Below are 54,875 nucleotides of genomic sequence, written 5' to 3'. Positions count from 1 at the left end.
CACTTGAACACAAAGAATCTGGTGAACGCTTGTACCTTACTTCTAAAAACAAACGTAACACTCCAGACCGTCTTCAATTGAAGAAATACTCACCAAAACTTCGCAAACACGTTGTGTTTACAGAAGTTAAATAATACAACATACAGAAAGCCTATGAAATCAACATTTCTAAGGCTTTTTCTTTTAAGTTTAGCAAAATAACTGAATTTTAACTGATTATAATAATCAAGAGATTATTTTAGACAAATCTATCATAGCTTGTTCAATCTTATGTTTTCCTTTTTGCATAACATGAAGATAGATTTTTTCTATTTCTCTACTATCTTCTGAATGTCCCACAAACTCTCGAATAACGTTTAAGCTTACATTCTTATCAGCCATGACTGAAACAAAACTATGTCGGAACATATGGGGAACTATGTGAACAGGCCTACCAAAATCAACTAGGTCATCAATATCCTTATAGGATTTTCCACTTTTCTTATTATACTTAGCGGACTGACTAGTTCCACCTCTTAAGAACATTGAAATTTCTGTATGATACAATGGACTGCCCTGCTGGTTCTTCCCTTTTATGTATACCCTAGTAAAAATATATCCCATATCATGATAAGTCGGATTAAATCTCGCCTGAAACTTATTTCTTTCAATATATTTAAGTAAAATTTGTTCTACTTTTGGTGACATCGGAATAGTTCTAACGCTTTCTTTAGTTTTTAGAATTGCTCTATATCGTTCCTTCTCATCACGCAAGCCTTCTTCTGCCATTTCTTTGTCAGTCTTATTATGGCTTGCCCTCTGCCAATGAACCTTAATGAGTTTATTCTTGAAATCTAGAACATCTTCATTCAAACCTAATGCTTCACTCGGTCTCATACCTGTCAAGTAGATAATTCTGAGTACATCAGCAACTAGTTCATTATTATGTCGCTTAGTCCAATTTTCAATAATTTTAAATACTTGATTAGCCTCTTCAACTTCAAGATATTTTTCAGCTATATCTTCCCTAAGTTTCGCCTGCTCTTCTGCACTTGTTAGTGTCTTACGCTTAACCCTCTTATTCAAAATAGGGTGTTGCGACGCTGTCAATTCTCCTTGTTCTACCGCCCAATCAAATATCATTTTAAGATAGATATGAATGTTCTTTGAAGTTCCCTCACTTGCATTATTTATAATATCTTGCATTTTTTCCTGTTCCATACAGAACTGTTTAAGGCTCATATTTTCGTTGAAATATGGGGAAATATGCTGGTTATAAACACTAACTCTAGTCTTTAGAGTATTCTTGGCAGGCTTAACACGATTGACCCACCACTTAAAAGCTAAACCGTATAATTCACTGTTTTCATCATACGGTCTAGCTATCTCTTTGAGGCATAAAGTTTTACTAGGCTCTAATTTCTTTGGTTTTTCTCCAGTCAAATCTAATACGGTTTCATCAATCATTTCATTTAATATCTTTGAAACTTTTGTAATCAGCTGACTATTCTTTATATCAGAAATAAGTAACTTCTCATGTCCCTTACTGTCCTTTCCTGTTGGTATTGCCTTAGTCGTATACCACCCTTTATTTTCTCCCCTTGTAAGGTACTTATAACGACTTTTTGTTATCAAAGGATGAGTATATCTCATTGCAAACTTAACAAGCACGTTGCCCTTTTTAGAAGGGTCTGGTTTCCATTGATAAACAGTTAGAACTCGAGTAGTCTTACCTACCTTCATTTTTACCCCCTTATACTAAGCTATAACTGCCTCATTTTCATGGAAAATCTTATAATCAAACCAATCTTTAAATACCTCCGCATGAATAAAGACATTCCCATGAGTTCCACAAATTCCAAAAGAATATGGACTATTTCTCATTTGACGAATGTAGTGATCCAATGTAGGTAATTTCATACCCTTCCAAAGTTCATCTAAAAATTCTTTCTTCCGATACCAATTTTTAGTTAAATCATAGTCTGACTTTGTCTTAAGCTCTATCATTGGAATACTTTCCTTTCTTATGCTATAATCTAGTTAGTTAATTTTTAGAGGCGACTTATTTTCAAGTCGTCTTTTTTTGTCCCCAAAATTGAGAACTATTCTGCTCTCTTACATATTGCTCTATATCCTTTTCATCGTTATCAGTTAGCCTCGAAAGCCCCTCTTTAAGTAAGCTTTGAATGTATTCCTCTGCCTTTTGAACATCATAGGCCTGATACTTTGCAATATAGACTTTTGCTAATGTTTTCGCAACTTGTTTCTCTGTCCAAGCCTCAGACTGCCGTAGTGTCGTTTTAGCCCTTGTAATACTAAGAACTGTCTGGTTTTCAGTTCCTAGATAATCTATCCACCACTTGACTTTTTTTCTTCTCCAATGATTGCTATCTGTCGCATTTGGACGAACAAAGCGATAATGACCATTGATAGCTTCAAAATAGATTGACGATAATGGACGTTTTAAAAATAACTGCTCTGCAATTATATTAGCCTTTTCCTGCCAACATCTAAGCTCTGCGCGAATCCAAGACGGAACTTCTACAAGCTCTTGCTTACCAAGTTGCTCCATGCGTTTATTATATATGCACCACTGCTGATTACCTCGTGAACCTATTGCAACTGTTTCTCCTACACGCTCACCAGAATCTAGAACTGATTTCTCATGATATTCAAAGTGTTTTGCTTTCGAGACACATAATCCTTTCTTGCAATAGTCATATATACGTTGGACATCTAAGCTACCGTCAAATATGTCGTGGGCAATATCTAAACGAGTGAAATTAACATTATACTGGTATAAACGAGTAATTAAGGCAATCCAATTATTTTCGTTACTGTTTAAAAATTCTTCATATTGACGACAACCTTGCCCTTTTAATTCAATAAATACACCCATAGAAAGCCTATCAGCATTAAAATACACCTTAATTTCTGAACAAGAATAATGTTGCTTATACTTATTTATGCCCCAATCATTCAATGTAAAGTTTTCAAGAGGAATCAAAAGGATGTCAGTCAGAACTCTTTCTGGCGGGACATCCTTAACACTTACAGCAAAATAATCTATTCTAACTGTATTCATAGGATTATTCTCCTAGAACTTTAATATCCTCACACACAATTTTTACACCTGCCCAATTACTTCTAGCCATGTTCCAAGCTAGTCTAACCTTAGGCCGAATCAATTCAACAGAAACATTCAACAAAGAATCATTTTGAGCAAGCTTTGCAATCTTATCCAGATTTCCGATAATTTCTAGGTTAATCGCTTTTAAGTCATCAGTAGAAATTCCCATTTCAGTTAGAACTTTCACTTTGTCAGCGTCAAGCACAGTAGAAGTAATTTTACTTACTTCATCTGTCTTCACGTTTTCGCCGTTGACTTCTTTGTATTTGTTGTTCACCCTAACTGACAAAATCACTACTTTCTTAGGAATATCAAACTGTGACATTTCAAGGTCAAGCAATCCAATTTTAATGTTTGTATCTGTCATATTGTAAACCATATTTTTTCTCCTTTAATTCCGTATCCTACATGAAAACACCTCTCATCCTTACTCTCCCAAGAGTTTGCGACCTCTTGGTACAACTAGCAAGCCGTAACCCCTTACGTACCAAGGGTTTAGAGTACATTTCATGTATGTGTGCACCCCCTATTAGTACTGGGGCTGTTTTTTCTGACCTCCTGCAAAGCAGTCGGTTGGCTCTTTCTCCCTAGCAAAAAGAGGAACGCTCCGCTCGATTCTGCCCCTCCTGGGCAATCGTCCCTCCCTATTTTGCTAGCTCGAAAGACCGTAATCTGAGTTTGGTAAAATACTCAACGGTTCATTGTTTATCCTCGTTAATACCTCTATTTGCCTTTTTGATAAATCTTCAAGAGACTTACCCTCCATAGCTAATGCCCACCACACAGTTTTTTCAATCGTACAATTAGGGCAGGTTCTGGGGGATAAAATTCTAAAACTACCCATTATTGGAGGATATTCCCATCCTTTATCAAAAGCTAAATCTGAATCAATGATTTCACTTTTTTCACATACCTCGCAAATATGCTTCAACAGCATTTCAAATACCACCTTACATTATTCTAATTCATCTACAATTTGCATATGTACTACTTGTAAAATTTGTAACAAAGCTTTATAAGGATTTTCATCACATTCAGTAGCACCCATTAAACTGCCGTTCGATAACTTGACAACAACACTAATTTCGTTCATTTCTCATCCTCATATACCTATCACAAGCTTCGTCAAAATATTCCTCAAAGTCTAATTCATCAGACTTAAACGGTGTCTCGACATACCGAGGAGTAGGGATAACCCCATCTATTTGAATGTACCCTGTCCCAATGTCGCAAGTTTTATAATCAATATCTTGACTTGAAAACATCATGCGACAGGAGTCAGAATCAGCCGTAGTTGCTCCTAATAAAAGAGCTACCCCAAAATTCTGTCTCATATAGGTAGGAATGAAGTCACTAGATGCCCTTTGCAAACCGACTATCACCTCTATTGAAGCTTGGCGTGATTTTACTAATAGACTTCCAAGGTTCGACATTGCCTCTTGATAGGCTTGTTTCCCTTCTTTAGTCGTTTCTGCCTCTGTTTTGAAAGCAATCCCCTCATCAAGCACAATTATCAGAGGAGTGTTCCCCTTAACTTCAGCCCACGATAACACTTTTCCTTTAGAAATATAGGTATCTGGGTTATCCGCCATAACCTGAAAGCGTCTATTCATTTCCAAGACAGCCTCGCGAAGGGCACCAGAAATTTGAAAGGGAGAATTATAAACTACTTTATAGCCTAACCTATCCTCTAACTTTTTACCAACAACAAAAGAGAGTTCTCCTTTTTTGGGGTCTAATAACTTAATTTCAGAACCTAAACACAAGTATTGAGCCACTAGGTTCTCTATCATCACTGTTTTCCCTGATTTGGTCGAGCCAGCTAGGAGTACATGCGGAGGAGACCCGAACTCCCAACTAACGCTTTCAGAGATTGTTATCACGTTTTCATTGTGTAGAGTATCCTCCCAAGAAATTCTTTTCTCGGGATATTTTCTGAATGTATACTTAACAGAACTACAAGTCTTTACTTTTTTTTCCAAGTTTAAATTCAAACAAGCACTCAAATATACATCTAACTCTGACACCTTATTAGAGAAATTATCACCCATAACATAAGCATAAACAACTATATATTCCTCATCTATAGAAAATTCAAGAACCACGGAACGAACTATAACTCCGTCAGAAGAAGATATAAATAGGTTGTTAGATTCGAGCAAGAAGAGTAATCGCTCCCTTATAGCAAGGATGGGCTGTATTCTATTGTATAGTTCACTCAGCTTAGATATAAATTTATTGGCGATTAAAATTTCTAAGACCACAGCCAAAACTAGTAAAAGTCCTGAGATGTTAAAGATTAAAACCAGTAAAATAAAGATAAAGATTTGAGATAGTATAGAAGCCCAATAAAAATTCTTCATTAAGGAGGTTGATAATATGTACGACTCACAAAGGGAGACCCTACGATTTATACGAAACATATTTTACCTCATCTTATTTCTTATATCCTTGATAATAAAAGAAAGAGCGATAAGCTTAACCCTTAAGAAATAGTAAAGAAAAGCCACAAAAAAAATGAAAGCTATAAGGGACAATACTATACTTAAGAGGGAGCCAAAACCTGCGGGATTATACACAGATAAAAGAGCGAAGACGAACATACAAAAAAAGCAAAATCTATATTTCTTTATCATTGTTTTTTCCTCTTTTAAACATAGCTGGTAATATCGATAAAAATTGAATTAAAAAGACTATAAAAGCTACGACTAAGGCAAATTTCGCAGATAAAAATGGATTATAAGAAGAAAATTCCAAATGCGCTCCAAACCCAGCAAAAAAGCTGATAATTAACAATAAAGTCAGAGAAGTTGTTTTCCAGAAGTATTCATTAACTTTCATTTTCGTATTTCCTTTCAAATTTTAAAAATAAAGGGAGGGATTAACCTAACCTCCCCTACCAAATCAATAATATTCGACAATAGTAGTATAGAATGATTCACCACTATAGCTGTAGTTAGCCTCATTCATCAATACCATTCTAGATTTATCAGATACACGATGCTTTTGACGATTTAATACAATAATATTCTCAGCAAATTTTTTCAAAGTTGGTTCATTAATTTTATCAAATGGTAATTTTCTCATAAGTAACTCCCTAGATTCATCGTCTAAAAGAAAGCATGGTGACTCGTCTGGATTAAACCTCTGTACACGTTTCACCCCATGAGAATTAGGAAAGACCATTCCCTCAATATCAACCAGTTCTTTAAATGTTTTCATATTTTCTTTCTCCTTAAATTAAAATTTTAAAATTAAATATAGTTTATTTTTGAATTATATCTTGAATGGAGAAGCTCGACTGTTACTCATATTCACAACCTCATTTTAAAAGTATATTTCTTGTATACATCAAGTATGTATCAAGTGTAAATCATGGTTATATCATATCATGCCGGGAGACAAAAATCAAGGGGGGCAACATTACATCTTTGTTGCATATGTATTACATATTAGATACATGAATATATATTTATTGTTGCAAAAAAAAGACGCTCAGTGCGTCAATTAATTATTATTTTCAAAATCTATAATCTCAGACTCCAGACTTTCAAAAAGTTCCTTTATCGCTAGATTAATCACCCAAGTCCTATTCTCTCTTTCAAGCATATTTTTTTCTTTAAAAAACTTAGCTAGTCTTGGTAAATTAATTTCATTCTGTTTATTCAAATAAAAATTTGTTAATTTCGCCATAATATTCCTCCTACATAATATATATCATAAAAACACATACTTTTCAAGTAATTCCTATCCAAAAACTTCTCTACACACTTTGTACATCTGATATAATACCTTTGATGAACTATCATAACGAGTAATTTTGTTTAGTACTTCTACAAACTAATGTACTCCATAAATTGAAACTACAACGCCCTTATCTAATTAAGAAAATATCTAACCTATGATAAAGCAATACTAATAAGTGCTATATTCTGATTTCCAAAGAATATTAATTTATCGTAACTGATTCCTAACTGATTAAATTTCAATAAATTCATATTTCTCTATTTACCATTTATTTTATTTTAGGTAGAAATGCTATCAAATCAAGGTTTTCAAATATCATTACATACCTTTAAAACAACATCTTCTTCACAGAAGTTAAGTAATAGGTCATTCCGTTTCATGACTTACACCCTATTAGTTAGACAAAAATATCTAGCTGATGGGGTGTTTTATTATAAAACTAACATTACATAGTCTTTCTCTATATTCTTCCAACTGATAATATTTAAGGAGAAACATTAATGAAAATAAAATTTAAAGAAAGCAATACCATTACTTCCATAAAATACAAATCTTTTTTATTTGTAAAATTGCCAATACTAGCTTTTTTGTACGCAGTTGTTATCAATTTCATACTTAGTTTTAAGTTGACAGCTATAAGTGACTTGCTAACGTCTAAAGGCATTGTCCCTTTAATGTTAATTATTCTACTAGCTTATCTTACCTTCAAGAACTATGCTTCTTTTAAAAACTTACGTGAAAATTATAAAGCTAAGAATATTGATGGTGTTAATATACTAGTAAAACTTATTCGCATACATGATATCGTTAAAGTCAGAGAGCTTGGATTTAACAAAACAATCTATAACTACACATTTTCATGGGAAGATATCATTTTCCCTGCCATTAACAATAATATAAACGGCTCAAAACTTGAACCACTTGTTAAAAAATATTCTTTACAAGTACTGTCTATGAATATTCCTGCAAAAATGATTGGGAATGTGATCTATGTTGATGCAAAGGTATTGGAAGAATGTATAGAAAATGAAGTTGAAGAAAGAAGTAAACTTTCAAACATTTAAAGATGAACTTTGTTGCAGTCATCAATAACAAAAAATGACAATAGATTTTCTACTGTCATTTTTATTTTTCTAAATTTTTAGCAGAGTATTCTCACAAGTCTCTAAATCTCATTCAATTTTTCGAGATAGGCGCTTAATTCTGCTTGGGCTTCTGGTGTTGTGCCTACTAGCTGGCTGCGCATGTGTGCGAGTCTGGTTTCTATCTCTCCAATCTCTTTATCAATCTCTGCAAGCTGGTCGGCGAGGGGAACAACTGGCTCTTCTTCAAAGGTATCGACATAGCGTGGAATGTTGAGGTTGTAGTCATTTTCGACAATCTCTTCAAAGCTGGCTAGATGGGCAAACTTCTCGACATTCTCGCGTTTTTGATAGGTCTCCAAAATCTTGGCAATATGGTCTTCGGTCATATTGTTTTGATTTTTCCCTTTTTCAAACTCTTTTGAGGCATCGATAAAGAAGACATTCTTGTAACAATAATTCCCTGACCTTCAAACTTCTACTAAAACAAGCAAAATCCCCTGCAAATCTACATTGCAAGGGACTTGTGTATTATTCTTGTACTTCTTTCTGAGCGGCTTTTCCTTGGTCTAGAAGGGCTTGGACAATTTTCTCATCGCGTAGTTTGACAGAATCGTTAATCATTTCTGCGGACTTGACGATGGTTGTTTCTAGTTGGGCACGTTTTTGACGGCCTAATTCAATAGCAGCAACGATGCCTTGGTTTTGCGCGACCAGACTTTCAGCCAGTTTGGTAACAGACTCAACAGCGACTGTCGGGCTTTGGGCAATTCTCTCCATCTGCGGAATCACTTCCTTGCTGGTTTCAGCTAGCATCTGAAGGGCAGCATTATTGGCATTTACAATGGCATCTGCCACGACACCTGATTTCATTGATTGTTGCAAAATACCAAGTTGGGCAATAGAAAGCTTCATTGTCGGAATCGTATTGCGACGAAGCATGCCCAATTTTTGGCGCATATCAGATGACACCTTCACAAGATTGCGCATCTGAGGTGTTGTTGCCCATGCCACATAGAGACGGCTGACATACTCGGTGTGCTGTTGTTCGAGGGTATTGACCACTTCTGCCATACGGGCCAATTCTTGAGACTTGGTCTGGTATTCTACCGTACTTGTATCTAGTTGGTCAGCTTGAGCTTTCAGTTCTGCAGCGCGATTGCCAGCTTCTGTCTGGCTAGCTTCGATAAAGGAAATCACTCCCACTAGATTTTCAATGGATTTGGTATTGTCCTCAATCAACATCTCAGCAGAGACAATATTTCGAGCTAGCACATCTTCTTGCTTGACTACTGCGGCAGCCATGCCATCTAGCTTTTGCTCCACTGTTTTTGAGTCAAAGTAAAATTCCTGTAGCGTATTCTTGCTCTTGTTAAACAATCGTTGCAAAAAGTTTGGTTTCTCTTCTAGCTCAGCAATTTCAGCGTTCTTGTATTTGACTACAAAGCCTTGCAACTCACGGTTGGTGTTCTTGAGTAGATCATCCACCTGGGGAATCTGCAATTTCTTTTGTTCTGACAAGATACGATTGACTGTATTGTTCACGCCTTCTACAGCAGATTGCCCAAAATCCAAAAGAGCATTTTGATTTGTGACAAATTGGTCTACTAACTGGGGCACGTGCGCTTTGATTCCTTCTTGCTGCTCAGGGCTCAACTTTTCAAGGAAGGTCAAGGTCTGGTCTGAGCCAGTATTGGTCTCGATGATTTGGGTTGTCTTATCCACCTTAGCTACGGTATTATTAGCAATCTGGTCAATATCAAAATTAAATTCTGTCATGGTTACTCCTTTATTTCTAACCTATTCTTTACGATCTTTTTCGAGGATACGCAGACTGATATCAAAATCACGCATATCTGTTTCATTGAGTTCTCTCAAGACTTGGTCCAGCTCAAGGTCAAATTGTTCGATGGCTGCTTTAGCTTGCTGCAAACGTTCTTCTGCCCGATTATAGTTTTTAGGGTTAGCCTTAATCTTTAAATAACCTTCTAAAATCGTTTGGAATTTCTCCATCTTCAAACTATGAATGGCAGTCAATTCTTCCTTATCCCCCTCAGCAGAGGTGGCAATCTTGTCTAAAATAGCCTGATGGTCAATGGCAATATTGGCCAAGGTCTGGGACAATTCTGGAGCTAATTCCTCTGGCTCCGCATTCTCAAGATCTACCTGACTTTCTCTATCCAAACGTTCTAGCTGAACATCGATGTTTGCCCTTACTGTACGAACCTTTTTGTCAATACGGTTATAGACATCATCGTCGATATAGGACTTGAGACGATCCGCCTCCTGATGAATTTCCCGCAATTCGATCAATACTTGATTAGCTAAACTCTTATAGGAATCTGAGCCCTTCTCTACCAAGACTCCCTCTAACTGCTGAATATCTTTGTCCGCCTGACGAATCCGAGCTTTTAAAAGCTCAATCCGATCATCTAGAGAACGATCTTGCAAAAGAGGATAGCGCCAACGTTTATAGAGACGATAACCACCATATCCTAGCAGGACACAAGCCGCAAGTGGAAGAGCATATTGAACCAAAAGGCCCAACAAGAACAGGAAGCCCCAAAAATAGAGACAGCCTTTCCAAAAACCATTACCCGATTTCATAAACATTCCTTATTTTCAATTTATAAGTCTATTTTAGCACAAAAGACAAAAATGAGGGCGGAAATTCCCTAGAAAAGAATTGATTTCTTTGATGTAGAATGGAGCTTGGTAGCGCGTGGTCTAATTTCAGTGAAGTGGACTCAACCACAAACACACTCTGAGGAAAGATCAAAACAAAAGCTTGAAATATCGGGGGATGTGTGTTAGAATTGGTCTATAGTGATGATAATTGTCTAACAAGGCAACAAAAAGCCCCAACGTTCCAGCGTTGAGGTTTTTTTGGCTTATCGCCCCTTAAAGGTTATTTCTTGCGTGAGTTAAGCCATTTCTCAAACAAGGTTGTCAAAATATTGACTACTAAGGGTGCTAGAAAAATTGTGATGATAATTTCTAACATCGGCAACACCTCCCTTCCTTAAAGCGAGGGGGCCAAAATATTATATCACACCAGATTTATATCATCAATATCGTGTCATCCTTGGAATAGATAGACTTAGATACACAACTAACCTTACTAGCAAATCTCTAAACAAACCCAGAGAACAACGTTTTAAGACAAAGCAAAAAGCCCACTGTTGTAGGCTTTCTGTAAGATATTTCTTAAAATTAAAGCATTTTGTTATCTTGCAGTGATTAGGTACAGAAAAACAGGCCTAAGCCTGCACTAAATCTAACTTGATTTTCTCCAAAACTATTAAATTCAAATAAGTTGAGAAAACATAAAGGGTAACAAAAAGGGACTTAAAATGATGAGTTCAGCAGGCAAGAAACTAGCACGGTCAAACGTGCTTTTTTTATTGCTAATGGCTGATAGGTATACTATACCATGCTTAGGTTGCTTATGCTTGAAGTTTCTTATCTGCAATAGCATCTGTCAAAGTCTGGGAAAAGTTAAGTCCTAATTCCCGTCCTAACTTATCCGCCCATCGTGGTATGGTCAAAGTCTTTTTAATTGGTTCCTGACTTCCTAGGTATTCTGAGACATCAACAGATACCATAGAAATAAAAGATTTATCAATATCATAGGTTGATACAAAATCTTCATCATCTTTAAATGGATCGTTATCAATTAAAGACAAGCTATTGATATCTGACGGCTGAGGTAAATCTCCATCACTCTCTATTAAATCTGCAACAGTTATCCCTAGCCACTCCGAACCCATAGCCAACGCCTCAGAAATTCCCTCACCTTGTGTTGCTGAGTACTCAAAATCTGGAAAATGGACAAAATAAGTCGCTTCTACCCCGTCTGTATCGTCATAATAAAATAAAGCTGGATACGTAACTAACATTTCACTACCTCCATATCAAAAAGCAGGGGCTGAGTTTATAACCCAGCTTGCTTTCTTATCCCTCTTTCAGTGTACTTATTCAGTTCACCATGAGGGATTGTGATAGGTCTTTCCCCTAGCTTCTCCATCTTAATATGGGAGCCTTTACCGCCTTTGGTTTTTATCCAACCATGAGCCGTAAGGAGTTTGACCATCTCTTTTTGTGTCATAGGCATAGCGCTTTTACCTCCTGACAGTATTATTATAACACGTATTACACGTACTGTAAAGGGATAATACTCATTATCTCTCAAACCACAAAAGCCTCCAGAATCGTTTCTAAGGGCTTCTAGTTTGTCCGTGGTGTTTTAGTTGTCCAGTACGAAACAAATCAAAATAGGGGGCGAATATGAAGCCTCAGCCTACATTTGCCTACTTATATGCTTCTAGTTCTCCGTTCTGGTGGATTCTCGCAAAGTTTAAGACGGCTATCTGTTTGTATCGGTGGTAGCTAGTGGAGCTAGTACCTGCCATCTCTACACATTCGCTCATTGTTTTCTTTCTCATGTAGCAATAATGGATAATGAAGTATTTTCTGGCTCTCTCGTTCTCTATGCTGTTGATGTCGTGGGCGAATATCTCCAACCCCTCACGGATTGCTTTTTCATGTTCACCACTCAAATTCCACTGATCAGGTAAGACAAGTTTCCAAGCCTCTTCATCGATACTAACTTGGTTTTCACTCCCTGCCATCCTCTGGAATCTCAGAAAGTAAGCCATACGCTCCCTTACGTTCATCATCGTTTTAAACTTATCCAGCTCCATTAGTTCGCTCCTTTGTGATATAATTAGTCTAAAGAGAAGTGAGGTAGAGATGATAGTGTCGCTACGCAACTTCATAGTATGAGATGACGGGACAGGCACACCGTCCACTACTCTTGAGCACTTAGGTTATTCTAAGTGCTTTTTTTGTCATTTCGATTATTTCTTTTAAAGGTGGCTTAGTCTTCGTCAATATCCCAATCACCTACCTTGATTTCGATAGTTTTATTGACCTGCTCAATTTCTTGTTTATCTCGCCAATCTTCAGGGACTCGATTTTTAACCCAAAAGATGCCTGCCGTTATGTTAGGTTTGCTATATTTCCTTACCGACACAACTTGCCCTGTGTTTGTTACTGTTTCTTCTGAATAATAATATCCAACAGCTGACCTATGCAAAGCGTTGACAACTTGGGCATCTGCTACCTCTTTACCGTCCTTTAAGGCCTCCGAAAACTCCGGATACTTCTTTTTCCATTCATAAAAAGTTGAGGGAACAATGCCTATATTTTCAGCTATTTGCGTATCAATCAAACCTTTTTTTGCCCAATATGAAACAAGCGCTAGTTTTTCTTCATTCAACCATTCTTTAGCTTTAGTTTTAGCCATTCGCCCCCTCCTTTGCTAAACGTTTCTTAATAGTTCTCACTGTTTTCCCTCACTATATCAATCATCACAAAAACCGATATTATCCCAGAATATTATCAACTCTTTTGTGTTTTTTATCTCGGATAATGCTTTCTCTGCTTCTTCTTTTGTTGGATAGACTTCTATAAAATCTTTAGGATTCTTTCCACCTATCCTATATCTTACCTCAAACTTTCCACTGTCTATTTAAGTTAAAAAGACAATATCAACTTCATCAGCTATTATCAGTTCATTCAACCGTTTCAAGCGTTTCTTGATTGCTCTCATTCTGGCAACCTCGCTTCTAATATCTCGATTTGTTCCATAACTTCAACAGTCTCTACTGACTTATAAGCCATGTTTAGAATAGTCTGGGCGCTTTGCTGTCTAGCGTAAGGGCTGATATTCCTATCAAGCATGATTTCCCTTAATACGTTGACTGCCTCAACGCTTGCATTTTGCAATAAAGTAGTCGCTTCTTTGAATTGCTCGCTACGTCTTTCACGGTAAATTCTCTTAAAGGTTGCGTCATTCAAGTAATTGTATGCCGTTTTTCTTGTAATATCGCTCATCTCACTGGCTTTCTTTACGTTACCAGTCATGAGATAGTTTGCTAGAAAGATTTCTTTTTTTCTGCTTAATTCTGCCATATACTAATCCACCTCTCTTTATTGCTCTAATTCTGGAAACTCACTTATCCCAGTCATTTCCCTAAGTTCATCTATACGTTTTTGTGATTTCTTATAGTCTGCTAGCTTAATATCTTTAAATGGCGTTTTAATGAAATCATCCATATCTATTTTTATTTCATCTTGCTGAAAAGCAAATCTTAAACAATCCACGTATAAAGATATACATTCATCTGTTGTTGCGTATTCTATCTTTGAAGCATATTCTTGTAATCTTCTGATCCGTTCCTTTAAACTTCTACTCATTCCCCTACCTCGTGTGTAATTCTGTCTTATTTATGTAAAAAGGGGGATTCCTCCCCCTCTGCATTACAAACCACGTTTTACTTTATCACGCAACTTATTATATAAGTCTGGATCACTATTTAAAAGGTTAACACGCTCTAAATAACCCATTTTCTTAAACTCTTTAGCCTTATCATTCAATTTAGCTTCTTCCTGAGCGCCCACTAATCTATCCAGTTTCTTGTTAACGTTCTCGATAAACTCTTTTTGACGGCGTTCTTCTTCAACCTCACGGATCGTTTCTTCTAATTCTTTATCAATCATTTCTTATTCTCCCTCAAATAGTCTGATTCGTCCAATAATATAACCCAAAGTGTCTGTAGAATCTAAATAACGATTACTTTCACCAGTGTAACTAGCTACACCACATGAAACATAGCCATTTTTTCGTGTGTATTCTGGCAAACTATTGATTTTATCAAACAATTCTTGAATACCTGTTCCTAAGACTTCATCAACCAATTTCTGGGCGGTGTTTTTGTATGTCTCGTTATAGTTTTCGATTAACTCAATCAGTTCAATAGATTTCTGCTTGATTTCCTGCCGTTGATTTTTAATAGTCTTATCTTGTTCAAGTCCATTTTTAAAATATGGTGTAACACTAAGCCCCACGGCTTTAGTAGCAATATCTCCAACTCGTTCACATTCAAGTTTTTTCTTTTGCTCCCTTAAATCAGCAATGTACTTCTCTTTTGAGTTGATCGCTTTAAAATCTTCAAAGGTTTGCATTTCAGCTTTTTTAGCTTTGATATACTCAACTTCTTCCTGTGTTTTCTTGATTTCCTCATCAAAACCATCAAAAATAGCTAATTGTTGACGTAGATTATCTACCTGATCTTTGATTTCCTGCAATGTTGGCATTTCTTTTTCCTCCATCCTTTCCAAAAACAAAAAAGGCATAGCTAAAATAGATTACTCTACTTTATGCTATACCTCTGATTTTTTCAGTCAGTATTCTTTTTGTATTGTGTTGTTTTAGATTCCACGCTGGAGACAATCTCGCCATCTTGTATTTTAAGCGTTACGCTTCCAAACTTCGGGATCTCTAACAGTTTTATTTTACCATAATTTCTAAAATAAATAAAGCCATTTTGTATCTCCATTCGTTATCCTTTCATCTGTGTTGCTACTTGTATAATACCATCACATTGGTAAATGCTTTAAATCTTTTTCCATCACTCAAACAAACCTCTGAATGTCTTACATCTACCACTTCAACAGTTGCCATGAAGTCATTTACTCTTTGCTCAAAGTTTTCTTTGTTATCTATGTAACTATGGTAGAAAAATTTAACTTTCATGCTCATATCCTTTCCTCAAATCTACATATTCAACTCTAAACGTGACTTCTTTTGAAGTACACTTTCCCAATCTTATATCCGTCAATCTTAAATCAGGATTCTCTGCCATCCATTCGTTTAAGCTATCTAAAGCTATTGTCAATTCTTTTGCGGTTACGAAATTCATTTTTACTCCTTTATTTTAGAAAGGTACATAGGTCATCTTACCTGTGTACCTACCTGTGTACCCTATAAACCTTACAACCTCAAGGGTTTTCAGCTTGGTACATAGGGTACACGGGTTTCTATATACCATTTTTATATTTTTTTATCTATCTTTGTTTTTTTTGTTTCAACTCTCGGTAAACCTATGTACCCTGTGTACCGATATTGCTAAATCATTGATATTACTGAACTGAAGCGGTTCACTGGTACCTGTGTACCACCTGTGTAACCTGTGTACTCATTGTGTACCTTCAAGTTCTCCAAGTTCTTCAAAAATTGAAAAATCTACTCTTAATTCCCTCTTTTCTTCTTTGATAACAAAAGTATCAAATCGTTTTTGATTACCAATAATATATCCACTGACAAGCTCACCATCTAGCTTTTTTCTTTTTCTCTCTACTCCAATAGTTGTCAATGCTTTCCCTGCTTCAATAGCATTTTTGCCATATGTTTTATTATAAAGTTCATCAATCACATAGTTATCTGTTTTAGGGACAAAATCAGTCTTTTGTAGTAGATTTATCAAAGCTATCTGAAAATCATCAAGTGCTTCATCGCCATTATACACCTCAACATTTTTCCAGATGAATTTCTGTTCTTGTTCGTTGAAATAATCAAGACTGGATAGCAAGAAACCGATACACCCTTCAATCCTTGGTGATTTATCTGGTAGTGTAAATGCCTGCCAATATTCGGCAAAGGCTTCTTCACGCTCCAAGTCAGTTTCTCCAGCTGGTCTATCCTTATACTGGATCAATACTTTGCGCCCGTTCATTTCATCTGAAAGAGATACATTCCTATTGGTATCAATACACAAAACACTAGAAAGCATGACAAGTCCTTGGTTTCCTCCTACAATTCTGGCTACGTGTGTTTTCTCGGTTGCAATTACTTTTAAAACACGCTCAATTTTATCTCCAATAATATCTCCTTGCTCAGTCGCTAAGGCCATTTCCCCACCCGAAAACATAGCCCAAGCATTCAAAGCGTCAAATCCTCGTGAAACCAAGTTATCCAGTTCAACATCGATTTTATTAAACAGTCCAGATAAGGCGATATGTCTCAATCCTTTACCCGTTCTTATTCCAGACTTGGTTATAAAGAAATTGGTTTTGTTTTTCAATCCACTGGCAACTTGTGCTATGTAGTATGTCTGTAATTGTGCATTGTGGAAACTGTCAGGATCTTCAATAACGTAGTGTAAAAATTTATTGGCAATCTTTTTACTACTCTTAGCAGTTTCAAAATCAACTGGATAATACTTAAAAAATGAAATCTCATTATTCAAAACACATCTGGTCAACGTGTGTTTCTCCAAATCAATAACAAAATCATTCCCAGCAATCTGAAATGGTTTTAGAACTCTGATTGGCTCAATATGGAAATGTTTATCAATTCCTTTTAAAATATCCAATACAAACTCGGTATCATGCTTAAATCCATATAGATTTGCCAATTTTATATCATCAATCATTTTGGCCTGCCTGTTGTTCACATCATATAATTGACCATTATAAAGCTCATATCTACCTAAAAGATAATCGATTACTAATTTAGCGAACGGTGGAAAGTTTTTTTTAAAAGAAATACTTACATTATCATCCTTTTTCTTTGGCTTTATTTTTGCGGATATAAAATTGATTTCTTTCCCATTTACATCCGCACTATACATAACTTCACTAGAAGAGATAGTTATTTCCTTACTCTGATAATGAAGTTTATTCAAGCTATCTAACTGCCAAATATCTGATAATTGCCTTTTATAGTCTGCTTTCAATTTTGAGCAGCCAAAGTCTGTCTCTGTCCAGTTCATTTTAATTATCTTGTTCAATTTGTCCCTAATATTCAAATGCTACCTCCTTATAAAATATTTTTGCTACTTCTAAAAAATAGCTTGCTAGGTCTTTTCTTTTTACGATTGCAGAAAACAAGTCCACCAGCTGACTAAAACTGTAGCCATTCACAAATAGCAGTCTGACAAAGAGTGAAGTCTCGTTTCTGGTATAAATGCCATTACAAATTAGATCGAAAATCCAGCCTTTCAACTCCACTCCAAGCCCCTGTCGTTGCTCGGTCAATTTGTTTACCTCTAATTCTTTCAGGATTGTGAGCAAGTCAGGACTGGCCAAAGCAATATCCAAATCTCTGACTAGTTCCCAGCCCTCTACTTGCTCGGTCTCTTCCTTGATTGCTACATACAAGTCTTTATAATGAAAACTCGTCAACGCCTCGTCTATAGGTTCATAGTAGGTAAATTTGTAGTGTTCCCCATTCTTCCATACTTGAGTAGGATTTGACTTGAGAAAGCCAAATAGGGGCATTTTATCAACTGATATAGTAAACTCTATTATTCTCATTACACCTCCTAATCTACTGCAAGAAAATTGTAAATATCACTCTTGCGGTAATAAACTTTCTTACTACTTTCAAATGGCGAACGAAGAGGTTTCAAACCTTCTTTTTCCCAGTTATTTAACGTGGTTCCACTAATACCTAACTTCTCTAATACCTCAGGCCTAGAAATCAAGTCCCAGTTGTCATCACGTTGCTTTTCCAGTTCCATCCTTTTAGCTAAGTGATCTCCTACTTTCTCCAGTAATTCAAGTTCTGCTTCTCTTGATAATAGTTGCATATTACAATCCTTTCTAGTTATGAATCTTACCTGCAAGCTGGATATAACGGCCGTAGTAAGGGTTTAAATCCTCGCTAGGTGTTTCTATCGTCTGTTGGTTTTCTCGCTCATATTGGGCGCTTTTTTTGCGGTCTCGGTGGTTTAAATAAAGCAGTAAGCCAATTAATACCACCATACAGATTACCGACTGTGTATTGGTCAAATCTAGTTCATTCATGTTATGCCCTCGCTTGATAATTCTTAATATAGTCCACTTGATCAGTTCGCTCCATCTTCAGGAAGTCGTCCACCTCTTTGGGTGTTACCTTTCTATCTAAAAAATCAGTGATGAACTGAAAGAGGTTCGGATTTCTATCCTTGATTTCAGCAATTACTTCATCAAATTCTGCTTGTGTCATGTTGTCTAGGTCTAGTGTCATTTTAACCCTCCTCATGAATCATCATTCCACGGGTGTACCCAATCGAACTTGTCCATAAGTCCAAGAGATTTTTTTTACCTCGTTTTTTCTTGGCAATATCAACTGCTAAAAGTTCCCATACATAATTTAATAATTGACTATGATCCATAGGATAAACATTCTCTTTGGTCAATTCTGCTAGATAAGTGGTTAAGAAAAGAAATCCATCAAATCTAGAAACCAGTTTTATAAAATCAGTGTTACCCCAATAATTTCCATAAAATGAGCGTTCTTCCCACTCCAATTCTCCTATTACCTCAGAAACTACTCTCTGTTTCATCCTTTCCGTCTGTTCCTTTAGCGTTTGCTGTTGTTCATGGTATTCTGTGCTAGTTAGTTCATTATAAACATCGTCCAAGTCATTCAATACCCTGCTGATTTCTCTTTTAGCTAATGCAGTTCCATCTCCTACAAGAATTTCTTGTATTTCTTCTAAATTTGTTGAAATAGCTTCTAATTTATCTGCTATCATATTTTTCCTCCGTTGGCCTTTAATGTCGTTTCTTATACAGGATTGGCACCACTCCAAACGCTGGGCGATTACCCCAAGTTGGCGAACGTATGTAGTGATGTTTCGTGGGTAATCACCCACATTTTAATTAAACAAGTGCTTAGAGTCGCCGTGTCAGCACCTACTACTCAAAAACTAACCTATCCGCTTGCCTGCCATTAGTTGTTATTGATTGAATAGTTGATTTTTGTTATAATGGAGATATAGAAAAATATCTATATTCTTGATCCAGTCGCTTGCTCTCCTCGACCAAAATTTGAGCAAGTGACTTTTTTTGTTGCGTCAATCCCCAGTGGTAAAGCACCACATGAGAAATTTGTAAATGTATTGAAGTATTGCGATTGGTTCGCTCCTTTCTAATAATCCTTTGCTAACCATTCCATTACACTTGCGTAAATTCTATTTGGTGCTTTATAATCTCCGTTAAGAATTTTAGGAACAGTTCTAGGAGCAACGCCAATTTCAAAAGCAAACTCATAATTTTTTAATTGTAAATCAGCTTTTTTTCTACGTAAAGCTTTTGCTTGTTCTTGTGTAATAATCATTTTTCTTTCTCCTTTCTTAAAATTCATTCTCAATTCAAGAACAAATTGATTATATAATCTTATTTTGAGAATGTCAAGTGCTAAACGTTCTTTTTTTGAGAATATTTTTATAGCCATTTTCTATTCACTATGATATAATCTAACTAAAAGTAATCAAGATTAGGTCAAAAAATGAAAAATAAAGTAAATGAGTTAAAGGTTAAAAATAGATTAAAAGAATTAAGAGAAAAAGAAAATTTATCTCTAAATAAACTAAGGACTATTTTAAAAGATACTTATAATATTTCTGTTTCGGATAGCCAATTAATGTACTATGAAAATGGAACTAGAAAACCAAGAAATCAAGAAATATGGAATTCTTTGGCTCGTCATTTTGGAGTATCGGTTGGCTATCTTCTCGGCTACGATAATAGCCCACCAAAGATTTTTCTTAAGGAGTTAGAGGAACAAGCAGATCACTACTTAACAGAAGAAGAAAAAGAGGAATTAAAAGAACGCCCAGAAGCAAAAAATTACTATCTAGATTTAGTAAGTTGGAGAATGCGTGATGAACAAATAGCAGAGGTTCGCAAAAGAAATAAAGATTTTGATAAAGATTTTATAAAATTTATAGAGAAATATTCTATTTATCTTTCTGACGATCAGATAGAACAAATTAAAGATTCAATGAAATCAATGTCAAGTATCAATAACAAATATTTAATGGTAACAATGGCTGGTGGATACTTTGAACAAATGAAGTCTGAGAAAGAAACTGAGTTCAAGGAATTGTTTAAATACAGTAAAATATGGCAAGAGAACTATTCCACAATGGAATCCAATGAGAAGAATAATATTAAATAACTTCCCATATTCGCCAATAGCACCTCTTCTCCCACTCTCTATTGTGCAAAAACAGGGGAAATTGAAGAATAGAAAGCCAATTTTACAGACTAAAGTGCAAAAATGGTCAAAATTGACAAATAGAAAAAGACAAGCCTGCTACTGCTGACTTGTCTGATAATGCCTAAATTAAACTCTTGAAATATCGGGGCTTATATGTTAGAATGATTTTAATGGATAAGGTTCATTAGAACACCAAAGCCCCTAACTATTGCAGTAGTTAAGGGCTTTTTTGACGTATCTTAGAGATTTAACGGGTGTTTATAGGCTAGTCACTCGGTCTACTTCTTACCATCTAGCCATTTGCAAACGAAATATAGGATAATTCCTGCTATGACGTCTGCCATAATAGTAAGAACGAGCTCTGGGATAAGGTTCATTAGTTTCACCTCCTCTCACGAATCGTAAGGAACGTAATCGGTAACCGATGACAAAAACATTATATCAAAAACACTCACCACAAACAAGCCTATATAAGCCCCATATCCGCCTTGTTTATCACTCTGGTATTATTTGCCGTCTGACTGCTTAAAAGCGAAAATAGGGGCATTCTCGTAGCCCATCGCATGGTATAAACTCAAAACTTAACCTATCCGCTTGCCTGCTGATGGAAAGAGGAGTAAAACCATGAAGATTACAGAATACAAAAAGAAAAACGGAACTATCGTATATCGCTCAAGCGTGTATCTTGGAGTTGATAAACTTACAGGGAAAAAGGCTAGAACTACAGTTACGGCCAAAACAAAAACAGGCGTTAAAATCAAAGCTAGAGAGGCCATTAATGCTTTTGCAAACAATGGATATAGTGTTAAGGAAAAACCAACCATTACTACTTATAAGGAACTAGTCGCTCTATGGTGGGAGAGTTACAAGAATACAATCAAGCCAAACTCTCAGCAATCCATGGAGGGGATTGTGAGGCTTCATATTTTGCCCGTATTCGGCGATTACAAGTTAGATAAACTTACTACTCCAATTATTCAGCAACAGGTCAACAAGTGGGCTGACAAGGCCAATAAAGGCGAAAAAGGGGCATATGCAAACTATAGCTTCCTGAACAATATAAACCGCCGTATTCTCCAGTATGGAGTTACAATGCAAGCGATCCAGCATAACCCAGCTAGGGATGTCATTATCCCACGTAAGCAACAAAATAAGAAGCATAAGGTAAAGTTTTTCAGCAATCAGGAACTAAAACAGTTTTTAGAATACTTAGATAACCTAGACTTGTCTAGCTATGAAAATCTCTTTGACTACGTGCTTTATAAAACATTGCTGGCTAGTGGTTGCCGTATCGGTGAGGCTTTGGCTCTTGAGTGGTCTGATATTGATCTAAAAAAAGGCATTATCAGCATTTCTAAGACTCTGAATAGATACCAAGAAACAAATACACCTAAGTCTAAAGCAGGTCTAAGAGAGATTGATATAGACAAGGATACAGTTTCACTACTCAAGCAATATAAAAAACGTCAACAAGTCCAGTCATGGCAATTAGGACGGTCTGAGGGGATTGTTTTCACTCCATTCACTACAAAATACGCCTATGCTTGCCTACTAAGAAAGAGACTACAAGGCCACTTTAAAAATGCTGGCGTTCCTGATATTAGTTTCCACGGTTTCCGTCACACTCACGCTACAATCATGCTATACGCTGGTATAGAGTCCAAAGACTTGCAATACAGATTAGGTCACTCTAATATCTCTATGACTTTAAACACTTATGTCCATGCTACCAAAGAGGGAGCAAAAAAAGCCGTCTCAATCTTTGAATCGGCTATCAGCAATCTATAAATAATAAGGGTGTCCCATTTTGGGGCTACCCTCTTACTATACCTAAAATTGGTTAAGGGTAACTAAAAGGGTAGTAAAAACAAAAAAAGCACTAAGGGAAAACGCCCCAAAGTGCTTAATATCAAGGCTTTACAGCCTATCTTATTCAATAAAATATTACAACATTTTGTTGTAGAATTCAACGACAAGTGCTTCGTTGATTTCTGGGTTGATTTCGTCGCGTTCTGGCAAGCGAGTCAATGAACCTTCCAATTTTTCAGCGTCGAATGATACGAATGCTGGACGTCCAAGAGTAGCTTCTACTGCTTCAAGGATAGCTGGAACTTTCAATGATTTTTCACGAACTGAGATCACTTGACCTGGAGTTACGCGGTATGATGGGATATCAACGCGTTTTCCGTCAACAAGGATGTGACCGTGGTTTACGAATTGACGAGCTTGACGACGAGTAGTCGCAAGACCAAGACGGTAAACAACGTTATCCAAACGACGTTCCAAAAGAAGCATGAAGTTGAAACCTAGGATTCCGCCTTTGATTTTTGTAGCTTGTACGAACAAGTTACGGAATTGTTTTTCACCTACACCGTAAGTGAAACGAAGTTTTTGTTTTTCAGCCAATTGCAAACCGTATTCTGACAATTTAGAACGGTTGTTTGGTCCGTGTTGTCCTGGTACGTAGTTACGACGTGCCAATTCTTTACCTGTACCTGTAAGTGAAAGGCCAAGGCGACGAGCTTGTTTCCAAGATGGTCCTGTATAACGTGACATGTGAATGTCCTCCTGATATAAATAATATTTCGGTGGAAATAGTCACTTAGAAAGCCCTGATTCGTGCAGATGCCCTTCGCCTAAACAGCCAAGGTTACTTATCATAAGACACCTGTTGACGAGCTTCATGCTTTCCTGCTGATATTTCACACAAAATCCATTTTACCATGAATGGCTAGATTTGTAAAGGGGTTTTAAGCTTTATTTTCATCGCCAAAGAGATTGAGAAGGAGGGTAAAGGTGCTTCCGATGCCGTACTGGCTGGTAACTGTGATTTCTCCACCCAATTGATGGGCCAATTCACGCGCAATCGCAAGTCCTAAGCCATGACCACCTGTTTTCATATTACGCGAAGTTTCGACACGATAAAGGCGTTTGAAAATATTCTCCAAATCCTCTGGAGCAATGCCCTGTCCCTCATCGGTCACACTGATTGAAAGCTGATTATTCTCCACCTTAGCCACCACTTCCAGTTTGGTTCCTGGTGCTGAGTATTTAAAAGCGTTATTGACCAGATTCACCAAGATACGAGAAAGTTTGGCATAATCTCCTTCAATCCGGGCAGACTCTGGGATTACCTGCAAATGCACATCTCGTTCCTCCTGCTCAATCAAGAACTGAAATTCACTCATGCACTCAATCAAGAGCTGGTCCAGAAAAATGCTGTCTTTGCTGGTCGTTTCGACCTGATTTCTAGCTGTGTTTAGAGTCAAAAAATTCAACTCCTCAACCAGTTTATTGAGTCTTTCCGTCTGACGCCCAATGGTTGCTAGATAATGGTCCTGTTCTCCTTCCTTGATAACCCCATCTAAAATCCCTTCTACCGTCGCTTGGATCGAAGTGATGGGGGTCTTGATATCATGCGAAAGTTGAGCAATCATCAAGCCCTTTTCTCGTTCGCTTTCTTCCAAGGAATCAAAGGTCGCCTGCAAATCATGGGACATTTCATTGAAAGCTTGCCCTAATTGCTGAAATTCTACAGGTCCTTGAACCTCCAGACTTGATGGAAAATCCTTGTCCGCTACCCGCTTGGCATGTTCCTTGAGTTTGCCCAATGAAGTAAAGACTGGCGATAAGAGAAAGAGACTAATCCCAGCACCGATAAGGCTGGCAACGATGGTCATTCCAAGCAGAAAGTAAATCTCGCTTTTCTCAATCAGCATTTTTTGAACAGCCCAAAAAACCACGATAATCGTTAGAAGTGTTGAAATGATATACCCTACTAAAATATAACTTTTTAATTTCATTGACTACCTCTTGCTTTCTCAATTTTGTAGCCCAAGCCCCAAACGGTTTTGATGGTGGGGGTTTCTGAACTAGCATGTTTAGCCAACTCCTGTCGAAGAGCATGAATATGAACATTCAAGGTATTGGTATCATCTACGTAGTCTTCTTGCCAGACCTTTTCATAGAGGTCTGTCTTAGAGAAAACCCGCTCTGGATTGCTGGCTAAAAGCCATAGAAGCTCGAAGGATTTGACGGTCAAATCAAGCGCCACATCTCCGACTTGGACTTCATGACTAGCATAATTCATCCGTAAATTCCCGAGACTGACGACTTCTGTCTCACCTCCACGATGAAGGCGACGCAAGATATTGTGGACACGCAAAACCAGTTCACGAGGGCTAAAGGGCTTGGCAATAAAGTCATCTGCCCCTAAGCTCAGGCCATAAATCTTGTCCTGCTCGCTAGTCTTAGCCGTGATAAAGAGAAAAGGTTGATCCGGAGATTGATACTGAACTTCGCTAATCAAGTCATAACCATCCATCCGAGGCATCATGATATCTGTAATAATCAAATCAATCGCTTTTCGCTTGAAGATTTCCAAGGCCTCTACTCCATCATGGGCCACCAAAACCTGATATCCTGCCTGAACCAGATAACGTTGATGAATATCTGTGATTTCTACCTCGTCGTCAACGAGTAAAATTGTCTTTCCCATCTGTCTCTCCTTTGAAAAAAACAGTGCTATACCACAATAGTATAACACTATTTTTATCTCTTTACGAACATTCTAAACGATATATGGATTTTTCAAATCCTAGATAGAAAGTCTGTAACTAGACTAGTCATTTTCCTCTTTTTTAGCTTTCAAACCGAGGCCGCCTAGAAGTCCGGCCAAAGCTAATCCAAAGAATCCAATAGTAGCCATTGATGTTTGGGCTTCACCAGTATATGGAAGCATGTCTTTTTGGTCTTTCATTTGAGCAGCCATCATTGGACTTGACACCTTGTTAGTAGATGCCATCTTGCCTTCATCAGGCATTTTACTTGAGGTTACCATAGGCTGGCTAGCATTCATGGTTTTGTCCTGCTCTTTGTTAGGCATCATCTTATCTTGGCTAACAGCTGGCATTTTAGATTTCATATCATTGAGGGACTTATACCCATTCAAGTTCACTGTCAATTCTTTAGTCGCTACAAGATTGCTCAAATCAGCCTTGCCGTCTTTCGCACCATACACTTTGATGGTAGCTTTATAGCTTTGAGTACCGTTTTGTTTCAAGAGGTCAAGAAGTTCTTTATCAGATTTTCCTTGAGTGCCTGCCAAGTCTACTTCATAGAAGTAGAGGCCTTTGCCCAATTTTTCTACTGGTGGAAGAGCGGGGTTTTTAGCTGAACCATTGTCTGACCATGGAGCCTTGTCGGATGCTTTCAAGATAAGGCGAGTTAACATACCGTCACCAGCGAAGAATTCGTATGGAATGACTTGGTTGACACCAGCTGTGAATGGACCAGGGAAGTTGGCTTTATCCAAGTAAGTTGCTGGAACGTCCACTGTGTCTTTAGTATTATCAGCTACGCCTTTTTGGACTTCAGCTGGAGTAGTTAAACCATTCAAGTTGACATCCAAATTTTTAGTCGCTACGAGATTGCTCAAATCTGCCTTGCCGTCCTTCGCACCATAAACCTTGATAGTTGCCTTGTAACTTTGAGTGCCGTTTTGTTTCAAGAGGTCTAGAAGCTCTTTATCAGATTTACCTTGGGTGCCTGCCAAGTCTACTTCATAGAAGTAAAGTCCTTTGCCCAATTTTTCTACTGGTGGAAGAGCGGGATTTTTTGCTGAACCATTGTCTGACCATGGAGCCTTGTCTGAATCCTTCAGGATAAGACGAGTTAACATACCGTCACCGGCGAAGAACTCGTAAGGAATGACTTGGTTAACACCAGCTGTGAATGGACCTGGGAAATTAGCTTTATCCAAGTAAGTTGCTGGAACGTCCACTGTGTCTTTAGTATTATCGGCTACGCCCTTTTGCACTTCAGCTGGAGTGGTTAAGCCGTTCAAGTTGACATCCAAATCCTTAGTCGCTACGAGGTTGCTCAAATCCGCCTTGCCGTCTTTCGCACCGTACACTTTGATAGTTGCTTTATAGCTTTGAGTGCCGTTTTGTTTCAAGAGGTCTAGAAGCTCTTTATCAGATTTACCTTGGGTACCTGCCAAGTCCACTTCGTAGAAGTAGAGGCCCTTGCCCAATTTTTCTACTGGTGGAAGAGCGGGATTTTTAGCTGAACCATTGTCTGACCATGGAGCCTTGTCAGAAGCTTTCAAGATAAGACGAGTCAACATACCATCACCAGCGAAAAATTCGTATGGAATAACTTGATTGACACCGGCTGTGAATGGACCTGGGAAATTCGCTTTATCCAAGTAAGTTGCTGGAACGTCCACTGTGTCTTTAGTATTATCAGCTACGCCTTTTTGGACTTCAGCTGGGGTAGTTGCTGGCTGCGCTTCATTTGCTTCACGGTCTTGTCCAGAAACTGTAGGCGCAGGATTTGTCGCAGGTTTAACCGCATCTTCTGTTTGTTTCTTAGATTCTGGTTTTGCTTGTACTTCTTCTTTGGGTGCTACTACTGGCTCTTTAGCACCTGCATCTGCTTTTTCTGGAGAGCTTGTAGCATCCAAGCTTGCTTTAGGTGTTGAGTCTACCTGTTCTGAAGGAAGAGCTGTATCGACTGCTTCTTTGAGAAGTTCTGCTGGTAAGTCGCTCTTTTCACTCACCGAAGTCGCGTCTGGTACAACTTGAGCAGGGGTCGGATTGACCACATCGGCACGTACAGAACTTGGTTGACCAACTAGGACAAAAAAGCCACTGGCTACAACAACTGAGGCAACACCGACACTGAGACGGCGAATAGACCAACGAGTATATCTTTGATTTGGATTGAATTTCATAGGATTCTCCTTAGAGTTTTTCTTTATTTGATGACTCTAGTATAATCTCCTAAAATTAAAAAGGATTAAGAAAAAGTTAAAATTTTTCTTAAATCCCTCTTATAAAATACTTATATTAATTAAATCCATAAACAGACTTGGTGATTTGATAGACGACATTGGAAAGTTTGCGAGCTGGCAAGACCGAATGTTTGGTCAAACGGCTGAGCATGGTCTTACGAATAGCCTGAAAGACCTCTGGATTTTCCTGCTGAATATAGGTCCACAGCTCCCGTTTTTTGGCAAGATGCTCTGCTGTGCCTGCTCGGTTGAGTAGGGCACTGGAAATCACCGTCGTAATCTCAATATGATTCAACAGATATTCTCGCATTTGGGGATGACTCACTTTGGATAAATCAAGCTGATCTACCAAGAGTCGATTGACCTTGAGTTGCTGGTCAATGCGCTTAATCATCACTTGCTCATTGACAGACTGGTCCTCACGCCCAATCAAATAACGATAGAAATCGACAGGCAAATAGTACATGGTCTTAACCTGCTGAAGGGGGGTAAAGACAAAGAGATTATCGACATAAAAAGTATGCTCGGGCAATTGGAACTGGCTCGCTCGCAACAAATCTGTCCGGTAAATCAGCGAGTGCATCATGATATACTGGCCTTTTGAGAAATTTCCGACCTGGTCCCAGCCAAAAATCTGTTGGACAGGCAAGACTGACTCGTAACTCATACTCTTCTTACGAGACTGACCTTCCTTTTCATAGACAAAATTAGTCACAAAGGCATCTACCTCTTGACCCTCGCTCTCTAGTTCCTGCAATGTTTCCAAAATTTTCAGGTAAGCACGAGGATCCACCCAGTCATCACTATCAACTACTTTAAAATAGCGCCCAGAAGCCTCTGCCAAGCCGCGATTGACCGCACCACCATGACCTTTATTTTCCTGATAGATGGCTCTAACAATGCTAGGATACTTGCTGGCTAAACGCTCAGCGATTTCCTGAGTCTGGTCCTGAGATCCGTCATTGATAATCAAAATCTCAACTTGCTCACCACCAATCACTAGCGACTCCACACAGTAATGAAGATAGGCTGCGGCATTATAGCTAGGGATGGCGATAGACAATAACTTCATAATCTACTCCTTTAGGGGACTGATTTTTTCTTTCTCTCTTGTCACTTCTTTCTATTCTACCATAAAGTCCAGCTTCTGAAGGACTTTTACTGGAATACAAGGGTTTCTGACTCTATTTCCTATCTTGGACATCAAAAAAGAGGGGATTCCCCTCCTTACGAATTTAATTCTGCCAAGTCATCTAGATACTGGTTATTAATCACCGCCAAGATATAGGCATCTGCTTTCAAGAGGTCATTAGGACCAAACTGGACATCCAGTGGTGAATTTTCTTGTTCACGAAATCCTAGGACATTGAGATTGTATTTGCCACGTAAATCTAGCTGGCTCAGGCTTTGACCTGCCCAAACACTCGGAATTTTCATCTCCACAATAGACACATTTTTATCCAGCTGAAAAACATCAACATTGTTATGAAAGAGAATGGTCTGCGCTAGAGACTGCCCCATTTCATACTCAGGTGAAATCACCGAGTCAGCACCGATTTTTTCTAGCACCTTCTTAGCTGTCTGGCTTTTGACCTTGGCAATAACCCTTGGTACCCCTAGACTCTTACAATGCATGACTGCAAGCACACTCGACTCTAGATTTTCCCCTGTTGCCACTACAACCGTATCACAGGTATCAATTCCTGCAGTTCTGAGGAGTTCCTCATCTGTAATATCCCCAACAACTCCACGCGCCAAAACTGGCTCAAATTGATTGATGCGCTCGGCGTGGTCGTCAATGGCAATGATATTCATATCTTGCTTGGCAAGGGCCATCAGGACACTACTCCCGAAAATCCCCAAACCTAAAATTCCAATCGTACGATCTGACATCGTTCTTCCTTTCTTACCCAATACTAATATCTGCTTTCATATACTGAATCAAATCTTTCTTATCTGGCTGGTAATCCGCTAGACTAACCAGCAAGGTCAAGGGACCGATACGGCCAATAAACATGAGCACCATGACAATACTGAGAGCTAGCTTGCCCAATTCTGGTGTCAGATTTGCCGTTACCCCAACTGTCGCAAGAGCTGAAATGGTCTCAAACATGAGGTAGATAAATCGCGGTGTTCCTTCTGCTGTAATTCCCAACAACACCAAGCCCAACAAGAAGGTCATCAAAAAGATAATGAAGACACTAAAGGATTTTTGGACTGTTCGAGCCTCAATAGTTCTCTGCGCAACATTGGCATGAGGTAAACCCAGCAATTCACTACGCGCAAAGACCAATAAGACAAAGAAAGTCGTAATCTTGAGCCCCCCAGCCGTCCCTCCAGGCGCCCCTCCGAGAAACATCTGTAAGATATAGATAAACAAGGTCACAGGCCGAGCTTGAGTGTAGTCAATAGAAGCAAAGCCAGCTGTTCTCATGCTGACGGTTTGGAAAAAACTAACCAGCACTTTCTCTGGAACACTAAGATTACCAATGGTTCCAGGATTGTGCCACTCCGTAAAGAGTGTGGATACTGTCCCAAACAGCAAGATCCCTGCAGTCAAGAAGAGAACCAGCTTGGTGTGGAACCTCAGACGACGTTTTTTCTTCTTGTCAAACTGGGTTGCCAAGTCAAACCAGACCATAAAGCCAAGACCACCCGTGATAATCAAACCAGCAATAACCAGATTGATTAAGAGATCCGTCTGAAAAGCCACTAAACTGCTACTGCCGAAATTATCAAAACCAGCATTACAAAAGGCTGAAATGGCTAAAAAGATAGAGGTGAAAATACCTCGTCCCCAGCCGAACTCAGGAATAAAACGAAAACTAAGAAGAAAAGCTCCCAAACCCTCTACCAGAAAAGTCGTCAAAAAGATGGAACGCATAAAGGCTTTCAGCGACCGAGTTTCCCCGTAACTAAAGCTTTCCTGAATAGTTTCACGACTGCGAAGACTGAGCTTTTGCTTCCCCTGAATATAAAAGACCCCGATAAAAGTCATGAGCCCCAGACCACCAATCTGTATCAAGAGCATACAAATCAACTGCCCCCAGACATTATAGGTGGTAGCTACCGGTTGCGTAAAGAGGCCAGTCACACATACCATAGAAACCGTCGTAAAAAGATGGTCAAAATAAGTAGCCTGCGAACCACTCGCCTGGACAAGAGGCAAACTCAAAAGAAGAGAACCTATAAAAATAACTCCAGCGAAACTTAAAAAGATACGACGAGCTGGCGAAAGTCCACCCAAGGCCCTTTCAATTTTTTTCACAAATAATTTGAATAACATACATCCATTGTACCATAAAAAGAAGAAGAGTAGCTAGATCTGAGAAGTTATCTCAAGGCAGAGTTCCAAGGCCTTCTCAAAAGCTTCTGAACCCCAGTCACGACTATCGTACTGGTCCAAGTCTGCTAAGGAATCAGCTGTGAACAACAATTCTCCCCAGAGAACCCCTCGCAGTTGGGCTACTGCCGCAAGCGCAGAACACTCCATCTCCACAACAGCACAGCCTTCTTCCTTGCGATAAGCCACCTTTTCAGCCGTTTCTCGGTAAAAACCGTCTGTCGTCCAGGTCATGACTTCTTCATAGGGAATCCCTCTAGCTTCCAACACTCGCTTAATAGCAGCAATAGCCTCTGGCTGCATTTCCATATAACGAGAAGGTGCCACATAGTGATAACTAGCTCCTTCATCTCGCAGAGCGCGAACAGGGACTAGAAAGGCATTTTCTTCTATATCAGCCAGCACACCACAGGTTCCAGTGGAAATAATCTGCTCCACACCATAGCCAATCAACCAATCCATAAACTGAGCTGCTGGAGCTGAACCGACAGGAGCCTGAGCCAGACAGACCTCCTTGCCTTTGTAGTTCACGACATAGATTGGATAGATCTTGGTGGCTGAAACGAATTCGCCGACACAGTCCGCCCCTACTTCCCTCGCATAACGGTCAATCTCCTCACCTAAAAAAGCATAGACACACTTCTTGGGCAAGTGCAAGTCTAGCCCCTCGTGATTGGGCATGATGACCGCCTGAGTATTATCATCAAACTCTAAAATGGGAATCGCATGTTTCTGAACCATAACCTACCTCCTCTAATTTTGTACTATTGTATCAAAAGCTGATAAAGTGTCAAGGAGGAAGCTGAGGAACTGAGGAGAAAAAAGCATCCCACTTACGAGATGCTTTTAAATTGATCAATGAAGCAGACTTTATAAAATATAGAGTAGGTAAATGTGGGCTGGATAAAAAATGATGAAAACCTACAAAAAAGAAACAACCTCCGCTGTTCCTTTTTACTTCTATTTCACAGGTATCTCCTTCATCACGCGCGCAGGATTACCAGCTAGGACAACGTTGTCGCCAAAGGACTTAGTGATTACAGCCCCTGCTCCAGCAACAACATTATTACCCAATGTCACTCCAGGAAGGACAATGACACCACCTCCAGCCCAGAAATTGTCACCGATGGTAATGGGCTTTCCGTATTCCACACCTGAATTGCGTTCCTCCGGGTCCAATGGATGGAGGGGAGTCAAGAACTGACAGTTGGGACCAATCATAGCATTGTCACCGATGCGAATCGGACAAACATCCAGCATGGTCAAGTTCCAATTAGAATAAAAATTTTCCCCTAGATGGATATTGACCCCATAATCGACCACCAGGCGTGGATTGACAAAAATATTTTGTCCAGTCGAGCCAAACCAAGTCTTGATGATTTCGACTCCCTTCAAGGGATCTTCTTCCTTGTTAAAGGCAGACTGTTTTTGGCGAGAAGTCTGAGCCAAGGCCCGCAATTCTGGGTCCGATGGACGGTAAACCTCTCCTGCTATCATTTTCTGGTATTCGCTGATCATTGTATTCTTCTCCTTGTTCCCTACTATCATATCAAAATTTCTACGTGTCTGACTAGAATAAGGAGCACTTTCTACAATTGATACTCTTCGAAAATCAAATTCAAACCGCGTCAACGTCGCCTTGCCGTACTCAAGTACAGCCTGCGGCTAGTTTCCTAGTTTGCTCTTTGATTTTCATTGAGTATTAGATGCTGGTCTTTATCACATCCTATCTAGCTAAGCGAATACGGGTCACGATTCCGTCTGGGTCTGTGATTTCCAACTGGCTTGATGTCAGCCATTTGATTGGTGCATCAACTTCTTGTGCTCGCTGGGCAATCGTTAACAGTTCTTCTTTACTAGCAACCTCAATAACATAATGGGCCAAACCTGGCAAGTCTTGCTTACGCGGAGCCAGATTTTTTCCTCCCCATTCGTTGACTGCCAAATGATGATGATAGTCCCCAGCTGCAATCCAACTAGCGCTAGGCACACTGAATTTATCCTCTAACCCTAACACCTTTTGATAAAACTGGCTGGACTTTCGACTATCCTTGACGGAAAGATGAATATGCCCCATTCTCGTACCTTCTGCCAGGATAAAGGGCTCTACTCTTTCCCCCAGCTCATAAATGTCCTGCGCCGCAAGAGCCTCCGTCACTCCGATAATGCGTCCGTCTTCTCGAATATCCCATGTGGAAACCGGCTTATCTCGATAGAGTTCAATGCCATTTCCCTCCAAATCCTCCAAGTAAAGAGCCTCACTGTACCCATGGTCTGCACCGCCAACTAGAGGAATCTGTAAATCTGTCAGGTGCTTCAAGACATCCGCCAAAGCCTTTCGTGTCGGCAAGAGAATGGCCAGATGGTAAAGGCCATAATGTTCCCTTACTTCACCGCTCTCTTGTGTTTGAATCAAGTGTACCAAGGCTTTTCCTCCAAGTCCCAGAACGACCTCTGTCTCAGTTTGAGATAAGATTTCTAAACCAAGCACTTGCTGATAAAAGGCTGTTTGACTTGCCAAATCCTTTACATTTAAAACTGCCTCTGCTAAATAAATGTGACTCTTGTATTCATAGGTCATAAATGGTCCTCTTTTCTAGTTGTAACTATTTTTGTTTCAACTATTATATAATTTCCATCAAGAAAGTCAAGCCAAACAACTCGAAGTATCTCCCTCAGCAAAAACAATCCCAGAAAAAATCTTCTAGGATTGTTTTGTATTTATTTTACTAGACTAGCAAAGTTATTTCTCAAATCAACGTTTTCTGTGGGATTGAGATACATCTTGTCACCATTGGTCGTTGGTGAGTGGAAAACGATTCCTTCGCCAGTGTCTGTAATAGCAAAGAAGTAATTGTGAACGGTTGGATAGTTATCCCAATTACTGTAGGTCTCTACAATGCGATATTTGGCAGTACCACTACCTGTTTTTGAATATTCCGCATCTAGTTTACTACCATCTTTCCAGTAAAGCATGTCGGCTCTGATGTTACCGACTGCGATTCCTTTTTGATAGTTAGGCTGACCCATTTCATCACCCCAACTCTTCATAAAGCTTGCTAAAGCAGCAGATTTATCAGCTGTCCAAGAACCGGTTTCTTCTGTTTTGGAAGGAGTCGTTTCCTTAACTTCTTTCTTGCTTTCACTCGATGAACTGCTAGTACTGCTACTACTTGCTTCCGATTTAGAAGAAGAGGAAGAGGAAGAGCTAGCACTCGTTTCTTCCTTAGCTGGGGTAAATTTAAACTCTTCCCATGTAAACTTGTCTGCCGTAACTTCGTCAGCTTCTGATTTACCAAAGTTCTCAAGCAATTTCTTATCCGTAATCTTGATAGACTTGCTATCTACTTTTGTAGGCCCCTTGGCACCTTCTAGTTTGTAAAGAGTTCCTTCCCCTTCACCTGATCCAGAAGACCAAGTCAATGCCAAAACCTCACCTGTCTTAAAGAACTTCATCGAGCTACGAGCACCACCATGCCCTGCTACATAACCCTCTGCTAGCAGGGTTGGTTGACCTTCTTTGAGATAATACAAACCTGTAAAAAAGTAATTCTTCCCTGCGGTTTGGCTACCTACCAACATTTCAGACTGACCATCTCCATCTAAATCTAGGAAAGTATAACGTTGTTTTGAAGGATCTGCTGCAGCTGCTTCGATAACCCATGAGTTTATCATATGGTCAGATTTGTGAAGCTTGGCTTCGATTTCTGGAGCCTGTTTCTTACCAGAAGACAAGATAACCTCATAATCCTCAAAAACACTCTTATAAAGGTCTTCTGCCTTTGTCTCAGCCTGCTCCTTAGAGCCACCAAAAAAGTTTTTCAAAGGCTCTGGTAAAGCAATTGAACTACAAGCAGTCAAGCAGGTTACTGACAGAGCCATAGCCAACCCTAACACCCATTTCTTTTTCATAATACTATTTTTCCTTTTTTCTCCTTTTTATTTATATACCAACAAAAAAAGGAGCGGATATGATATCCTACTCCTTATTCTTGTCAGAAAATCTAATCCAGATTAGTCTTCTTTTTTCTTGCGAGCAACAAGTCCAAATCCGCTCAATACTCCAAGAAGTCCAAGTGCTGCTAGGCGAGCATTGTCTTCTGTACCAGTGTTTGGAAGTTCAGCTTGTCCTTTAGCTTCTGATGAAGCCGCTGGAGCTTGTGGTGCTTCACCATTTACTGGTGCCGATGGCATCGCTGGAGTTGCTGGAGCAGCTGGGTTAGCCGGATTAGCTGGTGTTGCTGGGTTAGCCGGTGTTGCTGGCTGACTTGGGTCTGCAGGAACTACTGGAGTTTCTGGTTGACTTGGGTCTGTCGGTCTCACCGGATTTGTTGAATTTGTTGAAGGTCTTGCTGGAGAACCTGGTTGAGATGGAATGAGTGATCCTCCATCTGTAGAACCTTCTTTTTGAGGTCTGCCATTTGTAGTACGTTTAAATACGTGGATGACATTACCAGTTCCTTCAACTTTTATTGTATCTACCAATGCATATCCTGGAATCTCTCCAGCTGGATTATCACCTTCAGCTAGTGGTTTCAATGGTTTACCATTTACGTCTACCCAAACTGTAGTTTTTCCTTCTTTAGTTACTGGTTTAAAGATGTGTGTTACTTTGCCTGTTTCTTGGTTTGTAACTGTTCCTACTAGTTCATAGTTAGGTGTAGAGCCTGCTGGATGTGTTCCTGGTGTTTCAGGTTTGATTGGGTTTCCTTTTTCGTCTACCCATTCAGTTGTCTTACCTTCTTCAATTGATTTCTTAACTTTCTCAGCTTCTTTCTTAGCCTCTTCCTTAGCTTTTTCTTTTTGCTCAGGAGTCAAGCTTGGATCTTTATCAATATTTTTGATTTTTTCTTCCAAGTCTTTATCGATTGCTTTTTTAGCATCTTCTTTGGCTTTGTTCTTAGCGAGCTCTTCTGCAGCTTTAGGATCGACTTTTTCTAAAACTTTTTGAAGTTCTTCTGGAGTTTTAGCTTGTTCGATAGCCTTCTTAGCTTCCTCAGCTTCTTTCTTAGCTTCTTCTTTAGCTTTTTCTTTTTGCTCTGGAGTCAAGTTTGGATTTTCATCAATCTTCTTCACTTTATCTTCTAGAGCTTTATCAATCGCTTCTTTCGCTTTTGGTTTGTCTTCTGGAGTAACAGGAGTTTTCTCTACTTCTTCTTTACCTTTTGTAGTAGATTTTTCTACATCTTCAGGAGTTTTCGCTTCTTCCAATGCTTTCTTAGCTTGTTCAGCTGTTTTCTTAGCTTCTTCAATCGCTTTTTCTTTCTCTTCGTTTGTTAACTCAGGATTTTCTTTGATCTTACTTTCTTTTTCAGACAAAGCTTTATCGATTGCTTTAGAAGCTTCTTCTTTGGCATCTTTATAAACGTAAGTTACTTCTGTAGTTCCTTCGGTTACTTTACCAGACTCTTCACCCTTAGTTGAAGTTGGTACAAGTACATATACTTTACCATCTTTTGTAGTGATTGTTGCTGGTTTGTTATCAGTTGTGTCATATGCTGAGCTTACTGATCCGTCAGTCGTATCTTTAACATCTTCAGCGATTGTGTTACCCGCTTCATCAGTGTAGTGAACGACTACGTTTCCTTTAACCTCTTTGTACACATATGTTACTTCTGTAGTCTTACCTGCTTCAACATCACCAGTTTCGTTACCTTTAGTTGATGCTGGTACTAATTCGTATACTTTACCTTCTGAAGTAGTGATACGAGTTGGTTTCATGTCGTTGTCAGAAGTATCGTATTTAGCTCCTGGTTTACCGTCTTTAGTATCAACAGCATCTGCTTGAAGTGTGTTTCCAGCTTCGTCTACGTAATGAACAAGAACGTTTCCTGCTTTTTCGTATACATAAGTGATTTCTGTAGTTCCTTCTACAACAGCACCGTTTTCTGGTTTAGAACCGTCTTTCAATTCTTTAGCTGTTAAGTAGTAAACAGTACCATCTTTTTCAAGTTTAGCTGGTTTGTTGTCAGTTGTATCATATTTCTCACTCAGTGATCCATTTTCTACATCTTTCGTATCGTCAGCTAATGTGTTTCCTTCTGTATCAACGTAGTGAACGACTACATTACCAGTGATTTCTTTGTAGACGTAAGTTACTTCTGTAGTTTCACCAGCTTTAACTTTACCTGTTTCATCACCTTTAGTTGATTGAGGGATTAACTCGTATACTTTTCCTTCTGGAGTAGTGATACGGTTTGGTTTCATATCGTTATCAGCAGTGTTGTAGTCAGCGTTTGGTTTGCCGTCTTTGGTATCAACAGCATCCACTTGAATCGTGTTACCTTTGTCATCAGTGTAGTGAACGACTACTTGTCCTGCTTTTTCGTAAACATAAGTTACTTCAGTTTTACCTTCTACTACGTCTCCGTTTTCTGGTTTAGAATCGTCTTTGACAGCTTTTTCTGTTAAGTAGTAAACAGTTCCGTCTTTTTCGATTTTCTCTGGTTTGTTATCAGTTGTATCGTATTTAGCGTTTAGAGAAGCACCTTTCGTATCTTCTTTGTCTTCAGCGATTACGTTACCTTCTGTATCAACGTAGTGAACGACTACATCACCAGTTACTTCTTTATAAACGTAGGTTACTTCTTTCGTTTCACCCGCTACAACTTTACCAGTTTCATCACCTTTAGTTGCTGTTGGTACTAGTTCGTAGACTTTACCTTCTGCAGTTGTGATACGAGTTGGTTTCATATCGTTATCCGCAGTGTTGTAGTCTGATCCTGGACGTCCGTCTACAGTGTCTTTTGCACCTGAAGCAACATTTGCACCAGCTGCATCAACACCTACTAATGGAGTTCCATCTTCTGTTTGGTAGTTAACGACTACTTGTCCTGCTTTTTCGTAAACATAAGTTACTGTAGTTGTACCTTCAACGACATCACCAGTAGCTGGTTTAGAACCGTCTTTCAACTCTTTAGCTGTTAAGTAATATTTAACACCATCTTTAGTGATTTCGTCTTTTTTGTGGTCTGCTGTATCGTATTTAACATCTAGAGAAGCATCTGTTTCATCTTGTTCGTCATCAGCAAGTGAGTTACCTTCAGTATCTTCATACTTAACAACTACATTACCTTTAACTTCTTTATAAACATATGTTACTTCTTTAGTTTCTCCAGCTACTACTTCGCCTGTTTCTTGACCTTCAGTTGATTCTAGTTGGTAAACTTTCCCGTCTGCAGTTTTAATACGTGTTGGTTTCATTCCGTTATCTGCAGTGTTATAAGCTGAACCTGGTTTACCGTTATCAATGTCTTTAGCACCTGATTCCACAGTTTTACCAGCTCCATCTTCGTCTACTACTGTACCTGTAAGAGCTGTTCCATCTACAGTCTTGTAGTTAACGATGACCGATCCAGCTTTTTCATAGATGTACGTTACTTTTGTAACACCTTCTACTACTGTACCTTCTTCAGCTGGAGCGTCTTTTTCTACATCATTTACAGCTGTTTTTGTAGCATCTGCTTTAAGGTAGTAAACATTTCCTTGTGCATCTGTAAGTTTTTGAGGTTTTTCAGTTTCATTTTTCTTAGTGTTGTACGCTACGTTTTTAGGCGTTCTAACAGTTTTGTCTTCTACAACTACTTCTTGTCCATCAGCATCAACATAGTAATGCTCAGTTACTACTTCAGCTACTGTCTCAGGAGTATCAGTGTAAGGAGCTTTTAATTCTACTCCGTCTTCTGTTTGGTAGTTAACGACTACAGAACCTTTTTTCTCGACTTCACGAGTTTTTTCTTCTGCATAAGTATAAGTGATTGTAGTAGTACCACTTGCTAAACGATATGCACGAAGTGGAGTGATTTCATCACGGTAAGAATACTCTTCAACTTCCGGCGAAGGATCAGAAAATTTAAGAAGAAAATCACTACTATCTTCTAAAGTACTTGTTTCTTGATCAGTAACGCTTGCTATATCAGCTGTTATATCACTTGTAGGTCTTCCTTTATCATCAACTTGATCTCCCTTATCAGCACTAATCTCCAGAGGACCACCAGTTTTTGCCGCCATTCCTAAAGTAATATATCGTTTGAAATTAAGGAGGTTATCTTCAAATCCTTTTTCTTGAAGATATGCAAGATAGTTTTTTACAAGAGTTTTGTTTGCTTCTCCTGTTAAAGTATCTGGAGCCGCTTTAAAGTTTTGTACCATTGCATATGTTCTATTTAAAGTAGCCCCAGTTCCATCTTTATCATCTGCTACATTATCACTAGATGACAATTGTATCTGTGCTGTTAAAGAGAAACTCTCAGTTTTAGCTGTTACATAGGTATTTTTCTCAAGGACGAAAACATAATCTCCTTCTTTGATTCCTCCATCAGCCGTTACGTTCGCTGAATTGAAGTTTTTTGCTGTTGCTTCTCCAGCTTTGAAAGCTTCTATCATCTTAGCATCAGAAGTGATTGCACCTGAATCAGCTTGTACATATTTACCATATGTTCCTTTTCCTGTTTGTTCAACAATCCAAGCTTTTCCACCAGGTTTTACAGTATCATAAGTGATTTTACCTTCTGCGTTACTTAACCCTTCTGGAGTCAATTTCGCAGTTACATCACCTAGAGTTGTGTCAGAGTATACTCCTCCACCGTTTCCAGTAGTTTCAACTTTAGGTTCTCCGATTAAGTGGTAAGTCTTCCCATCTTTTTCGATAGTTTCTTTCTTACCATTTTCTTTAGCGTCGTTTAGGTCGCTATCTTCTGCATCACCACCTGTAGTTCCTTTGAAAACTTCTCCTGATTTACCGTATACATCGTATGTTGTTTCGATTGTTTTATCAGCACCAGAATTTTGGTTTTTATTTTCTTCTAGAACAGTATTACCTTCAGCAGTTACGTATTTGTAATCTACTTTTCCTGTTTTAGTAATTGTATTTGTTCCCTCTGCAGTTGGATCAGTTGAAAATGCCCTACCTGCATCTGGGTTCTCAATATTAGCTGTATCTACAATTACTGACCCCTTATCATTTGAGATCGTTGTTGTGTTGTCGCTGTTTTCTGTCATCGCTGCTTCTGCAATATGGGGTTGTCCTGCCATTGCAAGGGCTGCACCGACAATCAGACCGACTGTACCGATTTTGACTGAGTCTGAACGACCGTCTTTAAACTTACGAATGGAAAATTTTTCTTTTTTATTTATAAACATCTTCATCATCCTTTTTTTATTGTATAATTTTTATTTTTAAGCTGTTATTATGCTAATACTTGCTTGAAAACTTCAAAATTAGACACTTAATTTTAACACTTTAAAACCTCTTATACAAGGAATTTGAATACTTTTTGATCATTCAAACTATAGTTTTTTGCTATATTTATATATAAAAAATCCATATAGCGTATGGATTTACATATTTTAAAATATACATTTATGCTACCAGCCAAGTGAAACCCTTTCGAACTGACAACCTAAGCGTCGCAATTCTTTTTGACGGTCCTCATAGTAGGGGAGAGAAATACCTGTAATGGTCACATGAGGCAGGTCTTTTAAGTGCAGGCTGACCGACGAAGTGAAGTGATAGACATGAACGAACTCATATTCTTGAAAGAGTTGGGCTAGGACATCTTCAAAGATGAGCTCCGTCTCCAAGTAGGTCACATCAGGGATAGTGAAGGTTTCCTTGGGATGGGGGAGATAGAGGTCAATGTCCAAGGCCTTGGCATAGGTACTGATAAAGCGGATGGAGATCTTGTCGTCCTCTTCGGAGAACTTTTGTCCCAGCAGGACCTTGACCGTCTTACCATTTGAGACGGGTGCTTGAGACAGGTCAAAAAAATGCTCCAGATAGACTAGTTTCTCTCTAGCTACGACATGGTAGTTACTGCGATAGAGGGTATAGTGCTTTTCCGTCCGCTCAATCAAGTCATCTCTGGTCAAGCCCAGAGAACCCACCTGACTGGGTTGAAGAGGGAGGGCATACATTCCCAAAGGGTAAATATCCGCATAGCCATCATCGAAACTCATGAGGTGCTGGTAATTTGAACTAGCAACCAAGTCCAGAATCAAGCTATTGTCAAAGCTAGCATAAAAAATGGTGTCATAGTCGCCGGCAAGCTCCTGACAAATCTGAGCCAAGTCCTCTGTCGTTTGAGGATAATGAACATGGTCAAAATCCTTGGCATAATGCTCCTGACGGGCATTTTTGACAGGACTGACATAAAGGCTGACAAAGTCCTGATTAGGATAGAGTCTCTTGATATGCTGGGCAATCTTGGCCTGCAAGGGCGTTGTGGCAATGATGAGGTGTTTCATCTCTTTGATTCTCCTAGGTGGTGATGTTGCAGCAAGGTCTCAACGACTTCAAAGTCCAAGGCATCGTCGATATCATAAGAATAGAGTTTGGGCATTTCATATGCTACTGTCTTATCCGTGTAAAAGGTCTCATCTCGTAGGTAAAGGTCCTTGCGAGAAATCCAGATACTACCATTGGGATAGTAATAGATAGGCTCTTTTTGCCGAGCATAGTGCTTGGAAACCTGAGGCGGACGGATAAAAGCTGACTCCCCTAGCTGCAAGAAAAGACTGCGACTCTTGTCCGCCTTGACACAGGAAATCAAATGGTCAGCGCCAGACTGACAGTAAAGTTGATAGGATTCGATGAGGTGCTCTACCTCTCTAAGAGGTGAAGTCACCTGTAGATTTACAAAGACTTGCTCTTCCTCAAAGGGCTGTAAAAAGTCTCGTAAGGTTTCTAAGCTAGAGGTTGTTGCCAAGGCCAATTCTTTTGGTCTGTGGACACAACGAATCTCTGGATAGGCTTGACGACAGAGTTCTAGATAGGCTAGTGAGTCTGATGAGACCCAGATATCACTAAATAGCTTGGAGGCTAGAGCGACTTCTATGGTATAGAAAACCAAGGGTTTGCCTGCAAGCGGTTTGATATTTTTATCTACTAAGCCGCGTGAACCCGAACGGATCAAAATGACGGCTATGGGTTTAGATGTTGCTTTCATATAGTCTTCCTAGAAATGAGATAAAAAGAGCAGATAAAGTAGTAATGATGCTATTTAACCAAGGATTGGGGTTGGCAAAAAGGCCACTGTAATGATAGAGAACCAAGCCTCCTAGACTAAAGACCAGATAGATTTTGGCTAACTGTAAGTTCGGTCTTTTGAGGAGTAAAACCAAGAGGTACAATCCACCTATCACACCTAAAGTCAGACCCATAAAACCGTTAATCCATTCGTAGATAGAGTAGATTTCTGCATTCATGAGCAAGAGACAGAGGAGCCAGGACAGACCTGCTAAGACAAAGGATAGAATACTTGGCGACCAGCGAATCTTTGACCAAGCAAAATCCAACTTCAAGCAGGTCACGATTGCATTCATACTGGATGAAACTGTGGATTGGCCTGCTGCCAAGAGAGCCAGCATGATAAAACCACCAAACCAAGGTGCCAGACCTTCCCGAGCGTAAGCGATGAGAACAGGATTAGTCGATGTGGTAGCGAAATTTTCCTGACGAATCAAGCAGCCAATCAGATACAGCAAACTGGCAATCCCAAAGGACAAGAGTCCCTGTAGCCATAAGATTTTTCCAATCTTCTGACGCCCCATTTTGCTATTAAAACGTTGGACGATATCCTGCGAGGAAACGTAGGAAAACAAGCTACTAAAACCTGCTCCTGCAACTAAGATAAAGACCGTCTGCCCATCCAGCGTCTCTGCAAAGTGAGATAGCTGTTGACTGATATTCACGACTAAACCAGATTGGGCAATTCTTGGTAGAAATAGGGCCAATATAGCCAGTAGGACCAAGCCTTGAAAGAAGTCCGTCCACAGCACAACCAAGAGACCACCCCTTGCCAGATAATAGACCGTCAAAAGAAGGAGTAAACCAGACAAGATCAGCTGATTGATAGGGATAAAGGGCGCTAAGGCCTGAGACAACAAGTAGGTCACCACTGCTATTCGCCCCAACTGGTAGAGAATGAAAAGACCTGAGGCCAGTGAACGAATGCCAGTCGATTGAAACTTGTCCTCTAAAAGATGATAGGCTGTCTCATAGTTTCCCTTTTGATAGAGGGGCAGAAAATAGCGATGAGCTAGTGGAATGGCTAGAAAGATACCACACTGGGCAAACCAGAGATAGGACCTGCCTGTATAGGCATTCCCCACCAGAGTCAGAAAGGAAATGGGACTGAGCAAAGTCGCAAAGACTGAGAAGGCCAGAACTGTCACTGGAACAGCTTTCTTAACCTGATAATAGTCCTCTTCACTCCCTTTTTTCCGATAGGCAATCCAGGAAATCAAGCAGAAATAAAGCGAGAGGGTAGCTAGAATTCCCAACATCCTAGAAGTTCCTATCTAATAGTTCTCTGTATATGTGAGCTACTTTTTCCAGAGAATAGCGAGAGGCTAAGGCTAGATTTTTTTCATTTAATAGATAAAAATCAGGCTGTTCCATCTCTTCTATCTTTTGAATCAACTCTGATTTGGTTTTAAACAAGTTGATGGCATTGGACTGGCCAGCATAGAAACGATGAGCAATATCCACATCCGATAACAAGGCTAACAAACCTTGACTCAAGGCTTCAACACAGGCATTGGCAAATAACTCTGTGTAACTTGCAGACAGATAGCATTGGTGCAGATGATAAGGCACTTCGTTAACGATACCTTTAAAGTGAATGGTTGGTGGCAGGTCGTAGCGATTGCGCAGTTCCTCCAGACGCTCCTCTGTACCACCATAAAAGGTAATCTGGGACTTGGAGCCACGTTTGTAGAGTTCGATAAAGGCTTCGATGACAAACTCAACATTCTTGCCTTCTCCCATATGCCCCACTAAGCAATAGTCCAAAACAGGTCCGATTTTTCTTAGCTGACCTAGTTTTTCTGTAAACATGGGTGGCAGGAATCTTGTCTGGTAACCTTCTTGCGCCAAGCTTTCTGTCAACTTTTCACTGGCAACTAGATATCTGTTTGCCTTGCGTAGATTGGCGAGGCGTAAGTCTCGCATGATATTTTCATGGACAACTTCATAGTAATTTTTATCCGTGTTTTCCATGTAACGCCAGAGGCTAGGTTTGGGAACGATTTGTTGGTCACGGATAAAGAGGTCGGTTTGCTGAGCCCATCTAGCTAGGAACTTGACCAGCAAGTCTTCCTCAGAACAAATTTCTCCCTCAATGCGGTAGATATACTCTGGATAAAAGATGGTGACAGGTGAGGGTTCTTTGAAAGGATCGATATAGCGTCCTTCAAGAGCCAGTTCTCCATTTTCATGATACCAACGAAGTTCCTTTTCCTTGAAATCTTCAAACAAGAAAGGTCCCTTGGTATAGTAATATCTTCCAGAGCCATCTCCAAGGGTAACAGAGGCCACAAAGCCATCTTCATTGAGCTCGACCTGATCTCCGTCTGCTAGTGTTAGACTTTCTGGTCTTACAGTCAAATCTGCATGCCCCATATCTGAAAAGCTATGAGGAACGCAGAGCAATTCTTTTTCTAAAAATCCTAACTTGATCAAGTCTTTCTTCCAGTCAGGACGAAGCTGAGGGCTCGACACTATGTGGACATACTCCAGACCCAAATGTCGGGCTATGCGAGCGCGATAGGCCTGAGTGCTCTCAAAACCGTAGCGATGGATTTCCTTGGCTGGATGGATAGTGATAATTCTCGACATGCTATACACTCTTTCTCTATTATTTTCTGTTTACAAACGAAAAACCACCCTCACAAAAAGGCGAGGGTAGTTCATCCGTTACAATGCTTGGGGATTTCCTAGCAAGTTCCCCCTCAAAAGGACTTTATGCTATTCTATCACAAAGACCGACCATCTGCAAGATAGACTGACTTAGGCAGGATAGCTTGAGGGAGTTTTCTTATGATTTATAAATCGATTCTCTGAAATCATCTGTGCTACGTAGGTAGGCATTATAGATTTTTTGTTTCAAGAGATGTACCCAGCTTGCAGGAGCATGGCTTGTCGTACGGTCAATATTAGCCACATCTTTTGCCACTGCTTGATCGATGAGTTCTTGCATTTGAGCTGCTGAACGAATTGTAATCTCCTTGCTGCTGTTTGGTACACCAAGTTCGTACTGAATGGTGATTGGTTTCAACTGGTCTTGCTTCCGAATACGTTGATCAAACATATCCTTCTTGAACTCAGCCCATGAACCATATTTGTTGGCAAAGACATTTTTCAAGACGAGGCTATCAGTGATGAGTCCCACATCTTTTCGGAGCCAATCTGAATAGGTAATGTCCCCATTGCGTTTAGCTTCTTCTGCATATTGGTTCGATACATATGGTAAGAAACCATCTTGGTAACCTTTTTCTGCCAATAATTCGTAGGCTGTCTTTCTAAACATGACATCACCAGGCGCACCCTTTGGATTGCTAAGGGCCGCATAAATCGGTGAGAACATACTGATAAGATGATAGCCATTACGAGTATAGTCGCTCTTATCACGGTAAGCCCGACGGTTGATGATATCATTGTCAATCAAGGCATTGAGACTGGTTAGTTTGCTTACTTCTGTATCTGTCAGTGGACGAACAGAGTTTCCTGCATGCGTTTGTTTATGGTACTTGTCCTCAATGTAGAAATTCTCTATTTTTCTAAACCATTTTTTCTTAACATCGTTAGACTTAGTTAAAATGGCATTGGCTTCCATAGCGTCCAAGGTGTACAAGACATCGTACATACCGTGAACATACTCTTGCAAGGCTGCCGCTGATGTAAAGCGGCTTGTCGGGTCATAAGTATGCAAGCGAGTTGGTGAATCCTTATCCCCTTTATAGAGGGTATTCAAGACAATAGCATCCTTATCTAGGTTGTCAGCAGATTGTAACAGACCTAGGGCATACAACTCTGCTCCCAATCCTTCACGACGACCTTTTCCTTCAAAGTAAATATGTCCGTCAGAATTGTGAACCATTTCATGAGTATAGACAGATGTTCCGTATTTATCCAACAAGCGGTCGCTGACATAGTGAACCTCAGAACCGTTGGCATAAGCTCCAGCTCCCTTACTTTCCCCATACCACTTACCAGTTGGTCCAAAGAAGTTGTAGATCGAATCAATGGTCTTATCAGACAGGGTAGCCCAATAATACTTGCTATTGCTATCTTTCATACCAAAGCCATCTGAAACCATGATCGAACGGAAGAGTTTTTCTTTGTATTCCGGTGAAAGGAGATGGTACCAGATATCGTAGTGGTCTCGTTGCCATTCAGCCGACTGGTTGACCTTAGCACGAACATACTGACGCAGTTCTTCTCCTGACAAGACTGTATTATTGACACGGTCACGGTAGCGTTCGTAGCCACCAAAGGCCAAGGTAGAAAGGTTTGAAATCACATAAACATCCTCTTCTGGCAACGTTAATAGCGGTAGGAGCATGTTTTTTAATTTCCAACTTGGGGCCGTAATACGGTCATAGACTCCCAGTGTATATTTACTATCCGGTGTAGCTGACTCTTGTTTGGCACGCACTTCTGGAATAGCTGATTTGCTCTCTACAATATAGGCCTTGCTATTTGTCTTCAACCATTCATTATTGGTTTTAATTGGTAGGAAGAGTTTTCTGTAAGACTCTAGTAAATCAGTCACTGTCTTACGACCTTTTGCAGCGGCCAACGTTGTTTCATAGGCACTTGTATTATTTGATGCCTTGAGATTTTCCATACCGCTCTGACCTAGGGCAATGATGGTATCCAAGGTTGAAGCTTTGCTATTGCCGTCAAAGTCAAATTTATAGGTATTGAGGTCCTTGGTATTGATGTGATCATAGTTGATATTGTACCAGCGATTGAGGTAGGTCAAACCAAGCAAGAAAGCTTCCTTGTTATTCTTGATTTTCTCACTGATGTAGGTTGCTACACTATCTCCCATCGTATTGATAGACTTGTCCATGGCTAGTACTTTACGGAGATGTTCACCGATATTGGCCTTGACTTTTTCAAATTCTTTATCCAAATATAGTGGATCAAGTGAAGCATCTGCCTCAATACCAAGGACTTTTCTCATGGCTGCTGAGTCATATTTGACCCCTTGCAAATCTGCTAAAACCTGATCGGTCACTTTCGTATAGTCAGATAAAAAGGCCTCTGGTGTAAATATAAAGTTTTTACCTGCTATACTGTACTCTGCAATTTGTGTGTTTTTGAAGTTTTCTTTGTAGTTGACATCTAGATAACTGATTGTATTATCAGCAAAATGCAACATAAGCTTATTGATAACTGCTTTATTGGCCTGAATATCTGTGATGATGTCATTGTCCTTCATTGGTACAACATCCAGCAGTTCTGTGGTATAGAGCTTATCAGTAGGATCGACTTGATTTCCATAGTGAACCACTAACTCTTTGTTGTAGAAAGGCATCAATTTCTCGATATTGTGATAAGCAACTTTTCGACTAGCTTGGCCTTGACTTAACTGAGTATAGTCCACACTTCGTTGATTGTCCTTTAGCGTTTGACCTGTATCGTCTAGTGTCACTGTCATACCATAAGACTGGACCTTTTCTCTAGCCTGATCTTGGGTGATTGGAGTCGCATAAAAATCGGCCTTCTTGTTCTCAACAACAGTGCTAGCATCTTTGATGTCCGCTCCCTTATATTGGTCTCCTGTGATGCCATAACCATCTCCAGTATTAACCATGCTAACGACATGATGGATACGACCATTTTGCCATGTAGAGCCAGCTATACCTCCGACACGTGGATAGGTTGTCGTATTGAGGATGGTTCCACTTGCTAGTGCATGAGAGACCAAAGCACCACTTTGAACTTTCCCTACAATACCTCCAGCAAATTGGTCATTGTTGCGGGCATTGCTAGAAATACTTGTATCAACAGCTACCTTATCAATCTTAGCCTTATTACCAGATAAGAGTCCTGCTATACCTCCCACATAGTAAGGAGAAGCATCCGTATGCTTGGCCTGAATGCTACCTGTAAAGGAACTATTAGTAATTTCTGTATCTTGAGCCTTCGCTACCAAACCTGCAACTGACTTGCTACCTGTCAATTGACCTTCTACAGCTACATTACTAATCTGACTATTAGTAGCTACTTTTGCTAGGCTGGCTGTGTCATCTTGACTCTTAATCGCTACTGCTTTAAGGTCAATATCTTGCACAGTAGCCTTGGTCAAATTATCAAACAAGGCTGTCTTCAGGTCATAAATCGCAAATGGCTTCCCATCACTCGTACCGATAAGATGACCAGTGAAATTACCTGTCACATAGCTGGTTTGTCCCTTAGCTAAGGATACCTCATCGGCTGTCATATCAGCCCCCAGTTTAAAGGTTCCAGCGAGATTGCCTTGCATGGCAGCAACCAGTTTCTTGAAGGAAGTATAAACTCCATCCTTGGCAAGTTTTTGCTTATCCACTGTGAAGCTATAGTTATCCTTGTATGCTGAACCTTCCTCTTGAACCAGTTCGTTGAAGGCAACGGTTACCTTATATTTCCCATCAGCTGTTTCCTTAATAGAGCTAACTGGTAACAACATTTCCTTCATCTTGTCTGATTTGACTTTGACAAAATAAGGTGACAAGTCGCTTGGTACTTCTGATAGGTTCAGATAACGACGGTAGTGACCATCTTCCTTACCATAGAGACCAACCTCATCTATATCTTTGATTTCAATTTTCTTATAGTCTAACTGAAAATCTTTCGTCAATACTTCTGTACTTTCCTGATCAGATTGACCTAGATTATAGGTTAGATAAGTCTTAATTGTATAAGGAGTATAGTAGTCCAAACCATCAATCGTTTGCTGAACGGATAAATCTTTCAAATCCACTTCTTTAATCAGTGTTCCATTTTGAAAAATTTGGGCCTTGGCCTTAACAAAAGCAGACGTTGGGTCATCTAAGCGGTAGTTGACTGCTACTGCTTTTTTGCTCTCATCTTTAACAAGATTGGTGATTTCAACTGTTGGTTTGGTTTTAACAAGACTGCCAACCTTGACAATCTCTTTGGTTGGTTCTACTTCTGTACGTGAGATTTCCTTGCTAGCTTCCACCTTACCATCTACGAGATAATCTTCATACTCGATTGTCCGTAAACCGTCTTTTCCTTCCTGAGCAATTTCTCGATGATTTTTTAAGATAGTCGCATCTTCAATTTCTTCAGTTTCATGAGGAATGGTTTCTGTTACTGTACGGTGATTGCTTGTCAAAGGCAGTTCAGGAAGAGTCTCTACTACAGCAGCCTCACCCTCGTGACCCGACTCTTGGGTACCTTGAGTGCTGATTGGATCTGTATACGCTGGTTGAACTGGTTGAACTAGAGCCTCACCATCATGACCTGACTCTTGTGTGCCTTGAGTACTGATCGATGCTGTGTAGGCTGGTTGAACTGGTTGAACTAGAGCCTCGCCCTCATGACCGGGCTCTTGCGTACCTTGGGTACTAATTGGAGCTGTGTAAGATGGCTGAACGGGTTGAACTAAGGCTTCACCCTCATGGCCGGGCTCTTGCGTGCCCTTACTGCTAACAACTTCTGTAGACTTTGGCACTGTTGGCTCAACTGGAGCTCCCTCCTGAGGACCTGTGTAAACTGGTAGTTCTGATTGAACCAGGGATTCGCCTTCATGACCTGACTCTTGTGTACCTTGGGTGCTAACGGGTTCTGTATAAGTCGGTTGAACGGGTTGAACTAGGGCATCGCCCTCATGACCTGGCTCTTGCGTACCTTGGGTACTAATTGGGGCTGTATAAGACGGCTGCTCTGCTTGGATTAGGGATTCGCCTTCATGACCTGACTCTTGTGTTCCTTGGGTGCTAACGGGTTCTGTATAAGTCGGTTGAACGGGTTGAACTAGAGCCTCGCCTTCATGACCTGACTCTTGTGTTCCTTGGGTGCTAACGGGTTCTGTATAAGTCGGTTGAACGGGTTGAACTAGGGCATCGCCCTCATGACCCGGCTCTTGGCTCCCCTTTGCTTGCACTACAGTTTCATTGTTTTTTTGTAGTTGAGACTCTATAGGAGAAGGTGTTCCTCCTTGTTGTTCCTCTATCGTTGAGCTATCTACATTTTCTAAGTTAGACTTGCTGTCATGCGCCTTCTGTTTATCTGATTGCTTAACAACGTCTACTTTATTTTTCACATATCCTATGTATGTATAACCAGGAATATCAACCGGGGCTGGCAAGGCATCTCCTGCCTGAACCGATAGTTGAGTGTTATAAGCAGCTAGTGTTTCGCTAGTCAAGGCAAGGACAGTTGGAGACAGCAACTGGCTTCCTAGACTGGTTACTAACAAGAATCGACTAATCTTACTCTTGCCATCACGTCCCTTAAGAACTACTACAATCAATAAACTAAGGCCTGCCACTAAGGCAGCAGTTCCTAGAGAAGAGCTAGCTCCTGTGTTGGGTAGTACTTGATTTGCTCGATAAACAAGATAGTAGGTAGCATCTGTTTCTTCCGCTACTTGTGGTAGGGATGTAACTAAGAGAGTCTTCTCTTCATCAGTCAAATCCGACTCTAAAACATAAGTATAATTAACGGCATGAGATTCTTGGGCAGATACAGTCTGTAGGCCAGTTCCCATCAAAAAGAAACACGCAACTGCTACAGATACAAGGCCAACTGCCAATTTTCTCAATGAGAAATTCTGTCTTTTTTCTCCACTAGTTTTGAAATTCATATTCCCCTCTTTTTACATTTTTAAATTAGCATATTAATTTATAGCAAAATATACAACTCTTCCCATTATACATCAACTTTTTAAAAGATTCTAGGGATAGATATGCAAATAAGGGAATAATAAAAGGCATTCCTAAAATTAGATACCTAACTTCTGGAACACCTATCATATTTCTAAATTTTTATTTCACAACAAGCTCATAACGTGTCTTGCTTGTAAAGGTTTGACCGGCTTTAAGAATGACTTGGTCTTTGAGATCACTGTGAATGGCATCTGGTAAAGCTTGCGCTTCAAGTGCAATCCCATTGTGCTGTACCATTGGCTGACCTCCTATGATGACACTCTCATCCACAAAGTTTGCTGTGTAGACTACAAAGCATGGAGCCTCTGTCTTGAAAAGCAGGAAGCGACCTGAGTTTTGGTCATAAAGAAAACCAGCATTGTCATGACCTGCAGGAAGGGCAAATGGATGGTCTAAACCAGACACTAGCTGGATTTGCTCATCTTCTTCTGCAAAGATATCCTTCAACAAGGCACCATTGTAGATGTGTTTGACCACATCACGATTGGCATCTGGAGTTTTGGCAGGAACACCGTCGGGAGCTATTGGGTAAATCCCCTCTGTGTTTAGTTGGAAGACATGACGGTCAATCGTCTTTGTGAAATCACCAGACAAGTTGAAATAGCTGTGATTTGTTGGATTGACCAGCGTATCCTGATCTGTCGTTACCTTGTAGCTGATTTCGTAGGCACCAGTTTCTTCTAAGTGGTAACTGATCCAAATCTTGAGATTTCCAGGAAATCCTCCTGTCCCATCTGTACGCTCTGTGTAGAGGGTCAAGCCATGGTCGCTCACCTCGACCAATTCAAATAAACTAGAATCCCAACCAGTTGAACCACTATGGTTACAGTTGCTAGCATTGTTGACTTCAAGGTCATAGTTCTTGCCATTAAGCTCAAAGGTCGCACCTGCAATACGGCCTGCCACAGGACCTACGCTAGCTCCATGCTTGGGGCTATTGCCTACATAGCTATCAAAATCATCAAAACCCAAGATAACATTGGCAAAATTTCCAGCCTTGTCAGGTGTGACATAGCGCAAGATAGTCGCACCATAAGTCATAACCTCAAGCTGGTAGCCACCGTCCGTCTCAAAGCGATAGGCCAAGACATCCTTGCCCTCAACATTTCCAAATACACGCTCTGTGTATGCTTTCATTCTCTTCTCCTTTTTCTATTTCTCTCAATCAAACAAACCATAGAAAGCGAATTGACAATCTATGGTTTACTTGTATGATTTACAAACCCCTTTATCAAGAATCTATAAACGCAGTCTTACTTTTGATATTCGTGAATGATAACACCTTGTACCACACGGTTTACGGTACCTGTAGGAGAAGGTGTATCAGGTTTATTTTCTACCTTGAGTGAAGTCAATAAGGCGAAGAGTTGGGCATAAACAATGTAAGGGAAGACACGGTAAATATCATTCAAGACACCGCCACAACCAAGGGCCACTTCTTTGACATTTTCAAGGCCAAAGGCTTGATCACTCAAAAGCACAACACGACGAGCAATCTGGTCACTAGCAACTTCACGAACCAAGTCCAAGTCGTACTTACGAGTGTAGTCTGTCGTTGTACCAAAGACCAAAACAACTGTATCTTCGTTAATAAGAGATTTTGGACCGTGACGGAAGCCGACTGGGCTTTCATACATGGTCGCAACTTGACCAGCTGTCAATTCCAAAATCTTGAGCTGAGCTTCGTGAGCAAGTCCAAAGAAAGGACCAGCGCCAAGGTAGATGACACGGTTAAAGTCTAGGTCAACAAGTTCTTTGACATCTTCTGCACTGTCTAGAACTTTACAAGCAAGACTAGATACAACTTCAAAACGTTCAGATTTCACAGCAAATTCTGTAGGATCAAAGACCAAGAGAGCTGTTAACATCATAGACGTAAAGCTAGAAGTCATGGCAAATCCAGCGTCATTAGAGGCTGCTGGTTGCAAAAGCAAAAGATTGCGTTCATCACCATGGGCTTGAAGAGCCAACTTACCGTCCGCTGCACAAGTAATCGTCACTTGATAAAGCTCATCCACCAAGGCTTTGGCCAAATCAACAGTCGCCACACTTTCAGGCGAGTTCCCACTACGAGCAAAAGATACAAGGACAGTCGCCACATCTTTTTTCAAATAGGTTTCTGGATTGGCAACGATATCTGTTGTCGCAATAGCATTGAAATTCCATTTGCGTTCGTCATAGACTTCCTTAAAGTAAGGTACCAAGGTATCTCCCACATAAGCAGAAGTCCCCGCACCTGTCAAGATAACCTTGATATAGTCATGTTTATCCGCAATCTCTTGCAGGAAGGCTGCAATTTCTTCACGTTTTGCTTGATAAGATTCAAAAGCTTCTTTCCATACATCAGGCTGTTGGTAGATTTCACGTGTAGTGATTTCTGCCCCCAATTCAATCAAGTCTTCTTTTGTATAATGTAACATTGATTCCCTCTTTTTCTATTAAATATGGGAATGGGAGTAAGCCCCATTCCCATGTATATTCTATATAAAATGCTCTAACGATTTTCACGTTGTCACATCTTATACTCAATGAAAATCAAGGACCAAACTAGGAAACTAGCCGCAGGTTGCTCAAAACACTGTTTTGAGGTTGCAGATAGAACTGACGCAGTCAGTAACATATACCTACGGCAAGGCGACACTAGTATGGTTTAAAGAGATTTTCGAAGAGTATTATTCATCTTCGTCATCATCGAAGCCAGCTAACAGGTCATTAACTTTAACGATGCTTTCTGCAGCACGGTTCTTATAGTCCGCATCTGCACCTGTAAGGCTCGCATTGATAAATTCAATCACCATTGGAAGATTCATCCCTGCGTAAAGTTCGATGTCACGACCTTCCATAATCAAACGGCTGACCACGTTACATGGTGTTCCACCGAGAAGATCCGCAAAGACTAGGAAATCATCCAAACCTTCAATAGCAGCTTCAAATTTCGCAGTAAATTCTTCTGGACCATCTTCTGGAAGAAGAGCCACTGCATGAATATTGTCTTGTGGACCCATGATCATTTCAGTGCTACCTTTAAGTTCTTCACAGAAGCGACCATGACTCACCAAAATTAATGATTTAACCATAAATTATGCGCCCATTCCAAGCAAGAATTTACCGATGAATGAAAGACCTAATGCAAGAGCAATGATGATACCAATTGCTTTTGTAGAGTTCATACCTTTCTTACCAAGCAACCAGAAGATAAAGGCAGTAAAGATTGCTGGAAGCAAGCGTGGGAAGATTGAGTTCAAGATGTCTTGGAAGTCAATCATCTTTTCACCGATTGGCAATTTATAAGAAACTTCAAAGTTGATCATTGTTGCTACAAGAGCACCCATCATGAAGACACCAAGTACAGATGCAGCGTCAATCAAAGCTGTCAAAGTACTTTGCATGTTGTTGATAAGGTTAACCCCTTCTTTGTAGGCAAATTCCAACTGTTTCCAACGGAAGATGTCATACGCTACTGCAACTGCGATCCAAAGGAAGATACCCCATGGTTGGCCAGCGATAGCCATAGTTGCTGCGATAGATCCCATGATAGCAGGTACAAGTGAACCGAAGATTGTATCTCCAAGAGGAGCGAATGGTCCCATCAAACCTGTCTTGATACCGTTAACGGCATCTTTTGAACCTACTCCATCTTTTTCTTCCATGGCAAGGTCAAAACCAGCGATAATAGTGTGGAAGAATGGTGAAGTATTGAAGAATTGAGTATGAACTTTCATCATTTCTTTCAATTCAGGAGTTCCATCCCCATACATTTTACGCAATTGAGGCAAGATCATGTAAAGGTAACCAGAAGCTTGCATACGTTCGTAGTTCCAGCCTAATTGGAAAGTAAACAAGCTACGTTTGTTGATTTGATTAAAATCTTCTTTTGTAAGTTTGTAATTAGAATTCGTCATCTTCGATTTCCCCACTTTCTGATGGTGTAGAAGGTGCTGCTACAGCTACTTTTTGGCTATTTTTGAAGTGAAGCACTGCAAGGAAGATACCTACGATAGAGATACCAATCATAGACAAACCTTTGAAGTTGTTCACGAAACCAATTTTTTCAGCAACATCTTTAGGTAGAGTACCGATAACACCTGCAACTGCTCCACCAAGACTTTGTACGTTTGAGTAAAGAACAGTCAACATAGCTGTCAAACCAAATCCCATAGCAAGGTAGTGAAGGTTACGTTTAACTGGAAGGTAACGAAGCAAGATAGCGAATCCAAGACCTGGAAGCATACGACCTGCAAGAGTCAAACCGTCTGCAACCCATTGGTATTCTTTAA

The 54,875-nt window shown here is 39.7% G+C and carries 56 protein-coding genes and 1 pseudogene; 4 read left to right on the top strand and 53 right to left on the bottom strand.

Annotated features, from left to right (window positions below; genetic code table 11):
* Positions 1-134 (top strand): 50S ribosomal protein L33 (gene rpmG, locus PAN07_RS14560; protein ID WP_269798184.1); only part of this gene is annotated, 134 nt, incomplete at its 5' end.
* 91 nt (positions 135-225) lie between these two features.
* On the opposite strand, the gene PAN07_RS14555 is transcribed toward rpmG, so the two are convergent.
* The 10 genes from PAN07_RS14555 to PAN07_RS14510 all read right to left on the bottom strand — a co-directional run bounded on the left by PAN07_RS14555 (position 226) and on the right by PAN07_RS14510 (position 6,802).
* Complete coding sequence (locus PAN07_RS14555) at positions 226-1,722, bottom strand: site-specific integrase (protein WP_000862760.1); 1,497 nt, start codon at positions 1,720-1,722, stop codon at positions 226-228.
* Between the two features lie 15 nt (positions 1,723-1,737).
* Positions 1,738-1,986, bottom strand: coding sequence for a hypothetical protein (locus tag PAN07_RS14550; protein WP_000571454.1), 249 nt, complete (start codon positions 1,984-1,986; stop codon positions 1,738-1,740).
* A 61-nt stretch (positions 1,987-2,047) separates the two neighbouring features.
* Positions 2,048-3,064, bottom strand: coding sequence for a replication initiation factor domain-containing protein (locus tag PAN07_RS14545; RefSeq protein ID WP_057517287.1), 1,017 nt, complete (start codon positions 3,062-3,064; stop codon positions 2,048-2,050).
* Between the two features lie 4 nt (positions 3,065-3,068).
* Positions 3,069-3,488, bottom strand: a complete 420-nt coding sequence (locus PAN07_RS14540; protein ID WP_000262970.1) for a hypothetical protein — start codon at positions 3,486-3,488, stop codon at positions 3,069-3,071.
* A 273-nt stretch (positions 3,489-3,761) separates the two neighbouring features.
* The gene (locus PAN07_RS14535) at positions 3,762-4,058 is read right to left on the bottom strand and encodes a hypothetical protein (RefSeq protein WP_269798183.1); all 297 of its coding nucleotides are present in this window, start codon (positions 4,056-4,058) and stop codon (positions 3,762-3,764) included.
* 6 nt (positions 4,059-4,064) lie between these two features.
* Positions 4,065-4,202 carry a hypothetical protein gene (locus tag PAN07_RS14530; RefSeq protein ID WP_001002894.1) on the bottom strand — a complete coding sequence of 46 codons (138 nt, stop codon included), beginning with the start codon at positions 4,200-4,202 and terminating at the stop codon, positions 4,065-4,067.
* Positions 4,189-5,532 carry an FtsK/SpoIIIE domain-containing protein gene (locus tag PAN07_RS14525; protein ID WP_057517436.1) on the bottom strand — a complete coding sequence of 448 codons (1,344 nt, stop codon included), beginning with the start codon at positions 5,530-5,532 and terminating at the stop codon, positions 4,189-4,191. The genes PAN07_RS14530 and PAN07_RS14525 overlap by 14 nt, the downstream gene beginning before the upstream one ends.
* Positions 5,533-5,728: 196 nt before the next feature.
* Positions 5,729-5,950 (bottom strand): hypothetical protein, encoded by a 222-nt coding sequence (locus tag PAN07_RS14520; RefSeq protein ID WP_000867242.1) that lies wholly within the window; start codon positions 5,948-5,950, stop codon positions 5,729-5,731.
* A gap of 63 nt (positions 5,951-6,013) precedes the next feature.
* Positions 6,014-6,331 carry a hypothetical protein gene (locus PAN07_RS14515; protein ID WP_000846753.1) on the bottom strand — a complete coding sequence of 106 codons (318 nt, stop codon included), beginning with the start codon at positions 6,329-6,331 and terminating at the stop codon, positions 6,014-6,016.
* 285 nt (positions 6,332-6,616) lie between these two features.
* The gene (locus tag PAN07_RS14510; protein ID WP_001096738.1) at positions 6,617-6,802 is read right to left on the bottom strand and encodes a hypothetical protein; all 186 of its coding nucleotides are present in this window, start codon (positions 6,800-6,802) and stop codon (positions 6,617-6,619) included.
* Positions 6,803-7,356: 554 nt separating this feature from the next.
* Between PAN07_RS14510 and PAN07_RS14505 the strand changes: the two genes are divergently transcribed.
* Complete coding sequence (locus tag PAN07_RS14505) at positions 7,357-7,920, top strand: hypothetical protein (protein ID WP_247933624.1); 564 nt, start codon at positions 7,357-7,359, stop codon at positions 7,918-7,920.
* A 101-nt stretch (positions 7,921-8,021) separates the two neighbouring features.
* On the opposite strand, the pseudogene PAN07_RS14500 reads toward PAN07_RS14505, so the two are convergent.
* The 21 genes and pseudogenes from PAN07_RS14500 to PAN07_RS14400 all read right to left on the bottom strand — a co-directional run.
* Positions 8,022-8,387, bottom strand: a pseudogene (locus PAN07_RS14500) (N-6 DNA methylase); the annotation flags it as partial.
* An 82-nt stretch (positions 8,388-8,469) separates the two neighbouring features.
* Positions 8,470-9,717, bottom strand: a complete 1,248-nt coding sequence (locus PAN07_RS14495) for a toxic anion resistance protein (RefSeq protein ID WP_261116884.1) — start codon at positions 9,715-9,717, stop codon at positions 8,470-8,472.
* 21 nt (positions 9,718-9,738) lie between these two features.
* Positions 9,739-10,545, bottom strand: coding sequence for a hypothetical protein (locus PAN07_RS14490; RefSeq protein WP_261116885.1), 807 nt, complete (start codon positions 10,543-10,545; stop codon positions 9,739-9,741).
* 839 nt (positions 10,546-11,384) lie between these two features.
* Entirely contained in the window at positions 11,385-11,837 is a 453-nt protein-coding gene (locus PAN07_RS14485; RefSeq protein WP_084862176.1) for a type II toxin-antitoxin system HicB family antitoxin, read from the bottom strand.
* A 35-nt stretch (positions 11,838-11,872) separates the two neighbouring features.
* Entirely contained in the window at positions 11,873-12,052 is a 180-nt protein-coding gene (locus tag PAN07_RS14480) for a type II toxin-antitoxin system HicA family toxin (RefSeq protein ID WP_192856278.1), read from the bottom strand.
* 196 nt (positions 12,053-12,248) lie between these two features.
* Positions 12,249-12,641, bottom strand: a complete 393-nt coding sequence (locus PAN07_RS14475) for a transcriptional regulator (protein WP_084862174.1) — start codon at positions 12,639-12,641, stop codon at positions 12,249-12,251.
* A gap of 176 nt (positions 12,642-12,817) precedes the next feature.
* Positions 12,818-13,246, bottom strand: coding sequence for a helix-turn-helix domain-containing protein (locus PAN07_RS14470; RefSeq protein ID WP_084862173.1), 429 nt, complete (start codon positions 13,244-13,246; stop codon positions 12,818-12,820).
* Positions 13,247-13,548: 302 nt separating this feature from the next.
* Positions 13,549-13,914, bottom strand: a complete 366-nt coding sequence (locus tag PAN07_RS14465; protein WP_084862171.1) for a replication protein — start codon at positions 13,912-13,914, stop codon at positions 13,549-13,551.
* An 18-nt stretch (positions 13,915-13,932) separates the two neighbouring features.
* A complete protein-coding gene (locus PAN07_RS14460) occupies positions 13,933-14,199 on the bottom strand; it encodes a hypothetical protein (protein ID WP_084862169.1) in 267 nt (88 codons plus the stop codon).
* A 63-nt stretch (positions 14,200-14,262) separates the two neighbouring features.
* Positions 14,263-14,502: a hypothetical protein gene (locus PAN07_RS14455; RefSeq protein WP_084862167.1), complete on the bottom strand. Its 240-nt coding sequence runs from the start codon at positions 14,500-14,502 to the stop codon at positions 14,263-14,265.
* Positions 14,503-14,505: 3 nt separating this feature from the next.
* Positions 14,506-15,099, bottom strand: a complete 594-nt coding sequence (locus PAN07_RS14450; RefSeq protein ID WP_269798182.1) for a hypothetical protein — start codon at positions 15,097-15,099, stop codon at positions 14,506-14,508.
* Between the two features lie 83 nt (positions 15,100-15,182).
* Entirely contained in the window at positions 15,183-15,341 is a 159-nt protein-coding gene (locus PAN07_RS14445; RefSeq protein ID WP_142358825.1) for a DUF2292 domain-containing protein, read from the bottom strand.
* Between the two features lie 23 nt (positions 15,342-15,364).
* On the bottom strand, positions 15,365-15,538 hold the full coding sequence (locus PAN07_RS14440; protein WP_158086160.1) for a hypothetical protein: 174 nt from the start codon (positions 15,536-15,538) through the stop codon (positions 15,365-15,367).
* On the bottom strand, positions 15,528-15,704 hold the full coding sequence (locus tag PAN07_RS14435) for a hypothetical protein (protein WP_158086159.1): 177 nt from the start codon (positions 15,702-15,704) through the stop codon (positions 15,528-15,530). Before PAN07_RS14435 ends, PAN07_RS14440 begins: the two co-directional genes overlap by 11 nt.
* Before the next feature lie 276 nt (positions 15,705-15,980).
* Positions 15,981-17,555: a phage resistance protein gene (locus tag PAN07_RS14430; protein WP_142358824.1), complete on the bottom strand. Its 1,575-nt coding sequence runs from the start codon at positions 17,553-17,555 to the stop codon at positions 15,981-15,983.
* A gap of 25 nt (positions 17,556-17,580) precedes the next feature.
* Positions 17,581-18,099 carry a hypothetical protein gene (locus PAN07_RS14425; RefSeq protein WP_084862161.1) on the bottom strand — a complete coding sequence of 173 codons (519 nt, stop codon included), beginning with the start codon at positions 18,097-18,099 and terminating at the stop codon, positions 17,581-17,583.
* An 8-nt stretch (positions 18,100-18,107) separates the two neighbouring features.
* A complete protein-coding gene (locus tag PAN07_RS14420) occupies positions 18,108-18,374 on the bottom strand; it encodes a hypothetical protein (protein WP_084862159.1) in 267 nt (88 codons plus the stop codon).
* 13 nt (positions 18,375-18,387) lie between these two features.
* A complete protein-coding gene (locus PAN07_RS14415; RefSeq protein ID WP_084862157.1) occupies positions 18,388-18,591 on the bottom strand; it encodes a hypothetical protein in 204 nt (67 codons plus the stop codon).
* A gap of 1 nt (position 18,592) precedes the next feature.
* On the bottom strand, positions 18,593-18,793 hold the full coding sequence (locus tag PAN07_RS14410; RefSeq protein WP_084862156.1) for a hypothetical protein: 201 nt from the start codon (positions 18,791-18,793) through the stop codon (positions 18,593-18,595).
* Between the two features lies 1 nt (position 18,794).
* Positions 18,795-19,304 (bottom strand): hypothetical protein, encoded by a 510-nt coding sequence (locus tag PAN07_RS14405; RefSeq protein WP_084862154.1) that lies wholly within the window; start codon positions 19,302-19,304, stop codon positions 18,795-18,797.
* Between the two features lie 395 nt (positions 19,305-19,699).
* The gene (locus PAN07_RS14400; RefSeq protein WP_084862322.1) at positions 19,700-19,888 is read right to left on the bottom strand and encodes a DNA-binding protein; all 189 of its coding nucleotides are present in this window, start codon (positions 19,886-19,888) and stop codon (positions 19,700-19,702) included.
* Positions 19,889-20,059: 171 nt separating this feature from the next.
* Here PAN07_RS14400 and PAN07_RS14395 point away from each other — a divergent pair, with 171 nt between their 5' ends.
* Entirely contained in the window at positions 20,060-20,731 is a 672-nt protein-coding gene (locus tag PAN07_RS14395; protein WP_084862152.1) for a helix-turn-helix transcriptional regulator, read from the top strand.
* A 666-nt stretch (positions 20,732-21,397) separates the two neighbouring features.
* Positions 21,398-22,561, top strand: coding sequence for a site-specific integrase (locus tag PAN07_RS14390; RefSeq protein WP_084862151.1), 1,164 nt, complete (start codon positions 21,398-21,400; stop codon positions 22,559-22,561).
* 156 nt (positions 22,562-22,717) lie between these two features.
* On the opposite strand, the gene rpsD is transcribed toward PAN07_RS14390, so the two are convergent.
* The 22 genes from rpsD to PAN07_RS14280 form a co-directional block, all read right to left on the bottom strand.
* Positions 22,718-23,329 carry a 30S ribosomal protein S4 gene (gene rpsD / locus PAN07_RS14385; RefSeq protein WP_000092756.1) on the bottom strand — a complete coding sequence of 204 codons (612 nt, stop codon included), beginning with the start codon at positions 23,327-23,329 and terminating at the stop codon, positions 22,718-22,720.
* 194 nt (positions 23,330-23,523) lie between these two features.
* On the bottom strand, positions 23,524-24,576 hold the full coding sequence (locus PAN07_RS14380; RefSeq protein ID WP_269798181.1) for a HAMP domain-containing sensor histidine kinase: 1,053 nt from the start codon (positions 24,574-24,576) through the stop codon (positions 23,524-23,526).
* On the bottom strand, positions 24,573-25,271 hold the full coding sequence (locus tag PAN07_RS14375) for a response regulator transcription factor (protein ID WP_269798180.1): 699 nt from the start codon (positions 25,269-25,271) through the stop codon (positions 24,573-24,575). The genes PAN07_RS14380 and PAN07_RS14375 overlap by 4 nt, the downstream gene beginning before the upstream one ends.
* A 123-nt stretch (positions 25,272-25,394) precedes the next feature.
* Positions 25,395-27,509 (bottom strand): fibronectin-binding SSURE repeat-containing protein, encoded by a 2,115-nt coding sequence (locus tag PAN07_RS14370; protein ID WP_269798179.1) that lies wholly within the window; start codon positions 27,507-27,509, stop codon positions 25,395-25,397.
* Between the two features lie 115 nt (positions 27,510-27,624).
* Positions 27,625-28,641: a glycosyltransferase family 2 protein gene (locus PAN07_RS14365; protein ID WP_049500475.1), complete on the bottom strand. Its 1,017-nt coding sequence runs from the start codon at positions 28,639-28,641 to the stop codon at positions 27,625-27,627.
* Between the two features lie 155 nt (positions 28,642-28,796).
* Positions 28,797-29,462 carry a TrkA family potassium uptake protein gene (locus tag PAN07_RS14360; protein ID WP_004258637.1) on the bottom strand — a complete coding sequence of 222 codons (666 nt, stop codon included), beginning with the start codon at positions 29,460-29,462 and terminating at the stop codon, positions 28,797-28,799.
* 13 nt (positions 29,463-29,475) lie between these two features.
* A complete protein-coding gene (locus PAN07_RS14355) occupies positions 29,476-30,855 on the bottom strand; it encodes a potassium transporter TrkG (protein WP_033685335.1) in 1,380 nt (459 codons plus the stop codon).
* 33 nt (positions 30,856-30,888) lie between these two features.
* Positions 30,889-31,653 (bottom strand): nucleoside phosphorylase, encoded by a 765-nt coding sequence (locus PAN07_RS14350; RefSeq protein WP_049500477.1) that lies wholly within the window; start codon positions 31,651-31,653, stop codon positions 30,889-30,891.
* A gap of 219 nt (positions 31,654-31,872) precedes the next feature.
* The gene (locus PAN07_RS14345) at positions 31,873-32,430 is read right to left on the bottom strand and encodes a sugar O-acetyltransferase (protein ID WP_237447464.1); all 558 of its coding nucleotides are present in this window, start codon (positions 32,428-32,430) and stop codon (positions 31,873-31,875) included.
* 208 nt (positions 32,431-32,638) lie between these two features.
* The gene (locus PAN07_RS14340) at positions 32,639-33,493 is read right to left on the bottom strand and encodes a VOC family protein (RefSeq protein WP_237447463.1); all 855 of its coding nucleotides are present in this window, start codon (positions 33,491-33,493) and stop codon (positions 32,639-32,641) included.
* A gap of 140 nt (positions 33,494-33,633) precedes the next feature.
* Positions 33,634-34,824, bottom strand: coding sequence for a DUF4767 domain-containing protein (locus tag PAN07_RS14335; protein ID WP_269798178.1), 1,191 nt, complete (start codon positions 34,822-34,824; stop codon positions 33,634-33,636).
* 102 nt (positions 34,825-34,926) lie between these two features.
* The gene (locus tag PAN07_RS14330) at positions 34,927-40,053 is read right to left on the bottom strand and encodes a MucBP domain-containing protein (protein WP_269798177.1); all 5,127 of its coding nucleotides are present in this window, start codon (positions 40,051-40,053) and stop codon (positions 34,927-34,929) included.
* Positions 40,054-40,278: 225 nt separating this feature from the next.
* Positions 40,279-41,157: a glycosyltransferase family 52 gene (locus PAN07_RS14325; RefSeq protein WP_269798176.1), complete on the bottom strand. Its 879-nt coding sequence runs from the start codon at positions 41,155-41,157 to the stop codon at positions 40,279-40,281.
* On the bottom strand, positions 41,154-41,858 hold the full coding sequence (locus PAN07_RS14320; protein WP_269798175.1) for an acylneuraminate cytidylyltransferase family protein: 705 nt from the start codon (positions 41,856-41,858) through the stop codon (positions 41,154-41,156). The genes PAN07_RS14325 and PAN07_RS14320 overlap by 4 nt, the downstream gene beginning before the upstream one ends.
* Complete coding sequence (locus PAN07_RS14315) at positions 41,842-43,197, bottom strand: sodium:solute symporter (RefSeq protein ID WP_269798174.1); 1,356 nt, start codon at positions 43,195-43,197, stop codon at positions 41,842-41,844. The genes PAN07_RS14320 and PAN07_RS14315 overlap by 17 nt, the downstream gene beginning before the upstream one ends.
* Position 43,198: 1 nt before the next feature.
* Positions 43,199-44,530, bottom strand: a complete 1,332-nt coding sequence (locus PAN07_RS14310; protein WP_269798173.1) for a glycosyltransferase — start codon at positions 44,528-44,530, stop codon at positions 43,199-43,201.
* A gap of 199 nt (positions 44,531-44,729) precedes the next feature.
* The gene (locus tag PAN07_RS14305; protein ID WP_269798172.1) at positions 44,730-50,516 is read right to left on the bottom strand and encodes a ZmpA/ZmpB/ZmpC family metallo-endopeptidase; all 5,787 of its coding nucleotides are present in this window, start codon (positions 50,514-50,516) and stop codon (positions 44,730-44,732) included.
* A gap of 181 nt (positions 50,517-50,697) precedes the next feature.
* Complete coding sequence (locus PAN07_RS14300) at positions 50,698-51,735, bottom strand: aldose epimerase family protein (protein ID WP_203213032.1); 1,038 nt, start codon at positions 51,733-51,735, stop codon at positions 50,698-50,700.
* Between the two features lie 116 nt (positions 51,736-51,851).
* A complete protein-coding gene (locus PAN07_RS14295; RefSeq protein WP_269798171.1) occupies positions 51,852-53,018 on the bottom strand; it encodes an SIS domain-containing protein in 1,167 nt (388 codons plus the stop codon).
* 252 nt (positions 53,019-53,270) lie between these two features.
* Positions 53,271-53,675, bottom strand: a complete 405-nt coding sequence (locus PAN07_RS14290; protein WP_000240985.1) for a PTS sugar transporter subunit IIA — start codon at positions 53,673-53,675, stop codon at positions 53,271-53,273.
* Positions 53,676-53,678: 3 nt separating this feature from the next.
* Positions 53,679-54,500 carry a PTS system mannose/fructose/sorbose family transporter subunit IID gene (locus tag PAN07_RS14285; RefSeq protein WP_070842459.1) on the bottom strand — a complete coding sequence of 274 codons (822 nt, stop codon included), beginning with the start codon at positions 54,498-54,500 and terminating at the stop codon, positions 53,679-53,681.
* Positions 54,487-54,875 (bottom strand): PTS sugar transporter subunit IIC (locus tag PAN07_RS14280; RefSeq protein ID WP_269798170.1); only part of this gene is annotated, 389 nt, incomplete at its 5' end. The genes PAN07_RS14285 and PAN07_RS14280, both read right to left, overlap by 14 nt.

The sequence above is a fragment of the Streptococcus sp. SM5 genome (assembly GCF_027497975.1).
Note: the sequence above shows the minus strand (reverse complement) of the source record. Positions and strands in the feature narration are given on the sequence as shown.

Coding starts and splice junctions, on each gene's coding strand:
- PAN07_RS14555 (WP_000862760.1), bottom strand. CDS start 1,722: ATGAAGGTAGGTAAGACTACTCGAGTTCTAACTGTTTATCAATGGAAA.
- PAN07_RS14550 (WP_000571454.1), bottom strand. CDS start 1,986: ATGATAGAGCTTAAGACAAAGTCAGACTATGATTTAACTAAAAATTGG.
- PAN07_RS14545 (WP_057517287.1), bottom strand. CDS start 3,064: ATGAATACAGTTAGAATAGATTATTTTGCTGTAAGTGTTAAGGATGTC.
- PAN07_RS14540 (WP_000262970.1), bottom strand. CDS start 3,488: ATGGTTTACAATATGACAGATACAAACATTAAAATTGGATTGCTTGAC.
- PAN07_RS14530 (WP_001002894.1), bottom strand. CDS start 4,202: ATGAACGAAATTAGTGTTGTTGTCAAGTTATCGAACGGCAGTTTAATG.
- PAN07_RS14525 (WP_057517436.1), bottom strand. CDS start 5,532: ATGTTTCGTATAAATCGTAGGGTCTCCCTTTGTGAGTCGTACATATTA.
- PAN07_RS14520 (WP_000867242.1), bottom strand. CDS start 5,950: ATGAAAGTTAATGAATACTTCTGGAAAACAACTTCTCTGACTTTATTG.
- PAN07_RS14515 (WP_000846753.1), bottom strand. CDS start 6,331: ATGAAAACATTTAAAGAACTGGTTGATATTGAGGGAATGGTCTTTCCT.
- PAN07_RS14510 (WP_001096738.1), bottom strand. CDS start 6,802: ATGGCGAAATTAACAAATTTTTATTTGAATAAACAGAATGAAATTAAT.
- PAN07_RS14505 (WP_247933624.1), top strand. CDS start 7,357: ATGAAAATAAAATTTAAAGAAAGCAATACCATTACTTCCATAAAATAC.
- PAN07_RS14495 (WP_261116884.1), bottom strand. CDS start 9,717: ATGACAGAATTTAATTTTGATATTGACCAGATTGCTAATAATACCGTA.
- PAN07_RS14490 (WP_261116885.1), bottom strand. CDS start 10,545: ATGAAATCGGGTAATGGTTTTTGGAAAGGCTGTCTCTATTTTTGGGGC.
- PAN07_RS14485 (WP_084862176.1), bottom strand. CDS start 11,837: ATGTTAGTTACGTATCCAGCTTTATTTTATTATGACGATACAGACGGG.
- PAN07_RS14480 (WP_192856278.1), bottom strand. CDS start 12,052: ATGCCTATGACACAAAAAGAGATGGTCAAACTCCTTACGGCTCATGGT.
- PAN07_RS14475 (WP_084862174.1), bottom strand. CDS start 12,641: ATGGAGCTGGATAAGTTTAAAACGATGATGAACGTAAGGGAGCGTATG.
- PAN07_RS14470 (WP_084862173.1), bottom strand. CDS start 13,246: ATGGCTAAAACTAAAGCTAAAGAATGGTTGAATGAAGAAAAACTAGCG.
- PAN07_RS14465 (WP_084862171.1), bottom strand. CDS start 13,914: ATGGCAGAATTAAGCAGAAAAAAAGAAATCTTTCTAGCAAACTATCTC.
- PAN07_RS14460 (WP_084862169.1), bottom strand. CDS start 14,199: ATGAGTAGAAGTTTAAAGGAACGGATCAGAAGATTACAAGAATATGCT.
- PAN07_RS14455 (WP_084862167.1), bottom strand. CDS start 14,502: ATGATTGATAAAGAATTAGAAGAAACGATCCGTGAGGTTGAAGAAGAA.
- PAN07_RS14450 (WP_269798182.1), bottom strand. CDS start 15,099: ATGCCAACATTGCAGGAAATCAAAGATCAGGTAGATAATCTACGTCAA.
- PAN07_RS14445 (WP_142358825.1), bottom strand. CDS start 15,341: ATGGAGATACAAAATGGCTTTATTTATTTTAGAAATTATGGTAAAATA.
- PAN07_RS14440 (WP_158086160.1), bottom strand. CDS start 15,538: ATGAAAGTTAAATTTTTCTACCATAGTTACATAGATAACAAAGAAAAC.
- PAN07_RS14435 (WP_158086159.1), bottom strand. CDS start 15,704: ATGAATTTCGTAACCGCAAAAGAATTGACAATAGCTTTAGATAGCTTA.
- PAN07_RS14430 (WP_142358824.1), bottom strand. CDS start 17,555: ATGAACTGGACAGAGACAGACTTTGGCTGCTCAAAATTGAAAGCAGAC.
- PAN07_RS14425 (WP_084862161.1), bottom strand. CDS start 18,099: ATGAGAATAATAGAGTTTACTATATCAGTTGATAAAATGCCCCTATTT.
- PAN07_RS14420 (WP_084862159.1), bottom strand. CDS start 18,374: ATGCAACTATTATCAAGAGAAGCAGAACTTGAATTACTGGAGAAAGTA.
- PAN07_RS14415 (WP_084862157.1), bottom strand. CDS start 18,591: ATGAATGAACTAGATTTGACCAATACACAGTCGGTAATCTGTATGGTG.
- PAN07_RS14410 (WP_084862156.1), bottom strand. CDS start 18,793: ATGACACTAGACCTAGACAACATGACACAAGCAGAATTTGATGAAGTA.
- PAN07_RS14405 (WP_084862154.1), bottom strand. CDS start 19,304: ATGATAGCAGATAAATTAGAAGCTATTTCAACAAATTTAGAAGAAATA.
- PAN07_RS14400 (WP_084862322.1), bottom strand. CDS start 19,888: ATGATTATTACACAAGAACAAGCAAAAGCTTTACGTAGAAAAAAAGCT.
- PAN07_RS14395 (WP_084862152.1), top strand. CDS start 20,060: ATGAAAAATAAAGTAAATGAGTTAAAGGTTAAAAATAGATTAAAAGAA.
- PAN07_RS14390 (WP_084862151.1), top strand. CDS start 21,398: ATGAAGATTACAGAATACAAAAAGAAAAACGGAACTATCGTATATCGC.
- rpsD (WP_000092756.1), bottom strand. CDS start 23,329: ATGTCACGTTATACAGGACCATCTTGGAAACAAGCTCGTCGCCTTGGC.
- PAN07_RS14380 (WP_269798181.1), bottom strand. CDS start 24,576: ATGAAATTAAAAAGTTATATTTTAGTAGGGTATATCATTTCAACACTT.
- PAN07_RS14375 (WP_269798180.1), bottom strand. CDS start 25,271: ATGGGAAAGACAATTTTACTCGTTGACGACGAGGTAGAAATCACAGAT.
- PAN07_RS14370 (WP_269798179.1), bottom strand. CDS start 27,509: ATGAAATTCAATCCAAATCAAAGATATACTCGTTGGTCTATTCGCCGT.
- PAN07_RS14365 (WP_049500475.1), bottom strand. CDS start 28,641: ATGAAGTTATTGTCTATCGCCATCCCTAGCTATAATGCCGCAGCCTAT.
- PAN07_RS14360 (WP_004258637.1), bottom strand. CDS start 29,462: ATGTCAGATCGTACGATTGGAATTTTAGGTTTGGGGATTTTCGGGAGT.
- PAN07_RS14355 (WP_033685335.1), bottom strand. CDS start 30,855: ATGTTATTCAAATTATTTGTGAAAAAAATTGAAAGGGCCTTGGGTGGA.
- PAN07_RS14350 (WP_049500477.1), bottom strand. CDS start 31,653: ATGGTTCAGAAACATGCGATTCCCATTTTAGAGTTTGATGATAATACT.
- PAN07_RS14345 (WP_237447464.1), bottom strand. CDS start 32,430: ATGATCAGCGAATACCAGAAAATGATAGCAGGAGAGGTTTACCGTCCA.
- PAN07_RS14340 (WP_237447463.1), bottom strand. CDS start 33,493: ATGACCTATGAATACAAGAGTCACATTTATTTAGCAGAGGCAGTTTTA.
- PAN07_RS14335 (WP_269798178.1), bottom strand. CDS start 34,824: ATGAAAAAGAAATGGGTGTTAGGGTTGGCTATGGCTCTGTCAGTAACC.
- PAN07_RS14330 (WP_269798177.1), bottom strand. CDS start 40,053: ATGTTTATAAATAAAAAAGAAAAATTTTCCATTCGTAAGTTTAAAGAC.
- PAN07_RS14325 (WP_269798176.1), bottom strand. CDS start 41,157: ATGAAACACCTCATCATTGCCACAACGCCCTTGCAGGCCAAGATTGCC.
- PAN07_RS14320 (WP_269798175.1), bottom strand. CDS start 41,858: ATGAAAGCAACATCTAAACCCATAGCCGTCATTTTGATCCGTTCGGGT.
- PAN07_RS14315 (WP_269798174.1), bottom strand. CDS start 43,197: ATGTTGGGAATTCTAGCTACCCTCTCGCTTTATTTCTGCTTGATTTCC.
- PAN07_RS14310 (WP_269798173.1), bottom strand. CDS start 44,530: ATGTCGAGAATTATCACTATCCATCCAGCCAAGGAAATCCATCGCTAC.
- PAN07_RS14305 (WP_269798172.1), bottom strand. CDS start 50,516: ATGAATTTCAAAACTAGTGGAGAAAAAAGACAGAATTTCTCATTGAGA.
- PAN07_RS14300 (WP_203213032.1), bottom strand. CDS start 51,735: ATGAAAGCATACACAGAGCGTGTATTTGGAAATGTTGAGGGCAAGGAT.
- PAN07_RS14295 (WP_269798171.1), bottom strand. CDS start 53,018: ATGTTACATTATACAAAAGAAGACTTGATTGAATTGGGGGCAGAAATC.
- PAN07_RS14290 (WP_000240985.1), bottom strand. CDS start 53,675: ATGGTTAAATCATTAATTTTGGTGAGTCATGGTCGCTTCTGTGAAGAA.
- PAN07_RS14285 (WP_070842459.1), bottom strand. CDS start 54,500: ATGACGAATTCTAATTACAAACTTACAAAAGAAGATTTTAATCAAATC.